Annotated in this window: 55 protein-coding genes, 2 pseudogenes and 1 riboswitch (1 of these 58 only partly in view); of the genes and pseudogenes, 29 read left to right on the forward strand and 28 right to left on the reverse strand. The window is 71.8% G+C overall.

The window, feature by feature from the left end; translation table 11 throughout:
* Together tgmC and ABFY07_RS23645 are read left to right on the forward strand one after the other, a co-directional pair.
* Nucleotides 1–418 carry the end of an ATP-grasp peptide maturase system methyltransferase gene (gene tgmC / locus ABFY07_RS23640; protein WP_346176414.1) on the forward strand. The gene continues 782 nt to the left of window position 1, outside the view, so the window shows 418 of its 1200 coding nt (coding positions 783–1200); its start codon lies off the left edge, out of view; its stop codon occupies nt 416–418.
* Nucleotides 419–532: 114 nt separating this feature from the next.
* Complete coding sequence (locus tag ABFY07_RS23645) at nt 533–1057, forward strand: DUF6879 family protein (RefSeq protein ID WP_346176467.1); 525 nt, start codon at nt 533–535, stop codon at nt 1055–1057.
* Between the two features lie 25 nt (nt 1058–1082).
* Here ABFY07_RS23645 and ABFY07_RS23650 read toward each other — a convergent pair whose 3' ends face one another.
* Complete coding sequence (locus tag ABFY07_RS23650) at nt 1083–1517, reverse strand: ATP-binding protein (protein ID WP_346176415.1); 435 nt, start codon at nt 1515–1517, stop codon at nt 1083–1085.
* A gap of 169 nt (nt 1518–1686) precedes the next feature.
* Between ABFY07_RS23650 and ABFY07_RS23655 the strand changes: the two genes are divergently transcribed.
* Nucleotides 1687–2580 (forward strand): helix-turn-helix domain-containing protein, encoded by an 894-nt coding sequence (locus ABFY07_RS23655; protein WP_346176416.1) that lies wholly within the window; start codon nt 1687–1689, stop codon nt 2578–2580.
* Nucleotides 2581–2589: 9 nt separating this feature from the next.
* Nucleotides 2590–2793 (forward strand): DUF397 domain-containing protein, encoded by a 204-nt coding sequence (locus ABFY07_RS23660; RefSeq protein WP_346176417.1) that lies wholly within the window; start codon nt 2590–2592, stop codon nt 2791–2793.
* Between the two features lie 30 nt (nt 2794–2823).
* Here the strand turns inward: ABFY07_RS23660 and ABFY07_RS23665 are convergent, their stop codons facing one another.
* On the reverse strand, nt 2824–3819 hold the full coding sequence (locus ABFY07_RS23665) for a LysR family transcriptional regulator (protein WP_346176418.1): 996 nt from the start codon (nt 3817–3819) through the stop codon (nt 2824–2826).
* A gap of 269 nt (nt 3820–4088) precedes the next feature.
* Here ABFY07_RS23665 and snpA point away from each other — a divergent pair, with 269 nt between their 5' ends.
* Entirely contained in the window at nt 4089–4751 is a 663-nt protein-coding gene (gene snpA / locus ABFY07_RS23670; protein ID WP_065964318.1) for a snapalysin, read from the forward strand.
* 255 nt (nt 4752–5006) lie between these two features.
* The gene (locus tag ABFY07_RS23675; protein ID WP_346176419.1) at nt 5007–5219 is read left to right on the forward strand and encodes a hypothetical protein; all 213 of its coding nucleotides are present in this window, start codon (nt 5007–5009) and stop codon (nt 5217–5219) included.
* Between the two features lie 47 nt (nt 5220–5266).
* On the opposite strand, the gene ABFY07_RS23680 is transcribed toward ABFY07_RS23675, so the two are convergent.
* Together ABFY07_RS23680 and ABFY07_RS23685 are read right to left on the reverse strand one after the other, a co-directional pair.
* Complete coding sequence (locus ABFY07_RS23680; RefSeq protein WP_346176420.1) at nt 5267–5686, reverse strand: anti-sigma factor antagonist; 420 nt, start codon at nt 5684–5686, stop codon at nt 5267–5269.
* Nucleotides 5687–5914: 228 nt separating this feature from the next.
* Nucleotides 5915–6307 (reverse strand): STAS domain-containing protein, encoded by a 393-nt coding sequence (locus ABFY07_RS23685; RefSeq protein WP_346176421.1) that lies wholly within the window; start codon nt 6305–6307, stop codon nt 5915–5917.
* 343 nt (nt 6308–6650) lie between these two features.
* Between ABFY07_RS23685 and ABFY07_RS23690 the strand changes: the two genes are divergently transcribed.
* Nucleotides 6651–7607: a beta-ketoacyl-ACP synthase III gene (locus ABFY07_RS23690; protein ID WP_346176422.1), complete on the forward strand. Its 957-nt coding sequence runs from the start codon at nt 6651–6653 to the stop codon at nt 7605–7607.
* A gap of 130 nt (nt 7608–7737) precedes the next feature.
* Entirely contained in the window at nt 7738–8136 is a 399-nt protein-coding gene (locus tag ABFY07_RS23695; RefSeq protein ID WP_346176423.1) for a VOC family protein, read from the forward strand.
* A gap of 65 nt (nt 8137–8201) precedes the next feature.
* Here the strand turns inward: ABFY07_RS23695 and ABFY07_RS23700 are convergent, their stop codons facing one another.
* The 3 genes from ABFY07_RS23700 to ABFY07_RS23710 form a co-directional block, all read right to left on the reverse strand.
* Nucleotides 8202–8990 (reverse strand): helix-turn-helix domain-containing protein, encoded by a 789-nt coding sequence (locus ABFY07_RS23700; RefSeq protein WP_428836996.1) that lies wholly within the window; start codon nt 8988–8990, stop codon nt 8202–8204.
* A 29-nt stretch (nt 8991–9019) separates the two neighbouring features.
* Nucleotides 9020–9244 (reverse strand): hypothetical protein, encoded by a 225-nt coding sequence (locus ABFY07_RS23705; RefSeq protein WP_346176469.1) that lies wholly within the window; start codon nt 9242–9244, stop codon nt 9020–9022.
* A 92-nt stretch (nt 9245–9336) separates the two neighbouring features.
* Complete coding sequence (locus ABFY07_RS23710) at nt 9337–10248, reverse strand: glutaminase (protein ID WP_346176470.1); 912 nt, start codon at nt 10246–10248, stop codon at nt 9337–9339.
* Between the two features lie 166 nt (nt 10249–10414).
* Here ABFY07_RS23710 and ABFY07_RS23715 point away from each other — a divergent pair, with 166 nt between their 5' ends.
* Nucleotides 10415–11005 carry an N-acetylmuramoyl-L-alanine amidase gene (locus ABFY07_RS23715; RefSeq protein WP_346176424.1) on the forward strand — a complete coding sequence of 197 codons (591 nt, stop codon included), beginning with the start codon at nt 10415–10417 and terminating at the stop codon, nt 11003–11005.
* 10 nt (nt 11006–11015) lie between these two features.
* Here ABFY07_RS23715 and ABFY07_RS23720 read toward each other — a convergent pair whose 3' ends face one another.
* Entirely contained in the window at nt 11016–12620 is a 1605-nt protein-coding gene (locus ABFY07_RS23720) for a Na+/H+ antiporter (RefSeq protein ID WP_346176425.1), read from the reverse strand.
* Nucleotides 12621–12668: 48 nt separating this feature from the next.
* On the opposite strand from ABFY07_RS23720, the gene ABFY07_RS23725 reads away from it, so the two are divergent.
* From ABFY07_RS23725 to ABFY07_RS23735, 3 genes are all read left to right on the forward strand, one after another.
* Complete coding sequence (locus ABFY07_RS23725; RefSeq protein ID WP_065964304.1) at nt 12669–12929, forward strand: UBP-type zinc finger domain-containing protein; 261 nt, start codon at nt 12669–12671, stop codon at nt 12927–12929.
* A gap of 383 nt (nt 12930–13312) precedes the next feature.
* Nucleotides 13313–13726 (forward strand): ATP-binding protein, encoded by a 414-nt coding sequence (locus ABFY07_RS23730; RefSeq protein WP_014176550.1) that lies wholly within the window; start codon nt 13313–13315, stop codon nt 13724–13726.
* A gap of 16 nt (nt 13727–13742) precedes the next feature.
* Nucleotides 13743–14651 (forward strand): RNA polymerase sigma factor SigF, encoded by a 909-nt coding sequence (locus tag ABFY07_RS23735; protein WP_076970766.1) that lies wholly within the window; start codon nt 13743–13745, stop codon nt 14649–14651.
* A 25-nt stretch (nt 14652–14676) separates the two neighbouring features.
* On the opposite strand, the gene ABFY07_RS23740 is transcribed toward ABFY07_RS23735, so the two are convergent.
* Nucleotides 14677–15147 carry a hypothetical protein gene (locus ABFY07_RS23740; protein ID WP_346176471.1) on the reverse strand — a complete coding sequence of 157 codons (471 nt, stop codon included), beginning with the start codon at nt 15145–15147 and terminating at the stop codon, nt 14677–14679.
* A 259-nt stretch (nt 15148–15406) separates the two neighbouring features.
* On the opposite strand from ABFY07_RS23740, the gene ABFY07_RS23745 reads away from it, so the two are divergent.
* Entirely contained in the window at nt 15407–16375 is a 969-nt protein-coding gene (locus tag ABFY07_RS23745; RefSeq protein ID WP_346176426.1) for a diacylglycerol/lipid kinase family protein, read from the forward strand.
* 318 nt (nt 16376–16693) lie between these two features.
* Nucleotides 16694–16951: a WhiB family transcriptional regulator gene (locus ABFY07_RS23750; RefSeq protein ID WP_003953983.1), complete on the forward strand. Its 258-nt coding sequence runs from the start codon at nt 16694–16696 to the stop codon at nt 16949–16951.
* A 321-nt stretch (nt 16952–17272) separates the two neighbouring features.
* Here ABFY07_RS23750 and ABFY07_RS23755 read toward each other — a convergent pair whose 3' ends face one another.
* From ABFY07_RS23755 to ABFY07_RS23780, 6 genes are all read right to left on the reverse strand, one after another.
* Entirely contained in the window at nt 17273–18745 is a 1473-nt protein-coding gene (locus ABFY07_RS23755) for a PAS domain-containing sensor histidine kinase (protein ID WP_065964298.1), read from the reverse strand.
* A 587-nt stretch (nt 18746–19332) separates the two neighbouring features.
* The gene (locus ABFY07_RS23760) at nt 19333–20403 is read right to left on the reverse strand and encodes an SIS domain-containing protein (RefSeq protein ID WP_065964294.1); all 1071 of its coding nucleotides are present in this window, start codon (nt 20401–20403) and stop codon (nt 19333–19335) included.
* Between the two features lie 64 nt (nt 20404–20467).
* On the reverse strand, nt 20468–22036 hold the full coding sequence (locus ABFY07_RS23765) for a glycoside hydrolase family 3 protein (RefSeq protein WP_346176427.1): 1569 nt from the start codon (nt 22034–22036) through the stop codon (nt 20468–20470).
* 10 nt (nt 22037–22046) lie between these two features.
* Nucleotides 22047–22877 carry a carbohydrate ABC transporter permease gene (locus tag ABFY07_RS23770; protein WP_346176428.1) on the reverse strand — a complete coding sequence of 277 codons (831 nt, stop codon included), beginning with the start codon at nt 22875–22877 and terminating at the stop codon, nt 22047–22049.
* A complete protein-coding gene (locus ABFY07_RS23775) occupies nt 22874–23872 on the reverse strand; it encodes a carbohydrate ABC transporter permease (protein ID WP_346176429.1) in 999 nt (332 codons plus the stop codon). Before ABFY07_RS23775 ends, ABFY07_RS23770 begins: the two co-directional genes overlap by 4 nt.
* Before the next feature lie 4 nt (nt 23873–23876).
* On the reverse strand, nt 23877–25148 hold the full coding sequence (locus ABFY07_RS23780) for an extracellular solute-binding protein (protein WP_346176430.1): 1272 nt from the start codon (nt 25146–25148) through the stop codon (nt 23877–23879).
* 242 nt (nt 25149–25390) lie between these two features.
* Between ABFY07_RS23780 and ABFY07_RS23785 the strand changes: the two genes are divergently transcribed.
* The 3 genes from ABFY07_RS23785 (at nt 25391) to mctP (ending at nt 28315) form a co-directional block, all read left to right on the forward strand.
* Nucleotides 25391–26179, forward strand: coding sequence for a GntR family transcriptional regulator (locus ABFY07_RS23785; protein WP_346176472.1), 789 nt, complete (start codon nt 25391–25393; stop codon nt 26177–26179).
* Between the two features lie 220 nt (nt 26180–26399).
* Nucleotides 26400–26687 carry a DUF3311 domain-containing protein gene (locus ABFY07_RS23790; protein ID WP_346176431.1) on the forward strand — a complete coding sequence of 96 codons (288 nt, stop codon included), beginning with the start codon at nt 26400–26402 and terminating at the stop codon, nt 26685–26687.
* Nucleotides 26687–28315, forward strand: a complete 1629-nt coding sequence (mctP, locus tag ABFY07_RS23795) for a monocarboxylate uptake permease MctP (protein WP_346176432.1) — start codon at nt 26687–26689, stop codon at nt 28313–28315. The genes ABFY07_RS23790 and mctP overlap by 1 nt, the downstream gene beginning before the upstream one ends.
* A 120-nt stretch (nt 28316–28435) precedes the next feature.
* On the opposite strand, the gene ABFY07_RS23800 is transcribed toward mctP, so the two are convergent.
* The gene (locus ABFY07_RS23800) at nt 28436–29086 is read right to left on the reverse strand and encodes a hypothetical protein (RefSeq protein WP_346176433.1); all 651 of its coding nucleotides are present in this window, start codon (nt 29084–29086) and stop codon (nt 28436–28438) included.
* Between the two features lie 87 nt (nt 29087–29173).
* A complete protein-coding gene (locus tag ABFY07_RS23805) occupies nt 29174–29938 on the reverse strand; it encodes a nitroreductase (RefSeq protein ID WP_346176434.1) in 765 nt (254 codons plus the stop codon).
* A 69-nt stretch (nt 29939–30007) separates the two neighbouring features.
* Between ABFY07_RS23805 and ABFY07_RS23810 the strand changes: the two genes are divergently transcribed.
* Nucleotides 30008–30976: a sigma-70 family RNA polymerase sigma factor gene (locus ABFY07_RS23810; protein WP_346176435.1), complete on the forward strand. Its 969-nt coding sequence runs from the start codon at nt 30008–30010 to the stop codon at nt 30974–30976.
* On the opposite strand, the gene ABFY07_RS23815 is transcribed toward ABFY07_RS23810, so the two are convergent.
* On the reverse strand, nt 30948–31538 hold the full coding sequence (locus ABFY07_RS23815; RefSeq protein WP_346176436.1) for a TetR/AcrR family transcriptional regulator: 591 nt from the start codon (nt 31536–31538) through the stop codon (nt 30948–30950). The two genes, ABFY07_RS23810 and ABFY07_RS23815, sit on opposite strands and share 29 nt — an antisense overlap.
* Before the next feature lie 179 nt (nt 31539–31717).
* Between ABFY07_RS23815 and ABFY07_RS23820 the strand changes: the two genes are divergently transcribed.
* The gene (locus ABFY07_RS23820; protein ID WP_346176437.1) at nt 31718–32689 is read left to right on the forward strand and encodes an alpha/beta hydrolase family protein; all 972 of its coding nucleotides are present in this window, start codon (nt 31718–31720) and stop codon (nt 32687–32689) included.
* Here the strand turns inward: ABFY07_RS23820 and ABFY07_RS23825 are convergent.
* On the reverse strand, nt 32671–33180 hold the full coding sequence (locus ABFY07_RS23825; RefSeq protein WP_346176438.1) for an ATP-binding protein: 510 nt from the start codon (nt 33178–33180) through the stop codon (nt 32671–32673). The two genes, ABFY07_RS23820 and ABFY07_RS23825, sit on opposite strands and share 19 nt — an antisense overlap.
* A gap of 153 nt (nt 33181–33333) precedes the next feature.
* Between ABFY07_RS23825 and ABFY07_RS23830 the strand changes: the two genes are divergently transcribed.
* The 5 genes from ABFY07_RS23830 to ABFY07_RS23850 all read left to right on the forward strand — a co-directional run bounded on the left by ABFY07_RS23830 (nt 33334) and on the right by ABFY07_RS23850 (nt 35984).
* The gene (locus ABFY07_RS23830; RefSeq protein ID WP_346176473.1) at nt 33334–34194 is read left to right on the forward strand and encodes a helix-turn-helix domain-containing protein; all 861 of its coding nucleotides are present in this window, start codon (nt 33334–33336) and stop codon (nt 34192–34194) included.
* 1 nt (nt 34195) lies between these two features.
* On the forward strand, nt 34196–34396 hold the full coding sequence (locus tag ABFY07_RS23835; RefSeq protein ID WP_346176439.1) for a DUF397 domain-containing protein: 201 nt from the start codon (nt 34196–34198) through the stop codon (nt 34394–34396).
* Between the two features lie 117 nt (nt 34397–34513).
* The gene (locus ABFY07_RS23840; RefSeq protein WP_346176440.1) at nt 34514–34714 is read left to right on the forward strand and encodes a DUF397 domain-containing protein; all 201 of its coding nucleotides are present in this window, start codon (nt 34514–34516) and stop codon (nt 34712–34714) included.
* Nucleotides 34715–34749: 35 nt separating this feature from the next.
* Nucleotides 34750–35322, forward strand: a complete 573-nt coding sequence (locus ABFY07_RS23845; RefSeq protein ID WP_346176441.1) for a GNAT family N-acetyltransferase — start codon at nt 34750–34752, stop codon at nt 35320–35322.
* Nucleotides 35323–35420: 98 nt separating this feature from the next.
* The gene (locus ABFY07_RS23850; protein ID WP_346176442.1) at nt 35421–35984 is read left to right on the forward strand and encodes a hypothetical protein; all 564 of its coding nucleotides are present in this window, start codon (nt 35421–35423) and stop codon (nt 35982–35984) included.
* A gap of 11 nt (nt 35985–35995) precedes the next feature.
* Here ABFY07_RS23850 and ABFY07_RS23855 read toward each other — a convergent pair whose 3' ends face one another.
* Nucleotides 35996–37222, reverse strand: a complete 1227-nt coding sequence (locus ABFY07_RS23855; RefSeq protein ID WP_346176443.1) for an alginate lyase family protein — start codon at nt 37220–37222, stop codon at nt 35996–35998.
* Nucleotides 37223–37504: 282 nt separating this feature from the next.
* Nucleotides 37505–37921 (reverse strand): annotated as a pseudogene (gene tnpA / locus ABFY07_RS23860) (IS200/IS605 family transposase).
* 26 nt (nt 37922–37947) lie between these two features.
* Here tnpA and ABFY07_RS23865 point away from each other — a divergent pair.
* The gene (locus ABFY07_RS23865; protein WP_346176444.1) at nt 37948–39156 is read left to right on the forward strand and encodes an RNA-guided endonuclease InsQ/TnpB family protein; all 1209 of its coding nucleotides are present in this window, start codon (nt 37948–37950) and stop codon (nt 39154–39156) included.
* Nucleotides 39157–39190: 34 nt separating this feature from the next.
* On the opposite strand, the gene ABFY07_RS23870 is transcribed toward ABFY07_RS23865, so the two are convergent.
* From ABFY07_RS23870 to ABFY07_RS23880, 3 genes are all read right to left on the reverse strand, one after another.
* Nucleotides 39191–40672, reverse strand: a complete 1482-nt coding sequence (locus ABFY07_RS23870) for an FGGY-family carbohydrate kinase (RefSeq protein ID WP_346176445.1) — start codon at nt 40670–40672, stop codon at nt 39191–39193.
* A 212-nt stretch (nt 40673–40884) separates the two neighbouring features.
* Nucleotides 40885–41694 carry a DeoR/GlpR family DNA-binding transcription regulator gene (locus ABFY07_RS23875; protein WP_346176446.1) on the reverse strand — a complete coding sequence of 270 codons (810 nt, stop codon included), beginning with the start codon at nt 41692–41694 and terminating at the stop codon, nt 40885–40887.
* Nucleotides 41691–42365: a histidine phosphatase family protein gene (locus ABFY07_RS23880; protein ID WP_346176447.1), complete on the reverse strand. Its 675-nt coding sequence runs from the start codon at nt 42363–42365 to the stop codon at nt 41691–41693. Before ABFY07_RS23880 ends, ABFY07_RS23875 begins: the two co-directional genes overlap by 4 nt.
* A 181-nt stretch (nt 42366–42546) precedes the next feature.
* Here ABFY07_RS23880 and ABFY07_RS23885 point away from each other — a divergent pair.
* The 4 genes and pseudogenes from ABFY07_RS23885 to ABFY07_RS23900 form a co-directional block, all read left to right on the forward strand.
* Nucleotides 42547–43575, forward strand: a pseudogene (locus ABFY07_RS23885) (2-hydroxyacid dehydrogenase); the annotation flags it as partial.
* 153 nt (nt 43576–43728) lie between these two features.
* Nucleotides 43729–45201 (forward strand): FGGY family carbohydrate kinase, encoded by a 1473-nt coding sequence (locus tag ABFY07_RS23890; RefSeq protein ID WP_346176474.1) that lies wholly within the window; start codon nt 43729–43731, stop codon nt 45199–45201.
* Between the two features lie 211 nt (nt 45202–45412).
* Nucleotides 45413–45535: riboswitch (cobalamin riboswitch) on the forward strand.
* A gap of 125 nt (nt 45536–45660) precedes the next feature.
* Nucleotides 45661–48054, forward strand: a complete 2394-nt coding sequence (locus ABFY07_RS23895; RefSeq protein WP_346176448.1) for a ribonucleoside-diphosphate reductase subunit alpha — start codon at nt 45661–45663, stop codon at nt 48052–48054.
* Complete coding sequence (locus tag ABFY07_RS23900; protein WP_346176449.1) at nt 48054–49076, forward strand: ribonucleotide-diphosphate reductase subunit beta; 1023 nt, start codon at nt 48054–48056, stop codon at nt 49074–49076. The genes ABFY07_RS23895 and ABFY07_RS23900 overlap by 1 nt, the downstream gene beginning before the upstream one ends.
* A 111-nt stretch (nt 49077–49187) precedes the next feature.
* Here the strand turns inward: ABFY07_RS23900 and def are convergent, their stop codons facing one another.
* From def to ABFY07_RS23920, 4 genes are all read right to left on the reverse strand, one after another.
* Nucleotides 49188–49817: a peptide deformylase gene (gene def / locus ABFY07_RS23905; RefSeq protein ID WP_065964245.1), complete on the reverse strand. Its 630-nt coding sequence runs from the start codon at nt 49815–49817 to the stop codon at nt 49188–49190.
* A 146-nt stretch (nt 49818–49963) separates the two neighbouring features.
* Nucleotides 49964–50950 (reverse strand): tetratricopeptide repeat protein, encoded by a 987-nt coding sequence (locus ABFY07_RS23910; protein WP_065964243.1) that lies wholly within the window; start codon nt 50948–50950, stop codon nt 49964–49966.
* A gap of 233 nt (nt 50951–51183) precedes the next feature.
* On the reverse strand, nt 51184–52902 hold the full coding sequence (locus ABFY07_RS23915) for an HD-GYP domain-containing protein (protein ID WP_346176450.1): 1719 nt from the start codon (nt 52900–52902) through the stop codon (nt 51184–51186).
* Nucleotides 52899–54512, reverse strand: a complete 1614-nt coding sequence (locus tag ABFY07_RS23920; RefSeq protein WP_346176451.1) for an HD-GYP domain-containing protein — start codon at nt 54510–54512, stop codon at nt 52899–52901. Before ABFY07_RS23920 ends, ABFY07_RS23915 begins: the two co-directional genes overlap by 4 nt.
* Nucleotides 54513–54578: the final 66 nt, after the last annotated feature.

Below are 54578 nucleotides of genomic sequence, written 5' to 3' on the forward strand. Positions count from 1 at the left end.
CCGGACGCACGCCGCCCCCGCGTTCGGGAACCCCGCCCACTGGGCGGCTGGTCTTCCCAAGACGGGCCGCAAGGCGAAGCACAGCCCCGAGCGGATCACCGCCGTCACTGAGGAAGCCTTCCACCTGAGATTCCTCGCCCAAAGCGCCGTGCCGGACGCACAGATGACCACGGTCGGCGAGGCGATACTCCTCGCCGACGTCATCACCGGATCCGCCGCTACCCTCACCCCAGGCGACGGTACGTGGCAGGTGCGACAAAGCGGCCCGGTCAAGCTATGGGACCGCATTGAGACGGTCCTGAGCGCCTACGATGCGGCGGGGCGGCCGGGGCCGGAGACGTTTCGGCTGCACGTCTACGACGGCGGACAGCACCTGCGCCACCCGCACATGCCCGGCCTCCCTCTGCCGATGCCTTAGGCAGGCCGCGGCGTTCCAGGTCCCTCGTCAGCTCGTTGCCGTCCGGCTGGCGGCGCCGGGCTGTCGTGACGGTGAAGGAGCTGATGAAACGTGGCGGAGCCTGTCGGTCGTGTCATGTCGTCGAACGTGCCGAGCTTCGCTGAGCTGTTCCGCGACTGCGAACACTCGGCTGTCCACCTTGAGATGCGCGATACATACGCCGTGGACTACGAGAAGTCCGGCTTCGCGGCGTGGCAGCAGGGTCACCGGCTCAACCCGGACGACCGCGCCTCATGGTGGCGCCCATGGCTCGACCTGGTCTCCGAGACGGTCGCCCGTGGCGTGGCCATCCGGCGCGCCCGGATCGTCTCCGAACCGGTGACCGACTACATCAAGTTCGAGCACAGCGGCACGTTCACCAACATCGAGGCCGGCGAAAAAGTGCGGTGGTTGCCGAGGCGTCGCGCCTCTGATCTTTCCCTGCCCGGCAACGACTTCTGGCTGTATGACGACAGATTGGTCAGGTTCAACCACTTCACCGGCGAGGGCACCTCTCTCGGCGGTGAGATGGTCGATGATCCAGCCGTCGTCGAGCTGTGCTCGTCCGCGTTCGAAGCCGTCTGGGAGCGCGCTACTCCCCACCGGGACTACGAGGTCTGACGAGCCCGTCCGCACCCTGGACAGGTCATGAGCCCGCGCCGCCGACCTGGAACCACACCGCCTTACCAGGGCCGGGCCCGTGGTGGCAGACGCCCCACTCGGTGGCGCAGTTGTCGATGAGAAAGAGTCCTCGGCCGTTTTCGGCCTCTGTTTCCGCCCTGGTGAGAGCGCGCGGCGACGGCATGCCGGGAGCGTCGTCGGTGACGAGGACGCGGAGTGTGCCGAGGGCGGCCCACTCGGCGTAGAGGGTGACGGGTGCCGCGCAACCGCTGCGCCGGCAGGCAGTGACGGCGTTGGTGACGGCCTCCGAGGTGAGGAGGAGGGCCGTGTCGGCGAGGTCGGGGCGATTGGCGGTGTGCAACGCGGTGCGTACGGCTTCGCGGGCGGTGCGGACCCAGTTCGGGTCGGGCGGGAAGACGAGGGAGAAGTCGGCACGGGGGTGCTCTGGGCTCGTGGGCATGTGGCCTCCTTCGGCCAAGGGCCGGACGGCGTGCGCCGGTTGGGCGATTCGTCTTCGACGGTAGAGAGGCAGGTTTCCAGTCTGCAACCCAGATGGCCTGATTCCCCCCAACGAGTGGCTCCCCGCCGCCCCAGACGGGCAGACTGCTGTCGATCACAAGGAGGGCGCCATGGGCCTACGGGCCAACCCGACGCAACGGCAGCGACGACTGGGCCTGGAACTGCGAAGGCTTCGCAACGAGTGCGGCTTGTCGGCAGCAGAAGCGGGAGCCTTCGCAGGACTCGGCTCGCCACACCTCGGGCACATCGAGGCGGGGCGAACAGCCATTCCCGAGGCAAAGCTCCGCGCACTACTTACCGCATATGGTTGCCAGGACGAAACTCTCGTCGAAGGGCTGGTGGCCATGAGTGGGTCAACGGGGAAGGGATGGTGGTCGGACTACCGCCAATCTCCCCTGAAAGACAGCATCCGCGACCTCGCGGAACTGGAATCGACTGCCGTCGCTCATCGCTCGTTCCAGTGGATGTACGTGCCGGGGCTGCTCCAGACGCCGGAGTACGTCCGAGCACTCATCGCCGGTGGCGAGGTCGACGCCACCCCTGGCGAGTTGGACACCTATGTCGAGTTCCGGCTGAAGCGGCAGGAAGTCCTGACGGGAGACCCCCCGCCCGTCTTCCACGCGGTCATCCATGAAGCGGCCTTCCACATGCAGTTCGTGGACACCGAGATCATGCGAGGCCAGATCGAGCACCTGGTGGAGATGGCCAGGCTGCCCAACATCCACATTCAGCTGCTGCCGTTCAGAACGAGCCTTTCGCCCGCGACCCCGGCCACCCCGTTCGTCCTCCTCGAAGCCGAGGCGCCCGAGCTGAACACGGTCTACGTGCAGCACCCCGTGTCATCCGCCTTCCTCGAAGACCAAGCACATCTCACCCAGTACGGCACGGCCTTCGAGCGTCTCAGCGCCGCCGCGCTGCCACCGATTGACCCGGTGCCCGAACAGGAGTCCTATAAGAGGAGCGATTCGCTTAGGCTCGTGCAGCACCTCTTGTACACCCTGTGAGGAGACCTGATGTCCGGGCTCACGTGGCGGAAGTCGAGCTACAGCAGCGGTTTGGGAAGTTCCGAATGCGTCGAGGTCGCGGCGTCGCCCCGAAACCTCATACTCCTCCGGGAGAGCGACGATCCGACCGCCGTCATCACCACCGTCCCGGCGCGGTGGGCCACCTTCGTGCGAGGGGTCAAGCGCGGCGACTTCGACCGACTCCCCCAGTAGCCGACCTGGGCAACGGCCACGGGCCCGCCCTCACGCCGAGGCCTCACGGACCGGGGGTGGGGCGGATCGCGTGGCGTCGCGGGTGGGCAGGAGGGGGCTGTTGTTGCGGAGGAGCCACTGGCGGTATGCGCTGCTCGACCAGGCGGCCTCGACGTAGGAGTCCCTGAGGTCGCGGAAGAGGGCGTCCGCGGTGGCTGGGTCGGCCCGGGAGGCCAGGGAGAGGCGGAGGGTGAGGGGGTCGTCGAGGAGGGGGCGGATGGCGAGGCCCGGGCGGGGGATGGCGGTGGGGCGGCAGGGGGTGACGAGTTCGGCGGAGGCGACGAGGTCGGCCGCGGTGGGGTAGTCGCCGTGGACGATCCGGGGGGTGTGGCCCGCCGTGGTGAAGGCGCGGCGGAGGGCGGCTTCCTGGCCGTCGAGGGCGGGGTCGATCATCCGGAGGTCGGCGGGGAGGTCGGCGAGGGGATCGACGGGGCGGGCGGCGGCGGGGTGGAGGGCGGGGAGGGCGACGAACTGGGGCTCGCGGGCGACGAGGACGCGTCTGTGGACGCCGTCGGGGACGCGCGGTGGGGCGTCTTCGGGCTCGTGGACGAAGGCGACGTCCAGGTGGCCGTCGGAGACCATCCGGAGCAGCGAGTCGGCCCGGACGTCTATGTGGATGGTGGGGTCCGCGTCGGGGAAGCGGGCGCGGAGTCTGCGCAGCCACCCGGCCATGGCCTGGCTGCCCATGCTGCCGACGCGCAGCCGGGCGCCCGTGGTCCGGCCGGCTTCCTGCCTGGCCTCGGTGACGAGGGCGTTCATTTCGGCCACGATGGGGCGGGCCCGGCACAGGACGGAGTGCCCCAGGGGGGTCGGTCGGCTGCCGGTGAGCTCCCGCCAGAACAGCCGGCCGCCGATGGCGTTCTCGATGCGCCTGAGCTGGGTGGTCAAGGAGGGCTGGCTCATGCCCAGCTGGCGGGCGGCCTTCCGTAAGCTGCCGGTGTCGGCGATGGCGCACAGTGCGCGAAGGTGCCTGACCTCGAGCTCCACGGCGTGAGCATAACGGCGTGTCAGGAGGTCACACCAGACACGCAACACCCACGAACCACACATCCCGGGCGCCGAATTGGCGTCCAAGGGACGGCCGGAAAGGCACGGTTGTTCGGGGGTTATGTGATGGTGCTATCGCCAGTTGATATCTCCGCGTGGCGCCGGATCTCGCCAAGACTTCGGGGCACCAAGCGTTCATTCCACGGCCTCGGTCCGCCACCCCACGGGGGCGGCGGCCGGGGCCTGACGGACGATGAGGAGCCCCCCACATGAGATTCTCCACGTCGGCGCTCGTGGCGACGCTGGGCCTCGGCCTGGCCTCGACCCTGTCCGCCGTCCCCGCCTCCGCCGCCGCGCCCGACAGCGGCGCCGTCGGCCACACCGCCACGTCCGCGTACGTCTCCAGCGGCGAGAGCCGCGGCGACACCGACGCCTTCCTGAAGGCAGTGGTCAAGTCGGTGCTGGCCAAGCGCGGCGTGGTGCCCGGCGCGCAGGCCGTCACCGTCACCTACAGCACGAGCAAGGCGCCGACCTTCAAGTCCCAGATAGCCCGCTCCACCCAGATCTGGAACTCCTCGGTGCGCAACGTGCAGCTGAGGGAGGGCAGCAACGCGGACTTCGAGTACCGCGAGGGCAACGACCCCAGCGGCTCGTACGCGAGCACGGACGGCCACGGCAACGGCTACATCTTCCTGGACTACGCGCAGAACAAGCAGTACGACTCCACCCGTGTCACCGCGCACGAGACGGGCCATGTGCTCGGGCTGCCGGACCACTACTCGGGTCCGTGCAGCGAGCTGATGTCGGGCGGCGGGCCGGGGACGTCCTGCAAGAACGCACAGCCCAACGCGGCCGAGATCAGCAGGGTGAACCAGCTGTGGGCCAACGGCCTGGCCGGCCTCGGCGAGACGCTCGAGGTGAACGCCCGGTAGGCCTCGCGCCCACCGAGTCACCCACCGACTCGCCCACCGAGTCACCCACCGACTCGCCCACGGACTCGTCCACCGACTCGTCCAGCACCTCGCCCCCGGCGACTCGCCCCGCGACCCGTACCGCACCCGGCACCCCGCTCCACGCCGGGTGCGGTCCGGTGTCCGCCGGGAGTACCGTAAAGGCCACGAGAGCATTTCGCCGTATACCGGCCGGATTCCCCCGGGCTGGGATCCGGCCCCGTGGGAGTGATCACCATGGAGACCGTCGTCACGGTGGCCGTGATCGTCGCGCTGATCGCCGTGGGCGTCCTGGTGATCCATCGACTCAACGCCCAGCACGGCAGTCGGGTCTCCGCCCTCCGTTACGGCGACACTCCGCCCGGACAGCGCCCCCTGCGCCACCACCGCGCCCTCGCCCGCTGGCGGCCCGGGCGCCGGGCGACCCCGGGCCGGGGGCGGCGGAGCTGAGGCGGCGGTCCGCCGGGAACCGGCGGCCGCGGCCCCCGGGTGGCGCGTCAGTCCTCGCGCAGCGCGTCGGCCAGCGTCGGCACCGGGCACAGTACGTCGAGGAGCCCGCCCACCCGCAGCGTGCGCAGGATCAGGGGGCTGTCGCAGACCACCCGCAGCCGCCCGCCGCGGTCCCGCACCCGGCGGTAGGCGCGGCACACCAGCTCGAGCCCGGAGCAGTCGAAGAAACGGGTCGGGGTCAGGTCGATGACGACGGCGGGGGCCGGCGGGGAGGTGACCCGGTCCAGCTCCAGCCCGATGGACTCCCGCCCGACGATGTCGATCTCGCCATGGAGCTCCACGACGGTGTACCCGCCGACGCCGTACGTACAGGCGCGGGGCGGCGTGCCCCGGTCCGCGCGGACGCCCTCGGGGGCGATGGCGGCAAGCGGGGGCGCCTCCCGGCGGGGAGCGCCTTGCTGCGTCATCGGGAAATCACCTCGGAACGGCACACTGCCCCCTTTCACCATCGTTAGGGTCCCGGAAGCGGGCAGCGTCGGCATCGGGACGGATACCACCGGGGTCCTGGGTGACGTGCCGCGAGCGTAGAGGGGTGACCGCCGGTTACGGAGGTCGGGACCCGATTTTTCCCGGTGTAAATGCGCTCGTGCGAGTGAATTTCTGTTCTTCCTATTGACACCTGTTAGGGACGCGCTTCACGCGAGGGCGCCGTTGCCCCCTCCGGCGCTCACCTCTCCCGACCGCGCGACCGCCAGGGCCAGGTCGTCCACGACCTCGAAGGCGTCCTCGAGCCGGACCATCCGCAGCAGCCGGAGGAACCGCGGGTCGACGATCACCAGCCGCAGCCGCCCGCCCCGCTCCAGCACGCGATTGCGCAACCGGCACAGCAACGACACCCCGGAACAGTCCAGGAAGGTCACCATCCGCAGGTCCAGAACCAGGTTCGGGCGCGCGGGGCGGGCGAGGGAGTCGAGGCGGGCGGAGATCCTCGCCGCGGCCAGGATGTCCAGCTCGCCCGTGATCTCCGCCACCGTGACACCGCCGAGCACGCGCACCCGGACACCGAATGCGGGCCGATCGTCAAGCATGAGTGAAGCCCCCTTGGGCTGAGGGAGGCGCGACCCTGTCAGTACATGACATACCCATCTATCCGCTCACCAGTCAACGAACGGGCGGGCAAGTGTCGTTGGCGTATGTACCCCGGCTGTGTGAACAACCTCCGCCGGGGCCGGACACCCTCTAGGGATCCGGCCGCGCGGCTGGAAAGGCCGAAAGCTCCAGATCTCGGGGCGCAAGATTGGCATCTACCGGCGTGCCCGGTGCCCGTGCGCCCCCACAAGACTGGGGGTGACGTACCCCCGACCGGCCGCCCGCCTCGCCCGCACACCCGGGCAGCGGCCGTGGGGACACCCGCGCGAAGGGGCAGACAGCATGACGGGTTCACGCATAGCGGCCGTCGGCCACTACCAGCCCGCGAGGGTGCTCACCAACGACGACCTGACGGCCCTCGTCGACACCAGCGACGAGTGGATCCGCACCCGGGTCGGGATCCGCACCCGGCGCATCGCCCGCGCCGACGAGACGGTGGACGAGATGGCCGCCGCGGCGGCCGGCAAGGCGCTCGCCGCCAGCGGCCTCACCCCCGCCGACATCGACCTCGTGCTCGTCGCCACCTCCACGGCCATCGACCGCAGCCCCAACATGGCGGCCCGCGTCGCCGCCCGGCTCGGCCTCGGCTCCCCCGTCACCATGGACGTCAACGTGGTGTGCGCCGGCTTCACCCACGCCCTGGCCACCACCGACCACACCATCCGGGCCGGGTCGGCCACCGCCGCCCTGGTCATCGGGGCCGACAAGTTCACCGACACGGCCGACTGGACCGACCGCTCCACCTGCGTCCTGCTCGGCGACGGCGCGGGCGCCGCCGTCGTGGTGGCCGACGAGCAGCCGGACGCGGAGCGCGTCCCGGGCATCGGGCCGGTGGTCTGGGGCTCGGTGCCCGAGATGGGCCACGCGGTGCGGATCGAGGGCACCCCGCCCCGCTTCGCGCAGGAGGGCCAGACCGTCTACCGCTGGGCCACCACCCAGCTGCCCCCCATCGCGCGCGAGGTGTGCGCGCGGGCCGGGATCGCGCCCGAGGAGCTGGCCGGGGTGGTGCTGCACCAGGCGAACCTGCGGATCATCGAGCCGGTCGCGCGCAAGCTCGGCGCGACGAACGCGGTCATCGCGCGCGATGTCGTCGAGTCCGGCAACACCTCGGCGGCCAGCGTGCCCCTCGCGCTGTCCAAGCTGGTCGAGCGGGGGGAGATCGCTCCGGGCGGGCCGGTGCTGCTCTTCGCCTTCGGCGGCAACCTGTCGTACGCGGGGCAGGTCGTCCGCTGCCCCTGAACCCCCTGGGCCTCTGCCCTGAGCCCCCTGGGCCGCTGCCGTTGAGCCCCCTGGGCCGCCCGCGTACGAAGGGCGTGTCGCGTCCGATTCGTTCAAGACCCTCGGGGCCCCGCCTGCCTACGCTGCCCGCATGACAGCACGATTCGACGCGATCGGCCTGGTCGTGACCGACCTGGCCGCCTCACTCGCCTTCTACCGCCGGCTCGGTGTGGACATCCCCGCCGACGCCGACACCCAGCCGCATGTCGAAGCGACCCTGCCGGGCGGGCTGCGCCTGATGTGGGACCCCATCGAGACCGTCCGCTCCTTCGATCCGGACTGGACTCCGGCGACGGGCGGGTCCGGGCGCATCGGGCTGGCCTTCGCGTGCGACAGCCCGGCGGACGTGGACAAGACGTACGCCGAGCTCGTACGGTCCGGCGCGCGCGGCTACAAGGAGCCCTGGGACGCGTTCTGGGGGCACCGCTACGCCACCCTCCTCGACCCGGACGGCAACGGCGTCGACCTGTTCGCGCCCCTGCCGGGCTGACAGGGGCGCGAACAGGGCTGACCGGACTGACGGGCTGACGGGGCTGACGGGGCTGAACGCGGCCGCTACGCCAGCAGCCGGCCCAGCGGCACCCCGGTCAGCGCCTTGACCTCGCGCGCCAGGTGGGCCTGGTCGGCGTACCCGGCCAAGGCCGCGACCTCGGCGAAGGCGGTCCCCGCCCGCGCCTCGTCCAGTGCGCGGTTCAGCCGCAGGACCCGGGCCAGCGTCTTGGGGCCGTAGCCGAACGCGGCGAGCGACCGCCGGTGCAGCTGCCGCTGCCCGAGGCCCACCGCCGCGGCTACCTCCGCCACGCTCCGGCCTCGGGAGAGCCCCGCGAGGACCGCGCCGACCGCCGGGTCGGGCGGCTCCGCGCGGCGCAGCCGCTCCAGCGCGACGGCCTCCAGCGCCCGGCCCGGGCCGCCCGAGCGCCCGCCACCGCCCCGGCCCGGGACAGCGCCCTCGCCTGGGCCGGCGTCCCGGCCCGGGTCAGCGCCCTGACCCGGGTCAGCGCTCCGGGCGGCCTCCTCCGCCAGCCGCTCGGCGAGCCGCCGCACCTCCGCGCCCGGCCACAGCGCGGCCAGGGGCACCCGCTGGTCCCGCAGTTCGTACGCGGGCACACCGAGCACCGCCGGGCCGGTGCCGGGGGCGAACCGCAGCCCGATCCAGCGGGTGCCCGGCGGGCCCTGCGCGAGATGGGCCCGGGTGTCGGGGCCGGCCACGAACAGCGATCCGGCCGCGCCGCCGTCGCTCCCCGCGTCGCTCCAGATCACATCGGTGCAGCCGTCCGGCAGCACCCGCTGCGGCCCGGCCCCGGCGGTACGGGTCCACACCACCGCCCGGCCGCCCAGCGGCAGCGATCCCCACTCCTGGTACAGCACCTCGTTCAGGGCACCTCGCGCAGATACATCGCGCCACAGGAATGGCAGAAGGGCACCGAGTCGTCCGTGGCCCAGATCTCCGCCGGCCGCGTCTCCGCGTCCGGGTCCAGCTCGCGCCCGCACATCGCGGTCGTGCCGCTGCCGCGGACCATGTGCCAGATCTTCACCGGCGCGCCCGCCACCCGCCCCGAGCTGCCCTCCTCGTACTCGGCGCGCATCTCGTGCTGCATGCCGTACACCTCCTGCTCCTCCATGGTCCCGCCCGCCCCGACCGGGCGCCACCGGGGCCCGGGTCCGTAAGTCGCCGGAAGGCGGGGCGCGGCTAGAACACCGACCAGCCGGTCAGCGTCGTGAAGTGGTCCAGGGCCGCCAGCCCGGCCACCGAGTTGCCGCGCGCGTCGAGTCCCGGGCTCCAGACGCACAGCGTGCAGCGGCCCGGTATCACCGCGACGATGCCGCCGCCGACGCCGCTCTTGCCGGGCAGGCCGACGCGGTAGGCGAAGTCGCCCGCGGCGTCGTACGTGCCGCAGGTGAGCATGACCGCGTTGATCCGCTTGGCCTGGCGCGGGGACAGCAGCCGGGAGCCGTCCGCGCGCAGCCCGTGGCGGGCCAGGAAGCCGCCGGCCAGGGCCAGGTCGCGGCAGCTCATCTCGATCGAGCACTGCCAGAAGTAGTGCTCCAGGACGGTGGGGACGGGGTTGTCGAGGTTGCCGTAGCTCGCCATGAAGTGCGCGAGGGCGGCGTTGCGGTCGCCGTGCTCGGACTCGGAGGCGGCGACGACCTGGTCGAAGGCGACGTCGGGGTTGCCGCTCTCGGCGCGCAGGAACTCCAGCATGGTGGTGCTGGCGTCGCCGGTCAGGGTCTGCAGCCGGTCGGTGACGACCAGGGCGCCGGCGTTGATGAACGGGTTGCGGGGGATGCCGTTCTCGTACTCCAGCTGCACCAGGGAGTTGAACGGGTTGCCCGAGGGCTCCCGGCCGACCCGCCGCCAGATCCGCTCGCCGTCCTGTTCGAGGACGAGCGCGAGGCTGAACGCCTTGGAGATGCTCTGCACGGAGAACGGGACCTCCCAGTCGCCGACGCCGGTCACCGTGCCGTCCGCGTCGGCGAGGGCGATGCCGAACCGGCGCGGGTCCACCGAGGCCAGCGCGGGGATGTACTGGGCCGGCTCACCCTGTCCGATCTGTGGTGCGACGTGGGCCGCGACCTCCTCCAGCAAAGACTGGTAGTCCATGGTGCCGTGCTTCTCCTGCGCGTCGTCGAGCGGATCGAACGCACCATAACCGGAGCGCGTCATAACGCTTGCACCAGGGATTCATCACCGACTGTTCTGATGGGTATGCAGGGGGTGACAGTCGGGCCGCGGTGGGCGGCCCCGCACGACGCGAACGGAGGCGGCCATGGCATCACCCATGTCCGCGGAGGACTTTCTGGCGGCCCTGCGGCGGGAGGGCCTGCGGGTGGTGGAGGTCGGGGACTGGCGGCACCACAACAGGAATCACAAGGGTCCCTGGGGCGAGGTGCACGGCGTGATGATCCACCACACGGTCACCTCCGGCACCGATCTGACCGTGCAGATCTGCCGGGACGGCTTCGAGGGGCTGCCCGGCCCGCTGTGCCACGGCGTGATCGCCAAGGACGGCGGTGTCCACCTGGTCGGGTACGGCCGGGCCAACCACGCGGGGCTCGGCGACGACGACGTGCTGCGCGCCGTGATCGCGGAGAAGGCCCTGCCGCCGGCCAACGAGGCGAACACCGACGGCAACCGCCATTTCTACGGCTTCGAGTGCGAAAACCTCGGGGACGGGCAGGACCCCTGGCCGGCGGCCCAGCTGGAGGCGATCGAGCGGGCCGCGGCGGCGATCTGCCGCCATCACGGCTGGACCGAGCGCTCGGTGATCGGCCATCTCGAATGGCAGCCGGGCAAGACGGACCCGCGCGGCTTCACCATGGCCTCCATGCGCGCCCGCATCCACGAGCGGCTGAAGTGACCGGCGGCCCTCATCCGTCCGCGCTCTCCTCGCGGTAGGCCGCCGCCTCCTCCAGGTCCAGCCTGCGCAGCAGCGTCCGCAGCATCTCGTCGTCGATCCGCCGGGCGTCGCGCAGCCTCACGAACACCTCCCGCTCGGCGCTGATCACCTCGCGGGCCAGCCTGCGGTAGATGTCGTCGGCCGACTCCCCCGTCGCCTCGCTCACCCCGCCCAGCCGCTCCCACACCGCGTTGCGCCGCCGCTCCAGGACCGTGCGCAGCCGGTCGGCGAGCGGCTGGGGCAGGGTGTTGCGCTCGTCGGCGAGGAGTTCTTCGAGCCGGGACTCGGCGGCTCGCGACGCCTCGTTCTGCGCCTGCGCCTCCACCAGGGTCTCGGCCTGGGCGTCCCGGCCGGGCAGCGGCAGCCGGCGGATCAGCGGGGGCAGGGTGAGCCCTTGGATGACGAGGGTGCCGATGACGGTGGTGAAGGTCAGGAAGAGGACGAGGTTGCGGGAGGGGAAGGGGTGTCCGCCGTGGACGGTCGCCGGGATGGAGAAGGCGATGGCCAGCGAGACCACGCCGCGCATCCCGGCCCAGCCGACGACGACCGGCGCGGTCCAGTCGGTCTCCGGTTCCCGCTCGCGGACCCGGCGGGACAGCGCCCGGGGCAGGAAGGTCGCGGGGAAGACCCAGAGGAAGCGCACGCCGACGACGACGAGGAAGAGCATGACCGCGTACCAGGCCGCCTCGCCGGCCCCGTACTCCCCCAGGCCCCGCAGCACGACCGGCAGCTGCAGTCCGATCAGCGCGAACACCGCGGACTCCAGCACGAAGGCGATCATCTTCCACACCGCCGACTCCTGGAGCCTGGTGGCGAAGTCCACCTGCCAGGAGTGGTGCCCGAGGTAGAGGCCGACGACGACGACCGCCAGCACGCCCGAGGCGTGGACCTGCTCGGCCGCCCCGTAGGCGACGAAGGGGATGAGCAGCGAGAGGGTGTTCTGCAGCAGGGGGTCGCGCAGGTGGGTGCGCAGCCAGTGCAGCGGCACCATGAGGATGAGGCCGACGCCGACGCCGCCGATGGCGGCGATGGCGAACTCCCGCAGGCCTCCGCCCCAGGTCGCCCCCGCGCCCACCGCCGCGGCGAGCGCCACCTTGTAGGCGGTGATCGCGGTGGCGTCGTTGACCAGGGACTCGCCCTGGAGGACGGTGGTCAGCCGGGAGGGCAGGCCGACCCGCCGGGCGATGGCCGTGGCCGCCACCGCGTCCGGCGGGGCGATGACCGCGCCGAGGACGAGCGCGGCGGTCAGCGGGAGGCCCGGGATCAGCAGATAGGCGATCCAGCCGACGGCGAGCGTCGCGAAGAGCACATACCCGATCGACAGCAGGGCGACGGGGCGGAGGTTGGCGCGCAGGTCCAGGTACGAGCTCTCCAGCGCGGCCGTGTGCAGCAGGGGCGGCAGTACGAGCGGCAGCACGATGTGCGGGTCGAGCGTGTACTCGGGCACCCCGGGCACGTACGAGGCGACCAGCCCGGCGGCGACCAGCAGCAGCGGGGCGGGCACCGGTGTGCGGCGGGCCGCGCCCGCGACGGCCGCGCTGCCCGCGACCAGCACCAACAGTGGCAATACGTCCATGAGCCCGGCCCGTCCCCGATAGTGTCTCGTCGGTTTAGTCTGGCAATCATGAACGAGTGTCCGCATGTTCCCGAGCTGCCGGTGCCCGAGCCGGAGCCGCGGTACGACACCTGCCCGGAGTGCCTTTCCGCCGACAGCCATCCGGTGCAGTTGCGGCTGTGTCTGTCCTGCGGCCACATCGGCTGTTGCGACTCTTCGCCGTTCCAGCACGCCACCGAGCACTTCAAGGAGACCGGACACCCCGTGATGCGCAGCTTCGAGCCGGGGGAGGCCTGGCGCTGGTGCTATGTGGACCAGATGATCGTATAAGAACTGCCGCGCGGTGGGTGCGGCCCGCTAGCCTTCAGCAAGTGATCCGAGAAGCGCCGCCACAAGCGGGGAGAGGGGCGGAGAGGAGCCATGTCACCAGCGGTTCCCGCAACGAAGCGACATCTCTTTCGAATTGAGACCGCAAACCTATAGCCACTGTGCGTACTCATGTGCTTACACTGAGTGATATCGCGGACCTTCGGGTCGGCGTTCACCCATGACGGGGGCCGTGCTTCGTCCGGGCGACACCGAACCGCAGATCGCGATAGCGTCGCAGCCGAACCACGTGCCGCGCCGGTCCGTTACCCCCTCCACCATAAGGGCTCGCGACCGGCGCTCCAATCAGCTCAGCTCAATCAGCTTGTGTCACCTTGGAGGTGAGGGTGTCCCAGATCGCAGGCGAGCCCGGGACCCAGGACTTCGTAGAAGTCCGGCTGCCCGCTGAGGGTGCCTACCTGTCGGTGCTGCGGACGGCCACGGCCGGCCTCGCAGCCCGCTTGGACTTCACCCTCGACGAGATCGAGGATCTGCGCATCGCGGTCGACGAGGCGTGCGCGATCCTGCTGCAGCAAGCCGTGCCCGGCAGTGTGCTGAGCTGCGTCTTCCGCCTGATCGACGACGCGCTGCAGGTGACCGTCTCGGCTCCGACCACCGACGGACGCGCCCCCGAGCGCGACACCTTCGCCTGGACAGTGCTCTCCGCGCTCGCCGGCAAGGTCGACTCGACCGTCGCCGAGGACCGCGCGGTCAGTATCAGCCTGTACAAGGAGCGCGGCGCCGGCCCCGGACAGCCGTGACGGAAAGGGGGGCTCCGTGAGCACCGCATCATCGCGGGGAGTGCGTACCCCGGCCATCCCGCACCCGCAGGCCCGACCGCATCCCGCGGACCCGGAGCCGGCAGGAGACCGATCAGAGCGGGCGGACCACATGGATCAGCATCAGCACGAGCGGCACGAGCGGCTCGATCCGCACGACCGCAGCGGAGCGCGGGCGATGTTCGTCGAGCTGCGGCGGCTGCCGGAGGGCTCCGCGGAGCGCGCCGAGCTGCGCAACAACCTCGTGCGGATGCATCTGCCGCTGGTGGAGCACCTGGCGCGGCGCTTCCGCAACCGCGGCGAGCCGCTGGACGACCTCACCCAGGTCGCCACCATCGGGTTGATCAAGTCCGTGGACCGGTTCGACCCGGACCGCGGTGTGGAGTTCTCCACTTATGCGACGCCGACGGTCGTCGGCGAGATCAAGCGGCACTTCCGTGACAAGGGATGGGCGGTGCGGGTCCCGCGGCGGCTGCAGGAGCTGCGGCTCTCGCTGACCACGGCCACCGCCGAGCTCTCCCAGCGGCACGGCCGCGCCCCCACGGTCCACGAGCTGGCCGAGCATCTGTCCATCTCCGAGGAGGAGGTGCTGGAGGGCCTGGAGTCGGCCAACGCGTACTCCACGCTGTCCCTGGACGTGCCGGACACGGACGACGAGTCCCCGGCGGTCGCGGACACGCTCGGCGCGGAGGACGAGGCCCTGGAGGGCGTCGAGTACCGGGAGTCGCTCAAACCGCTGCTGGAGGATCTGCCGCCGCGCGAGAAGAAGATCCTGCTGCTGCGCTTCTTCGGCAATATGACCCAGTCGCAGATCGCGCAGGAGGTCGGCATCTCTCAGATGCACGTCTCGCGGCTGTTGGCCCGCACCCTCGCGCAGCTGCGGGAGCGGCTGCTGGTGGAGGAGTAGAAGAAGGGGTAGCGGAGCCGGGGGATCAGGCGTCGCGCGGGCCGATGCCCAGCGCCTCCGTCGCCGTCGGGTTGATCAGCAGCGCCAGGACGGCGAGGGCCGCCACGGCGGTGGCCACCCCGACGGCGATCAGCCCGCCGCCGTTGCTCACCAGGGTCCAGGCCACGGGCAGCGCCATGAGCTGAGTGATCATCGCGGGCCCGCGGCTCCACCGCCGGCGCAGCCACAGCCCGCGCGCCGCGGCCAGCGGCAGGGCGGCCAGCGCCAGCACGGTCACCCCGAGCATCTCGGCCTGCCGCGGGCTGTCCGGGTCCCCGGTTACCCCCATGACCAGCACATACACCCCCATGCCGACCAGCACCGCGGCCTCCACGGCGGCGAGCACCGCGGCCGCGGTCAGCCGGGTCGGCCGGGGGCCGGCCGGGACGGCGTCGGCGGCGGCCTGCGAGGCCGCCTTGGCCTGCGCCGCCTTGCCCGTCGTCTTGCCCGTTGCCATGGCCGTCGTCTTGCCCGTGGTCGCCTTGGGAGCGGTCTGGGGAGTCGGCTTCGCCTTGGCGGCCGGCTTTCCCTGGGCGGCCGTCTTCGCGGCCCGCGCGGGCCGTGCCTTCTTGGCGGGGGCGGACTTCTTACTGCTCACCCCAGCAGCCTAGCCGCAGCCGACGCGATCCCGGGCAGGGTCGCGGCCGGACAGGACCGGAGCGGGGCCGGGGGCCGGGATTGTGGGCGGTTCACTACGAGTGGGTAGGCTGCTTCGCATGCGCGCGCTCATCGTGGTCAATCCGGCAGCAACCACCACCAGTGCCCGCACCCGCGACGTCCTGATCCACGCCCTCGCCAGCGATCTGAAGCTGGACGTGGCGACCACGGAGTACCGGGGGCACGCCCGCGACCTGGCCCGGCGGGCCGCGGAGGGGGGCACACACGAACTGGTCGTCGCCCTCGGCGGGGACGGCACGGTCAACGAGGTGGTCAACGGGCTGCTGCACCACGGCCCCGATCCGGACGCGCTCCCCCGTCTGGCCGTCGTCCCGGGCGGTTCCACCAATGTCTTCGCCCGCGCCCTCGGCCTGCCCAACGATGTGGTGGAGGCCACCGGCGCCCTGCTGGACGCGCTGCGGGACGGCACCGAGCGCACCGTGGGCCTCGGGATCGCGGCGGGCACCCCGGGCACCGCGGACGAGTCGGTTCCCGCCCGCTGGTTCACCTTCTGCGCGGGCTTCGGCTTCGACGCGGGCGTGGTCGGCCGGGTCGAACAACAGCGCGAACGCGGCAAACGTTCGACCCACGCGCTTTATATACGCCAGGTGATGCGCCAGTTCCTCAGCGAGCCGAACCGCAGGGACGGGACCATCACCCTCCAGCGCCCCGGCGAGGACCCCGTCGAACAGCTCGTGGTGTCCATCGTCTGCAACACCGCCCCGTGGACGTATCTGGGCAACCGCCCGATCTACGCCCTGCCGGACGCGTCCTTCGACACCGCCCTTGACGTGCTGGGACTCTCCAAACTGTCCACCTCGGCGGCCACCCGCTACGTGTCCCAGCTGCTGACTTCCAGCCCCGAACGGGGGCCCCGCGGCAAGCACGCCGTCTCCCTGCACGACCTGACGGACTTCACCTTGCAATCGCAGGCGCCACTGCCGTTTCAGATGGACGGTGACCACCTGGGACTGCGTACGAGCGTGACGTTCACAGGCGTACGCCGTGCACTGCGTGTGATTGTGTGAGTGAGACCGCAAAAAGTCCTTCCAGTCGAACGTTTAGCCTGGCTTCCACCCAACGGAAGTAGGGCTGTGACAGAGCCGACACCAAGGAATCAAAAAAAACTTTCCGGAAGGGGTTGTATCCGCCGCCGAGGTTTGCGAGTCTCTTCTTGGCGATCGGGACGGCCCCCAGAAGGGCCCCCTTGAGAGCCCGAATCCCCCTCCTCATTCCATGGGACCAACCAGCCCCAACTGGTCGACGTCCCTACTGCTGTCGGGGGGTTCGTGAAAGCGTTCACATTCACAAGCAACCTTTCCGCAACACGAGGAGATGGAGCAGCCATGGACTGGCGTCACAACGCCGTTTGCCGCGAGGAAGACCCCGAGCTGTTCTTCCCCATCGGCAACACCGGTCCTGCGCTGCTGCAGATCGAGGAAGCCAAGGCCGTCTGCCGCCGCTGCCCCGTGATGGAGCAGTGCCTGCAGTGGGCGCTCGAGTCCGGCCAGGACTCCGGCGTCTGGGGTGGACTCAGCGAGGACGAGCGCCGCGCCATGAAGCGCCGTGCCGCTCGCAACCGGGCACGCAACGCCAGCGCCTGACGCCCCCACCCCGTGGCCCCCGAGCCGCAGCGCGCAGTAACCCCGATGCGCACAGCAACGTGAGCTTTGAGCCCCGGACCGGAAACGGTCCGGGGCTCAGTGCTGTGCGCGGCGCGTGAACTGTGCACGCTGTGTGAATTGTGCACGCTGTGTGAATGTGCGCGGAGTGTGAGCCTGCTCCTAGGTGAATCTGCTCGTATGTGCCTCTGCGCGTAAGGGTGTCTGCCCGTAGGGGCGTCTGCTCGGTATGTGAGACGGTGCTCAGTATGTGAGCGGTGTGCTCAAGGTCTCACCCCGGGATTCCCGGGGCACCGGCCCGGGTCAGTGCTTCTTCTCGGCCCGTACGGGGATGTCCAGGACGACACGGGTGCCGCGCTCGGGCGCGGGCACCATGTCGAACCTCCCGCCCAGCTCCCCCTCCACCAGCGTGCGCACGATCTGCAGCCCGAGGTTGCCCGCCCGCTGCGGGTCGAACCCCTCCGGCAGCCCGCGCCCGTCGTCCTGGACGGTGACCAGCAGCCGCCCGTCCGCGCCGGTGCCGCTGCGCACCGCCGCCACCTCGACGGTGCCCATCTCCCCCGGCCCGAAGCCGTGTTCCAGGGCGTTCTGCAACACCTCGGTCAGCACCATGGACAGCGGGGTGGCCACCTCGGCCTCCAGGATCCCGAAGCGGCCGGTGCGCCGGCCGGTGACCTTGCCCGGGGATATCTCGGCGACCATGGCCAGGACCCGGTCGGCTATGTCGTCGAACTCGACCCGCTCGTCCAGGTTCTGGGACAGGGTCTCGTGCACGATCGCGATCGAGCCGACCCTGCGCACCGCCTCGTTGAGCGCCTCCCTGCCCTGGTCGGAATCCATCCGGCGGGCCTGGAGGCGCAGCAGGGCGGCCACGGTCTGGAGGTTGTTCTTCACCCGGTGGTGGATCTCCCGGATGGTGGCGTCCTTGGTGATCAGCTCCCGCTCGCGGCGCCGCAGCTCGGTGACGTCCCGCAGGAGGACCAGCGAACCGATGTGGGTGCCCTTGGGCTTGAGCGGGATGGCCCGGAGCTGGATGACCCCCTCGTTGCCCTCCACCTCGAACTCCCGGGGCGCCCAGCCACTCGCCAGCTTGACCAGCGCCTCGTCCACCGGCCCGCGCACGGGGGCGAGTTCGGCGGTGGTCTGGCCGAGGTGGCAGCCGACCAGGTCGGCGGCCAGGCCGAGTCGGTGGTATGCGGACAGGGCGTTGGGGCTGGCGTACTGGACGACGCCGTCCGCGTCGAGCCGGATCAGGCCGTCGCCCGCGCGGGGCGAGGCGTCCATGTCGACCTGCTGCTCGGGGAAGGGAAACGATCCGGCAGCGATCATCTGGGCGAGGTCGGAGGCGGACTGGAGGTAGGTGAGCTCCAGCCGGCTGGGGGTCCGTACGGTCAGCAGGTTGGTGTTGCGGGCGATCACGCCGAGCACCCGGCCCTCGCGCCGGACCGGGATGGACTCCACCCGGACCGGGACCTCCTCCCGCCACTCGGGGTCGCCCTCGCGGACGATACGGCCCTCGTCGAGGGCGGCGTCGAGCATCGGGCGGCGGCCGCGCGGGGCGAGATGGCCGACCATGTCGTCCTGGTAGGAGGTGGGGCCGGTGTTGGGGCGCATCTGTGCCACCGACACGTAGCGGGTGCCGTCGCGGGTGGGGACCCACAGGACGAGGTCGGCGAAGGACAGGTCGGAGAGCAGCTGCCACTCCGATACCAGCAGGTGGAGCCACTCGAGGTCGGAGTCGCTGAGCGCGGTGTGCTGGCGTACGAGGTCGTTCATGGAGGGCACGTTGTGAGCCTACCCGGACGGGGGTTTTCAGCCTTTCCCCACGGATCCGTGGACAGCCGATACTGGTCTAGTCCAGAATGGGGCGCACTGCGATCTTCCGCTCTCCCCGCACAGGAGGGTGGATCGAGGCACACGGCGCGCTCTGCCCTGACCGCGACGGGGGCCTCAGGTCGGCCGATAGCGGCCGATGCAACTCCGGGCTGCGGTGCCGGGTGGGTTGAGGGTCCCGCCCTGGCGCCGCGGCCCGCGGGTGCCTGTTTTCTTTGCCGCCCTCGCACTGCTCGGCCCCGGGGGGCCTCCCAGGCTTCGGGCGGCTGGCCGGCCTCCGACCGGCGTCCTCTCCCCCATCGTCGTGAACAGACCTCCGCGTGCCAAGCAGAAGGCTCCCGCGCTTCGCGGGGAAGCGCGGGAGCCCGGTGGGGGGTGGCGGCCCTTGAGCAGGGGCTCAGCGGGTCTCGGTGCCCTTCGCCAGGGCCCTGGGCGCGACCAAGCCCAGATGGCCGCCCTCGCATTGCTCGGCCCCGGGGGGGGCCTCCCAAGCTTCGGGCGGCCGGCCGGCCTCCGACCGGCGCCGTCGCTCAGCGGGTCTCGGTGACCTTCGCCAGAGCCCTGGGCGCGTCCGGGTCCTGGCCGCGGGCGATGGTCACCTCGTAGGCGAGCATCTGCAGCGGGAGGATCTCCAGGATCGGCTGGACCTCCTCGGCCACGCCGTCCGTGGGGAGCGCGAAGCCCGCCGAGGCCTTGTCGACCTCGGCCTGGGTGCCGATGACGACCAGGTCCGCGCCGCGGCCGCGCAGCCGCTCCAGGACCGGCTGGAGCGCCTCGCCGCCCTTGCCCTCGGTGACGATCGCGATGACCGGGGAGATGTTGTCGACCATGGCGAGCGGGCCGTGCAGCAGGTCGGCGCCGGAGTAGGACAGGGCGGGGATGTAGCTGGTCTCCATCAGCTTCAGCGCCGCCTCCTTGGCCGTCGGGTAGCCATAGCCGCGCGAGGTGATGACCATGCGCTCGGCGAAGCGGTAGCGGCCGGCGAGCTGCTTGACCTCGTCCTGGCGGTCCAGGATCTGCTGGGCCAGCTCGGGGAGGGCCTTGGCGGCCGCGCCGTCGCCGCCGCGGAGGCCCTCGACGAAGAGGTAGAGGGCGAGCAGCTCGGCGGTGTAGGTCTTGGTCGCGGGGAGCGCGTTCTCCGGGCCGGCCAGCACGTCGATGTGGAACTCGGAGACGGCGGCGAGCGGGGAGCCGGGGTTGTTGGTGACCGCGAGGGTGATCGCGCCGGCCTCGCGGGCGGCCTGGGTGGAGGCGACCAGGTCCGGGGAGCCGCCGGACTGGCTGACCGTGATCACGAGGACGTCGGTCAGGTCCTGCTTCGCCCCGTACGCGGTGGTGGTGGACATGGAGGTGAGGCCACACGGCTTGCCCAGCACCACCTCGAGCAGGTACTTGGCGTACAGCGCCGCGTTGTCGGACGTGCCCCGGGCGGTGAGGAGCACGAAGCGCGGGTTGCGGGCGGCGATCCGCTCGGCGGTCTCGCGGATCCGGGGCGCGCCCTCGTCGAGGATCCGGCGCAGCACCGCGGGCTGCTCGGCCATCTCCCCGGACATGATCCGGCCCGGCTGGTCGCTGTGCTGGGCCGGAGTCGTGGCGGACATGCTGGGTGCCTCCAGTTGGCTGTGCTGTGCCGGCCCGCGGTGCGGGACGAGCTGGGCGGTGGTGTCATCCCCCGGCCACGCCGCCGGTGATGACCTCCGCGGCGGCCAGCCCGCAGACCCGGGCGGCGCCGTGAGTCGCGATGTGCAGCGCTCCGCTCGGCGGTGCCTGGGGCACGCCCATCTCGACGACGACCGTGTCCGGCCGCGCGGCGAGCAGGGCGTCCAGGGCATCGGCCATCCAGGCGTGGCGGTGGACGTCGCGTACCACTGCGACGATCCTACGGTCCGCCGCGTCCGCGAGTACATTTGCGATCAATGCGGGCGCACCTCCGGCTCCGGGCGCACCCCCGTCACCCTGCATGTCCTCGCTGCCGTACGTGGCGGTGGCGGTGCCCGGGAGCAGCCGGGCGAGTTCGGCGGCGACGCCCCAGGGGGTCTCGTCACCGACGGCGATGTTGGCGACGGGGGTGAAGGCGGCGACGAACGCGGGCCCGGTGGGCGGCTGGTAGGGCTGGGCGCCGACGGTGATCCGCAGCGCGCGGCGGGCGGCGCGCAGCCCTGCCTCGGGGGCGGGTGCGATCCCCTCCGCCGCACCCGGCCCCCGGGCGTGGCGCGCCCAGTCGCCCAGGGCGCGCACCCGTGCCGCGGCGTCGGCGAGCCGGGCCTCGGGGAGTTCGCCGGCCCGCACGGCGGCGACCAGCGCGTCGCGCAGCCGCAGCACGGTGTCCTCGTCGGCGAGTCCGCCGCCGACGCAGATGGCGTCGGCGCCGGCGGCGATGGCGAGCACGCTGCCGCGCTCGATGCCGTACGCGGCGGAGATGGCCCGCATCTCCATGCCGTCGGTGACGACGAGCCCTTCGAAGCCGAGGCCGCCTTCGGTGACGGGGGCGCGCAGCAGGCCGTGGAGGGCGGCGGGGCTGAGGGTGGCGGGCCGGGCGGGGTCGAGGGCGGGCAGCAGGATGTGGGCGCTCATCACGGCCTTGGTGCCGGCGGCCACTGCGGCCCGGAAGGGGACCAGTTCGCGGGTGGTGAGGGTGTCGAGGTCGGCGTCGATGCGGGGCAGGGCGTGGTGGGAGTCGACGGCGGTGTCGCCGTGGCCGGGGAAGTGCTTGGTGCAGGCGGCGACCCCGGCGGCCTGGAGGCCCCGGACGTACGCGGCGGTGTGGCGGGCCACGAGGTGCGGGTCGGCGCCGAAGGAGCGTACGCCGATGACCGGGTTGTCGGGGTTGGAGTTGACGTCGGCGGACGGGGCCCAGTTGAGGTTGACCCCGCATTCGGCGAGCCGGCGGCCCAGTTCGCGGGCGACGGTCTGGGTGAGGGCGGTGTCGTCGACGGCGCCGAGCGCCAGGTTGCCGGGGAAGGAGGAGCCGGTGCGCACCTCCATCCGGGTGACGTCGCCGCCCTCCTCGTCGATGGCGACGAGGACGTCGGCGCGCTCGGCCCGCAGCTGGGCGGTGAGGGCGGCGAGCTGCTCGGGTGAGGTGATGTTGCGGCCGAAGAGGCCGACGGAGGCGAGCCCCTCGCCGAGCCGCCGCAGCAGCCAGTCGGGGGCGGTGGTGCCGGTGAAGCCGGGCTGCAGAACGGCGAGGGCGTCCCTGGTGAGGGTGTCCGAGCCGCGTGCGAGGGTCGTCATGGGAAAAGGATCATCCCTTCACAGCGCCGGAAGTGAGACCACCGACCGCCTTGCGTTGCAGGAACAGGAAGAGGAGCAGGATGGGGACGGCGAAGAGCGAGGCGGCCGCCATGGTGGCGCCCCAGTCGTCGCCGAAGACCGTCTGGAAGCTGGACAGCCACAGCGGGAGCGTCTGGGCCTCGGCGTCCTTGTTCAGAATGAGGACGAGCGGGAATTCGTTCCAGGCGGTGATGAAGCCGAACAGCGAGGTGGCCATCAGCCCGGGCGCCAGCAGCGGGAAGATCACCTTCAGGAACGCCTGCGGCCGGGTGCAGCCGTCGACCATCGCCGACTCCTCCAGTTCCCTGGGCACGGCGGCCACGAAGGTGCGGAGGGTGAGGACGGTGAACGGCAGCACCATGACCGTGTAGAAGAGGGTCATCGGGACCAGGCTGTTCAGCATCTCCCCATCGCGGACGATCATGTAGATCGCGATCGTCATGACCTCCCAGGGCGCCATCTGGGCGATCATGAAGACCACCACGAAGCCGCGGCGCCCCTTGAACCGCATCCGGGCGAGGGCGAAGGACGCGAGGAGCGCGATCGCCAGCGAGAGCCCCACCGCCGAGACGGTCACGGTGAAGGAGTTCCCCACCAGGGTCCAGAAGTGGCTGGCGTCCATGGCCGTCCGGAAGTGCTCCCAGGTGGCGTCGGTCGGGAACCAGACAGGGTCCTCGGAGACGATGTCCGAGGTCGGCTTGAAGGCCGTGCTGAACATCCAGTAGACGGGGAAGGCGAAGACCCCGAAGAGGATGACCGCCGTCGCGCCCGGCCACAGCCGTCCGGCCACGGAGCGTTTCACTCGTCCTCCTCATGCTTGAGCACGATCCGAAGGTAGTAGGAGGTCAGGGTCAGCAGGATCACGATGGTCAGCAGCGAGATCGCCGCGCCCATCCCGTAGTGCTGGTTGCCCACGCCCTCGACGAAGGCGTAGACGGGCAGGGTCTCGGTCAGCCGGTCGGGGCCGCCCTCGTTGATCACGAAGACCTGGGGGAAGGCCCGGAAGACCCAGATCACCTCGAGGAAGACGGTCGCGAGCAGGAACGGCTTGAGGAAGGGCAGGGTCACGGAGGTGAAGCGGCGCCAGCCGCCGGCGCCGTCCAGGGCCGCCGCCTCGTACAGCTCGGCGGGGATCGTGGTGGTGGCCGCGTAGAGGTTGATCGCCACGAAGGGGATCGACTGCCAGACGATCAGTACGGTGATGACGAAGAAGGTCGAGAACTGGCCGCCGGTCCAGTTGTAGTCGGCCATCGAGTGCCAGCCGAGCTTGTCCAGGACCCAGTTGACCACCCCGAAACGGGAGGCGAAGAGCCACTGGAAGACGGTGGTGACCGCGATGACCGGCATGGCCCAGGCCAGCACCAGCCCGGTCGACAGCAGCAGCCGCATCTTCTTTCCGAGCCGCGCCAGCAGCAGCCCGATCAGGGTCCCCAGCACCATGATCAGGGCGACGTTGACGGCCGTGAAGACCACCGATCTGACCGTGACCCGCCAGAAGTCCTCGCTGGTCAGCGCCTCGCGGTAGTTCTCGACGCCGTTCCACTCGGTGAGGTGCTGGATCAGCTGGCGCATGTTGAGGTTCTGGAACGACAGCATGCCGTCCTTCACCAGCGGCCAGCCCAGCAGCACCGCGGTGAACGCCAGCGCGGGCAGGAGCAGCAGATAGGGCGCGGCGCCGGTGAGCCGGCCGCGCCCCGGGGCCGCCCCCCGCCCGGTACGGGTGGGGGGTGCCGGGCGGCCGGGGACCCCGGCCCCCGCCGGGCGGCCGGGGTCCTTGCGTGTGGTCGCTACCGCCATGGCGTTACTGCTCCTGGCTGAGGCGCTTGTTCATCTCGTCCTCGACGGACTTGGCCGCCTCCGTCGGTGACTTGCCCTTCAACACGGCGGTCATATAGGTCTTGATCGGGTTCGGGGCGTTCTCCACCGGGGCCCACTCGGGGATCAGCGGGGTGGTGCCGCCGCCCGCGACGGCGGGCGCGGCGGCCTCGGCCGAGGCGTTGCCCTTGAGGTGGGACTGGAGCGACTCCTTGTTGGGGATCACGCCGCCCTCCTTGGCGAGCTGCCCCTCGTAGGTGTCCGACAGCGCGATCTTCAGGAACTCCTTCGCCAGCTCCTGCTTCTTGCTGCCCGCCGCGACCGCGAGGTTGGAGCCGCCGAGGAAGACGCCCTCCGGCTTGTCCGCGGTCTCCCCCGGGATGGTGAAGTAGCCGATGTCCTTCTCGATCTCCGGGTTGGCCTTGACGGCCACGGCCGCCTCATAGCCCATCCCGATGAAGGCGCCGGTCTTGCCCTTGGCGAAGACATCGGCCTGCTGCGGGGTGGCCTCGTCCTTGTCCTTGGGGGCCTTGCTGAAGGACTGGTACTGCTTGTAGATGTCCATGGCCTTGGCGACCTTGGCGTCGGTGAGGTTGGAGACCCACTTGTCGCCGTCCTTCTTGACCAGCTCGGCGCCGGTGCCGATGGCCAGCCCGTCGAAGAAGTACCAGTTCTGGCCGGGCAGGTAGAGCGGCTCGGCGTCCGTCTTCTTCCGGATGGTCTCGAGGTCCTGGAAGAACTCGGCCCGGGTCCTGGGGGTGCCCTTGATCCCGGCCTTGGCCCAGATCTTCTTGTTGTAGAGCACCACCCGGTTGACCGCGTACCAGGGGGCCGCGTACTGCTTGCCCTCGTAGACCGCGGACTTGTTGAGCGAGTCGGCCCAGTCGGCGCCGATCGACTCCTTGAGGTCGGTCAGCTCGGCCAGGCCGCCGGTCTGGGCGTAGGCGGGGGTCTGGGTGTTGCCGATCTCGATGACGTCCGGCGGGTCGGACTCGGAGAGTGCGGTGGTCACCTTCTGCTGGATGCCGTTCCACTGCTGGATCTCCAGCTTCAGCTTGGCACCCGTCTTCTTCTCGAAGGCCGCCTTGACGTCCTTCGTCCAGCCGTCGGGGGTGGATCCGTTCATCGCCCAGACGGTCAGCGTCTCGCCTTTGAAGCCGTCCGTTCCGGCCCTCTCGTCGTCGTCGCCGGACCCGCAGGCCGCGACGGTCACCAGCATCGCCGCGACACCCGTCGCCGCTAACAGCCCACGCTTCACCAGCACACTCCTCAAAGGACCGGAAGAGAGGTTTAATGGTTTAGACCAGTGCCCGCAGCTTGGCCTAGACCTTTGGGGGTGTCAAGGGTGTCCGCGAAGCTCCCGTCGGCTCCGTTACCGGACCGACACCTGACGACATCACGGCTGAGCAGCCGCCCGGGGCCAGGGCCGTGCCACGATGTGAGCCGCTGAAAACGGAGGAGCCGGTGACGGCAGCAGACCAGGAGTCGGAAGGGCGCGCGATGGAGACCGAGGGGGCAACGGCGGCCGTGGCCACGACGGCGGCCGAGGGCGGCAACAGCTCCGGCGCCACGCGCACCGCGCGCGTGCCCAAGTACTACCGCCTGAAGCGGCACTTGCTGGAAATCACCGAGACCCTGCCCCCCGGCACCCCGGTCCCCCCCGAACGCACCCTCGCCTCCGAGTTCGACACCTCCCGCACCACCGTGCGCCAGGCGCTCCAGGAACTGGTCGTCGAGGGACGGCTGGAGCGGATCCAGGGCAAGGGCACCTTCGTGGCCAAGCCCAAGGTCGCCCAGGCCCTCCAGCTCACCTCCTACACCGAGGACATGAAGGCCCAGGGCCTGGAACCCACCTCCCAGCTCCTCGACATCGGCTACGTCACCGCCGACGACCGGCTCGCCGGGCTCCTGGACATCTCGGCCGGCGGCCGGGTGCTGCGCATCGAGCGGCTGCGGCTGGCCAGCGGCGAGCCGATGGCCATCGAGACCACCCACCTGTCGGCCAAGCGCTTCCCCGCGCTGCGCCGCAGCCTGGTCAAGTACTCCTCCCTCTACACCGCCCTGGCCGAGGTGTACGGCGTCCACCTCGCGGAGGCCGAGGAGACCATCGAGACCTCGCTGGCCACCCCGCGCGAGGCGGGGCTACTGGGCACGGACGTGGGGCTGCCGATGCTGATGCTCTCGCGCCACTCGCTGGACGCGGCCGGCGAGCCGGTGGAGTGGGTGCGCTCGGTCTACCGCGGGGACCGCTACAAGTTCGTGGCCCGGCTGAAGCGGCCGAACGACTGAGGCCGCGCCACCCCGGTCGCGCCCGATGGCCTCACGCCCGGTGGCCTCACGCCCGGCGGCCTCACGCCCGGCGGCCTCACGCCCGGCGGCCTTATCTTTCCCATACCGATATACGGACGGGTAGTGACGTCCGCCGGACCTCTGGCTTAGATTTCCTGCGCATTAAGCAAATGATCAGTCTCGCTCGCAGGTGCTCAGCCGCGGGGACGGAGCAGAGCCCATGTCAGAAACATCCGGCACGCAAGGCAGGAGACCGGCCGTCACGCCCTCGCGCGTCGTGGCCGCGCTGTGCCTGATCGCCCCCTTTGTGGCGATGCTGTGGGTCGGCTCGTACGCCAGGATCGAGCCCACCTTCATCGGCATCCCGTTCTTCTACTGGTACCAGATGCTCTGGGTGCCCGTATCGGCGCTGCTGACGACGGTCGCGTACATCCTGGTCCGCCGTGAGAAGCGGGCACGGCAAGCGGCGGAGCGGGCGGGCACGGCCGACAACGGAGGTGCGGCGTAATGGACGGCGTGAACGGCGTCGCACTCGGCGTTTTCATCTTCTTCTTCCTGGCCGTCACGGTCATGGGCTTCATGGCCGCGCGCTGGCGGGCGGCCGAGAACGCCAACAACCTCGACGAGTGGGGCCTGGGCGGCCGCAGCTTCGGCACCTGGATCACCTGGTTCCTGCTCGGCGGCGACCTCTACACCGCGTACACCTTCGTCGCCGTCCCGGCGGCCATCTACGCGGCGGGTGCCTCCGGCTTCTTCGCCGTCCCGTACACCATCCTGGTCTACCCGCTGATCTTCCTCTTCCTGCCCCGGCTCTGGTCGGTGTCGCACAAGCACGGGTACGTCACCACCTCGGACTTCGTCCGCGGCCGCTTCGGCTCCAAGGGCCTGTCCCTGGCCGTCGCGATCACCGGCATCCTCGCCACCATGCCGTACATCGCCCTCCAGCTCGTCGGCATCCAGGCCGTGCTGGACGTGATGGGCGTGGGCGGCGGCGAGAACACCAACTGGTTCATCAAGGACCTGCCGCTGCTGATCGCCTTCGGCGTGCTCGCCGCGTACACCTACTCCTCGGGTCTGCGCGCCCCCGCGCTCATCGCCTTCGTCAAGGACGCGCTGATCTACATCGTCATCGCGGTGGCGATCATCTACATCCCGATCAAGCTGGGCGGCTTCGACGACATCTTCGCCAAGGCGGGCGACTGGCTCTCCGGGGAGAACCCGAAGACCGGGGCGCCGCGCGGCGCGCTGGCCAGCGGGGAAAAGGCCCAGTGGGCGTACGCCACGCTCGCCCTCGGCTCGGCCCTCGCGCTGTTCATGTACCCGCACTCGATCACCGCGACGCTCTCCAGCCGCAGCCGCGAGGTGATCCGCCGCAACACCACGATCCTGCCGCTCTACTCCCTGATGCTGGGCCTGCTGGCGCTGCTCGGCTTCATGGCCATCGCGGCGGGGGTGAAGGTGCAGAACGGGCAGCTCGCCATTCCGCAGCTGTTCGAGAACATGTTCCCGGACTGGTTCACCGGCGTGGCCTTCGCGGCCATCGGCATCGGCGCGCTGGTCCCCGCGGCCATCATGTCCATCGCCGCGGCGAACCTCTTCACCCGCAACATCTACAAGGACTTCCTGAAGCCCGACGCCACGCCCGAGCAGGAGACCAAGGTCTCCAAGCTGGTCTCGCTGCTGGTCAAGGTCGGCGCGCTGATCTTCGTCCTCGGTATGGACAAGTCGGTCGCGATCAACTTCCAGCTGCTGGGCGGCGTCTGGATCCTCCAGACCTTCCCGGCCCTGGTGGGCGGCCTGTTCACCCGCTGGTTCCACCGCTGGGCGCTGCTGGCCGGCTGGGCCGTCGGCATGGTCTACGGCACCTGGAAGGCGTACGACACGCCGAGCGCCACCCAGAAGCACTTCGGCAACCTCGCGAACATCCCCGGCATCGGTGAGATCGGCTACATCGGCTTCACCGCCTTCGTGCTGAACGTCGTCGTGGTGGTCGTCCTCACCCTCGTCCTGCGGGCCGTCAAGGCCCCGGCCGGCATCGACGAGACCTCGCCGGCCGACTACAAGGCGGACGCGGGCGACCCGGGCGTCCAGGTCGAGCTGCCCCCGGCCACGGCGGGCGCCCCCGGCGGCCACTGACCCCCCTGCTTCCGCACCGCGACGGGCCGTCGTCCCCCTCATCGGGGGCGGCGGCCCGTTCGTGTGGTCGCGGAACGCGGGGGTGCCGGGCACGGGGTGCGGCGTGCGGGGTGCGGGGGCTTACGGGTGGTACTTCTCCTCGATCCTCTCGGCACCGGCGGACTTGGTGCTCAAGGTGACGCGGACGGTCACGCTGCCGGTCTTCGCGGCCTTCTCCACGTCGTCCACGGTGCACTTCGCGGTGCCGTAGCCGTCCGCGCCGAGGGACACCCTGCCGGGGTCGTCGGCGCAGATCGCGGCCGCGCCACGGATCTGCGTGGCGTTGGCGACGAAGAATGCCTGGTCGGTGCTGCCGTCATCGGGGTGGACGAGCAGCTTGCCGGGCGCGAGGTACTTCAGCTTGCCGACGAAGGTGCGGTGGTTGCCCGCGTTGGCGACGCCACCGCCGCCGGTGGAGGCGGACCCGTCATCGGTGCCGCCGCCCTTCTGGCTCTGCGAGCCGGAGCCGTCCGAGGAGGAACCTCCCGTGGAGGAACCCCCCTTGGCGGAGCCGCCCGTGGACTGGTCCGTGGACCCGCCCGAGGCCGAGGTGTCCTGTGAGGTGTCCTGCGAGGCGTCCTGCGAGGCGGAGGAGGCCGGGGAACCGGCGGACTTCGAGTCCTCGGGACCGCAGGCCGTGGCCCCCAGCCCCAGCGCCGCGGCGGCGACGAGGGCGGCGGCGATGCGGCGGCCGGCGCGGCCGCGGAAGCGCTTGGTGGTGGCGGTGTTCATGGTGTTGCTCCTGTTGTTCTGTTCTCGTGTCTCGCTCCCGGACAACATCAGCTTCGAAGATCGGATTGGCGTTCTGCTAACGGGCGGCTAATGCGGTGGTGGCAGGGGACAGACGTGGCCGCGCCCCCGCCCGGGGCCCCGCCCGTGGACGGCGCGAGCCTCACCCGCCTGGTCGCCCCGGTCGCCCCAGCCGGTCAGGAAGGTGACCGTCTCGGCGAGCGGAGCCCGGTCCGTACGGGCGGGGCGCGCGGAGGCGTCCTCGAACCCGATCGACATGCCGCAGAACAGGATGAGCCTTTCCGGGGGCGACACGACCTCCGCGACGGTCGCCCGGTACACCGACCACGCCATCTGCGCGCAGCTGTGCAGCCCTTCCGCCCGCAGGAGCAGCATCACGGTCTGCAGATACATCCCGGCATCGGCCCACTGCGCCCGGCCCATCCGGCGGTCGAGGTAGCAGAGCAGGAGAGCCGGTGCGCCGAAACAGTCCCAGTTCGCGGCGACGGCCCTCGCGCGGGCCCGCTCGTCCCCCCGGGGCACGCCGAGCGCGGCGTAGCGCTGCTCGGCGGCGGCGGCCCGGCGCTCGCGGTACGGGCTCTCCAGCTCGGGCGGGTACATGGCGTATTCGCGCTCGTCCCCGGGATCGCCCGAGGCCACGCGCTCTGCGACGCGCTTCTTGAGCTCGGCGAGGGGCGCGCCGGTCAGTACGTACGTGTTCCACGGCTGCAGATTCCCTCCGGACGGTGATCGGGCAGCGGCGTGCAGCACGCGTTCGAGCACCTCCCTCGGGACGGGCTCGTCCGTGAACCCGCGTACCGCCCGTCGGCTCGCGACCGCCTCGTAGACGTCCACCAGCGATGACCTCCCATGTCGTGGGGCTCCTCTACTGTGTTGACGGACGAGGACGGGGAGAGGTGACCGGTGCACGCGCAGGACGGACCCGCCGGCGGATTCACCGACGGATTCGAGGCGCATCGCGACCGTCTGCGATCGGTCGCCCACCGCATGCTCGGATCGTTCAGCGAGGCGGAGGACGCCGTTCAGGAAGCGTGGCTGCGGCTGGCCCGTGGCGGCACGGACGACGTGGAGAACCTGGGCGGCTGGCTGACGACCGTCGTGTCCCGGATCTGCCTCGACATGCTGCGCTCCCGGGCGTCACGGCGAGAGGAACTCACCGGCCACCGGGTACCCGACGAGGACCCGGACCCCGGCCGCGAGCGGAGCGGCGACCCGGAACAAGAGGCGCTGCTGGTCGAGTCGGTCGGTCGCGCCCTGCTGGTCGTGCTGGACAGGCTGGGCCCGGCCGAACGGGTCGCCTTCGTGCTGCACGACATGTTCGCCGTGCCGTTCGACGAGATCGCGCCCATCGTCGACCGCTCCCCCGCCACCACCAAGAAGCTCGCCAGCCGCGCCCGCCAGAAAGTGCGGGGGGCCGCTCCCGCTCTCCCCGGCGGGGAACTCGCCCGGCAGCGGCGCGTGGTCGAGGCGTTCCTGACCGCTTCGCGGAACGGCGACATCGACGGCGTCCTCGCGGTTCTGGCCCCCGATGTCGTACGCCGGGCCGACCGGACCGCCGTTCCCCCGGACCGCCCCGGCGAGATCCGCGGCGCGCGGGCCGTGGCGGAGGAGATCGCCGCCTTCGGGCGGAACTCCCGCTTCGCGGAGCCGGCGCTGGTGGGCGGCGCCGTCGGAATCGTCGTCGCGCCACAGGGCCGGCTGCGGCTCGTGGTCGCGGTCACCGTCGTCGGCGAGCGGATCACCGCGTACGAGCTGATCGCCGATCCGGGCCGACTCCACCGGCTGGACCTGGGCGTCCTCGACGCGGTGACCGCCGCCGCCGAGCCGGGACCGCCGGGCCGGATCAGCCCGGCCGGCGGAGACCCGCGATGAGGAGCCCGACCAGTCGGCGTGCGCTGTAGCGGGGATTGCCGCCCTCGCCCGCGCAGAGGTTTCCGACGCCGCGCATGAGTTCGTAGGCGTCCATGCCGGAGCGGATCTCGCCCGCGTCGGCCGCCGCGTCGAGCAGCCGGGCGCATACGGGCACGAGCCGCTCGATGAAGTAGGAGTGCAGGGGGCCGAAGCCGGGGTCGTCGGACTGGAGGACGAGGGCGAGTCCGTGTTTGGTGACCAGGAAATCGACGAAGAGGTCGATCCACCGTTCCAGCGCGGCGTACGGGGTCTCGCCGCTCTCCAGGAGGGACGGGCCCGCGTCGGCGAGGGCCTCCACCTGGTGCCGATAGACGGCGACGATGAGATCCGCGCGCGTCGGGAAGTGGCGGTAGATCGTGGCCGTCCCAACACCGGCCTCCGCCGCGATGTCGCGGATCGGCGCCTCCACGCCCGATGCGACGAACACCTTGGCGGCCGCGTCGAGCAGCGCCTCCTCGTTGCGTCGCGCGTCCGCCCGCTTGGGCCTGGGCGCGCGTCCCGCGCCCCGGTCGCTGCCGCTCACCGCACCGTCCCCTTCGTTCCCGGACTCTTCACTGCCGGACTCTTCACTGCCGATCTTTTCACTATCGGCCTTTCCTAAACGGGACACCGTCCCGTATATTCGAACCGGGACATCGTCCCGTTTCCCGTTTCCCCTCATGGTGGCAGACCCCTGCGCGCCGCCGGAAGGACGCTCTCTCCATGACCGCATCAGACATGGCCCTGCCCGCACCCTCCCCCCTCGTCTCGGTGAAGCCGATAGCGCTGGAGGCACCGGGCCGTGGCAAGGACCTGCGCGTGAGAATCTCGGCGCCGACGACGGGGGACGACCTGCCGGTCATCGTCTTCTCCCACGGTTTCGGCTCCTCGCTGGACGGCTACGGCCCCCTGGCCGACTTCTGGGCCGCTCACGGCTTCGTGGTGATCCAGCCCACCCACCTCGACTCCCGAACCGTGGGCCTCCCCCAGGACGACCCCCGCACACCCCGGATCTGGCACCTCCGCGTCGAGGACATGAAGCGCGTCCTCGACCAGCTCGACCTGCTGGAAGCCGCCGTGCCCGGCCTCGCCGGCCGCCTCGACCGAAGCCGTGTCGCCGCCGCCGGACACTCCTTCGGCGGTCAGACGGCGAGCATCCTGCTCGGCGCGCGCATCCTCGATCCGGTGAGCGGGGAGGAAGAGGACCTGTCCGACCCCCGGATCACGGCGGGCGTACTGCTCGCCACCGCCGGAAAGGGCGGAGCCGACCTGTCGCCGTTCGCGGCCGAACACTTCCCGTTCATGAACCCGAACTTCACCCACATGACCGCGCCGACCCTCGTGGTCGCCGGGGACAAGGACGACTCCCACCTGTCCGTCAGGGGCCCGGAGTGGTTCGCCGACCCGTACGTCCTGAGCCCGGGCGACAAGAGCCTGCTCACCCTGTTCGGGGCGGAACACTCGCTCGGCGGCGTCGCCGGCTACGAGGTCCGGGAAACGACGGACGAGAACCCCGAGCGGGTCGCCCTGCTCCAGCGGATCACCTGGGCCTACCTGCGCCACGCGCTCGGCGTCGAGGACGCCAGTTGGGCGGCGGCGCGGAAGGAACTGTCGGAACTGCCGGAGAGCGCCGCGCCCATGGGCCGGATCGAATCCAAGTCGGGCCGGACGGCCGGTCAAGCGGCGATCTCGTAGGCGGCGCAGGGCGGCGGCGCGAGTTCGAACCAGAGCAGCTTGCCGCTGACCCCGAAGAGCCCGTCCGCGAGGGTGTAACCGCCCCAGTTGTCCGCGCAGATCCGCACGATGAGCAGCCCGCGTCCGTACGTGGCCTCGGTGTTCGCGGACGCCTCCGCGAGGGCGGCCGAGCGGTCGAAGAGGGCCGGGGGCTTGTCGAAGGGTGGTGGGATGTCCGGGTTGGTGTCCCAGACGCTGATGCGGAGACGGCCCTCTTCGATGGCGCGGATCCGCATTTCCGCCGGGCCGGTGGTGTGGCGGTAGGCGTTGGTGACCATCTCGCTGGCCACGAGGGTTGCGGGGTCGGCGAGTTCGCCCATGCCGTGGCGGGCGAGGACGGCGCGCAGGGTGGTGCGGGCGATGGCGGCGGCGCGGGGGTCGTGGGGCAGGCGGAGCGAGTACGACCAGGGGTTTTCCGGGTTCTCCAGGCTCTCCGGGGATACGTTGGCCATGGAAGTCTCCCGTCTGGAGGAGGGGTTGGCTGTGTTCCGGCTCACACCGTAGCCGCACTCACCTAAGGTATTCGACGGCATCAGTCGAAGTGCTTGGATACACCACTCGTGTGAGTGACGCGTCTGTTGCTGGTGAGCAGAGAGAATCGGCAGATGGTCCAGAGAAGTGTCCCGACAGCCCGTCAACTCCGCCTCGGAACCGAGCTTCGCAGGCTCCGCGAGCGCGCCGGCTTGTCGTCGACCGAGGCCGGGCGCCTGCTCGGCACCAACCAGACGACGATCAGCAACATCGAGGCGAGCCGGTTCGGCGTGAGTGCGGACCGTCTGCGAGCACTGGCCCGCAACTACCGCTGCGCTGACGACGCGCTGATCACGGCGCTCATCGACATGGCGGCGGAGCGCAAGCGGGGATGGTGGGAGGAGTACCGCGAGACCCTCCACGCCGGATTGCTCGACCTGGCCGAGCTGGAACACCACGCCGTCGAGCTGCGCACCGCCTACGTGGCGCACATGCCCGGTCTGCTGCAGACCGTCGACCACGCGCGGGAGATCTTCCGCCAGGCAGTGCCGCCGTTGTCGCCGCCGGACGTCGAGCACCACGTCTCCCACCGCATCAAACGGCAGGCCATTCTGTATCGCGAGAAGCCCACGCCATATACGGCCATCGTCCACGAGGCCGCCCTGCGCATGCGCTTCGGCGGACCGGAGATCGCACGAGGGCAGCTGCAGCACGTCCTCGACATGAGCGAACAGCCTCACATCAAGGTGCTGGTGATTCCCTTCGAGGCGGGGTCCTTCCCCGGCTCGGGACAGTCGATCCTCTACGCGGTCGGTCCCGTCCCGCAACTGGACACCGTGCAGCTCGATACGGAGCATGGCTCCGAACTGGTGGACGCACCCGCGCCGTTGGAGAGGTACCGCGTCGTGCTGGACCGTATGGAGGCGGTCGCGCTCACCGAGCGCGAGTCGCGTGACCTCATCCAGAACATCATCCGCAGCCTGAAAGGTGAATGACTTGTCCGCTCGCGATTGGCAGAAGTCCTCGTACAGCGCTCAAGGCAACGCCTGCCTCTACGTCTCATCGACCGACGACGCCACCATCCGACTCCGCGAGAGCGACGACCCCGACACCACCCTCACCACCACCCCCACCACCCTCCGCGCCTTCATACGCAGCGCCAAAGCAGGCCGCCTCGACCACCTCGCCAAGGGCTGACCGGGGCTGCTCCCGGGTTTGCGGTGAGTATGGGACAGCGACACGCCATCACGTCGGCGTGTCGCTGTCTCATACTCACCACAAACGCACCGAACCACAGTCTGAAAGGTGAATGAGTTGGCAGCACGTGATTGGAAGAAGTCCTCCTTCAGCGGGGAAGGCAACGCCTGCCTCTACCTCTCCTCCACCGACGACGCCACCATCCGCCTCCGCGAGAGCGACGACCCCCACACCATCCTCACCACCACCCCCACCGCCCTGCGCGCCTTCATACGCAGCGCCAAAGCGGGCCACCTCGACCACCTCGCCAAGGGCTGAGCGAGGCTGTCACCCGCGTGGGGCACACTGCGCGTATGGACATCACGATCAGGCGGGCGCGGGACGAGGAGCTGGACGGCGTCGGGGAGCTGACCGCGCAGGCGTACCTGGGGGACGGGCTGCTGGCCTTCGAGGACAGCGACGCGTATCTGGGCGAGCTGCGCGACGCCCGGCGGCGGGCCGAGCTGGCGGAGGTGCTGGTCGCGGCCGACGCGGGGAGTGACGAGGTGCTGGGGGCGGTGGCGTTCGCGGTGCACGGTGGGGCGTACGCGGAGCTGGCGCGGGAGGGGGAGGGGGAATTCCGGATGCTCGCCGTGCGGCCCGAGGCGCGGCGGCGGGGGGCGGCGGAGGCGCTGGTGCGGGCGTGTCTGGAGCGGGGGCGGGAGCTGGGGCTTGCGCGGATCGTGATATCCAGCCAGCAGCAGATGACCGCCGCCCACCGGCTGTACCGGCGGCTGGGGTTCGTACGGGCGCCGGAGCGGGACTGGGAGCCGATACCGGGGATCACGCTGTGGGCGTTCAGCGTGGAGCTGGGAGCGCCGGCCCCCCGCACCTCTTCCGCCAACAGCAGCAGCGGCGGCGACACTGGAGGTGTCACCGATCGGTGACATCCCCGAGGTGACTTCGAGGTCAGGAGCCCCTTAGGGTGGCGCGTACCCATCAAAGCCAGTTCGGCTTGATTCTGCCTTTCCCACGGGGGTAATCCATGCATCGCCACTCCGTGCGCCTTGTCGCCGTCGCCGCGGTCGGACTGTTGGCCCTGACCGGCTGCGGGAAGAAGGGCAGGCACAGCGACGGGGGTGGCTTTGTCTCCGGTGGCCTCGGCGGCGGTGTGCCGTCCGGGGCCAGCGGGGTGCCGACCGACCTGCCCTCGGGTATGCCCACCGATCTCCCCACGGACCTGCCGTCGGGCGCCCCCTCGGGCGCCCCGTCGTACGGCAGCCCGTCGTCCACCCCCACCACGCTGGGGCCCTACGACCCGGAGGGGCTGGACGAGACCGACGGGAGCAACTGCTACTTCGACCCGTCGGCCGGTCAGCTGTCGTACGACGTCACCGTCACCAACGACGACACGGCGCGGAACTACAGCTACAGCATCGCGGTGAGCTGGAACGATCCGTCCGGCGGGCTCATCGGATACCGCCACAAGTACGTGACGGTGCTGGCGAACTCCACCAAGAAGATCACGATGACGGACACCACCAGCTACACCAAGCGGACGTCCATCACCTGCCAGATCAGCGCGGCGGACAAGACCCCCGCGTCCTGAGCCGAGGAGCCTCAGGAGGCCGGGTTGTCGGCGTGGGTGAGGGTTTCCCAGGCGACGAAGAGGTTGTTCGTGCCGGCGGGGCGCTGCTGTTCGGTGAGCTTCTGGGTGTTGTCCATGGGGTAGCCGAGGCGGTTGTGCAGGGCGTTGAAGCCGACCTCGGTGACGGGGCCCAGGCCGCGCTTCACCGTGCCGCCGCACAGCCAGGAGGGCACGGCGGTGCCGAGTTCGTACTTGGCCTGGAAGCCGAGCGCCTGGCGGAGGCGTTCGCCGACCTTCGGGTAGAGGTCCTCGCCCTGGATGCGGGAGGTCTCCGCGACGTGTGAGATCGCGGAGATGCCGTAGCCGGTGTGGGTGAAGTCCCGGCAGGTCTCCTGGGTCAGGCCGGTCACGAATGTGGACTGGCCCTGCCAGTACTTGACGATCTCGTCCTTGGTGTCCAGGCCGCTGCCCGGGACGGTCTTGGGGAGGGCGCCGTCGGATTCGAGGTAGACGTAGGCCTGGGTCCGGTTCAGATAGCGGGCGACCGCCTTGTCGTAGCTGGTGCGGTCGTCGAGGAAGACGGAGATGCCGACGGCGGCCTCCATCATGGACAGCTCCCAGTTGCCGTTGCTGTGGGAGCCGTTGATCACCTTCGGTAGGTAGACGTTGCGCAGCATGGTCGCGAAGCGGTTCACGTTCGGCCAGCTGGTGTAGGTGTAGCGGATGATCTCCGCGGCGCGCGGCCACACGGATCCGGCCCAGCCGGTCTGGAGGGGGGCGTTGCTGTTGGTGTGGTCGGTGATCGTGGCCGACCAGGCGTCCATGATCTGGACCGCCTTCTTCGCGTAGCGGTCGTCGCGGGTGATGTACCAGGCCAGGGCGTGGGTGTAGGCGGCGATGGCGTCCTGCCGCTCGTCGGTGCAGCCCTTGTTGGGGTCGGAGTACGAGCCGCACTCCACCACGGCCCACGGCTTGGGGGTGTAGGAGAGCGAGCCGTACTTGCTCGCCATCATCGCGTCGTACGCGCCCTTCCAGGGCGCCGCGCCCGCCTGCACCTTGCCCCGGATGTAGTCCAGTTGGGAGCGGCCGACCAGGACCCCGGGGTGGGTGAAGGCGGCGGGGGCGGTGGCCGTTCCGTTCGGGTGCGCGGGGCGGGCTCGGCCTTGGGCCTGGGCCTGGGCCGGGCCTACAAGGGCCCCGGCCAGGCAGGCGGCGGACAGGGCGGCGGCGGTGAGCGGGAGGATCCTTCGCTGGGACATCGGCGGTTCCCATCTGTTTGTGGACCCGGACGTCAGTCACATATGTGATGACGCGACGGCTGATGAGGTTAGGTATGGACCAACTCGCCGTCAAGAGATGCCGTCAGAAGTCGAGCCCTGAGGGGGTCCGGTCAGAGAGAAGAGCCGAGCCGGGTCGTTCCGGAGAGCGCTACCGGGTCTATTCGCAGTACACCGGGCTTGAGCCCGGTGGTGAAGCGAACCTTTGGCCCGCTCTGACCTCAGTCTGCGTGCAGGGATCTCCACTGTTCACCTCAGCCCGGGTCAGAGGGGCCGGTTCTGCTGCTCGATGTACTGCTTTACGAGGCTGAGCGGTGCACCGCCGGCCGACCCGGCGAAGTACGAGCCGGACCACAGGCGCTGTGCCCGCCAGTAGTGGCGGACGAGGTCGGGGAACTCCTGGCGGAGCCTGCGTGAGGACACGCCCTTGAGGGAGTTCACCAGCCTGGACACGGCGGCCTTCGGTGGGAAGTTCACCAGCAGGTGGATGTGGTTGGTCTCGCCGTTGAACTCGACCAGTTCGGCCTCGAATTCCTCTCACACGGCCCGCGTGATCTCCTCGCACCGCGTCAGATGCCGGTCGGCGAAGACGGAGTGCCGGTACTTCGTCACGAAAACCAAATGGACGTGCACGCGGAAGACGCAGTGGCGACCTGTACGAATGTTCTCATCGATACCCATGAACCAACTGTGTACCGTGATCCGGTGTGCAGCTTCGCTACAGCTTCCGCCTGTACCCGAGTTCCGGTCAGCGCATAGCGTTGGCGAGGGCGTTCGGGTGTGCGCGGGTGGTCTACGACGACGCGCTCCGTGCTCGGGAGACCGCCCGCAGCGAAGGCATGCCGTTCCCGAAGGCCGGGGACCTGTCGAAGCGGCTCATCACCGAGGCGAAGGACACTCCGGCACGGGCGTGGCTCGGCGAGGTGTCGGCGGTGATCCTCCAGCAGTCCCTGAGGGACCTGGACACCGCGTACAAGAACTTCTTCGACGGGCCGAAGGGCAAACGCCCGCGCGTGGGCGCACCCCGGTACAAGTCGCGCAAGGGCACCCGGCAGTCCGTTCGGTTCACCGCGAACGCCCGCTGGTCGATCACCCCGGGGCGGAGGCTGCGTCTGCCGAAGATCGGCGATGTGCGGGTGAAGTGGTCCCGCACTGTGCCGTCGGTGCCGTCCACGGTGACCATGGTCAAGGACAGCGCGGGCCGGTATTTTGCGAGCTTCGTCGTGGAGACCGGCCCGGAGGAATTCCTGCCCGAGGTGTCTCCGGAGTTGGGCATCGATCTGGGGCTCGGGCACTTCGCGGTCCTCTCCGACGGCACGAAGGTCGCCGGCCCGCGATTCCTGCGCCGGGCCGAGAAACGCATGAAGAAGGCGCAGCGCGCCCTCTCCCGCAAGGAGAAGGGCAGCAGGAACAGGGACAAGGCCAGGGTCCGCGTCGCACGGGCGCACGCCCGTGTTGCCGACGCGCGCCGCGAGTTCCATCACCGGCTCTCCACGAAGCTGATCCGTGAGAACCAAGCGGTGGCTGTGGAGGACCTGGCGGTGAGGGGACTGGCGCGTACGCGCCTGGCCAAGTCCGTGCACGACGCCGGATGGTCGGCGTTCGTGGCCATGCTGGAGTACAAGGCCGCCCGGTACGGGCGCACCCTCGTGAAGATCGGCCGTTTCGAGCCGACTTCTCAGGTGTGCTCGCAGTGCGGCGTCCAGGACGGCCCCAAGCCCCTGCACGTCCGTGTGTGGACCTGCGGGGCATGCGGGGCCGTCCTGGACCGGGACATCAACGCGGCGGTCAACGTCGCCAAGGCGGCCGGACTGGCCGTGACAGCCTGTCGAGCGCGGGTAAGACCGGGACGCGTCCCGGCACCGCGCAGCGAAGCAGGAACCCACCCGACACCACAGCCTTCAACGGCACGGTAGGCGGGAATCGCCGTCCTTCAGGGCGGCGAGGATGTCAAGCGATCCAGCCGCGCTCGCGCAGGGCGGCGGTGAAGGCGGCGTACGACTCGTCGAGCGCCGCGCGCTCCGTCTCGTCCGGCTCGATGTCCCGGCCGGTGCGGACCATGGCGCCGGCGGCCGCCGCGAGGTCGGGGTGGAGGGTGCCGGAGGCGGCGAGGAGCGCGGCGCCGAAGGCGGTCTCGGCGTGGTCGGCGACGCGCAGCGGCATGCCGAGGGCGGTGGCGCGGATGCGGGTCCACAGCGGGCTGCGGCTGCCGCCGCCCGCCGCCCACAGGGGGCCCTCGACGGGCACGCCCAGCTCCCGGACGCGCTCGATCGCGAGGCGCTCCAGGAAGGCGACGCCCTCCAGCTCGGCGCGGTGGCGGTCGGCCTCGTCGGCCGGGGTGCCGAGGAGGAAGCCGCGGGCCTCGCCACTGACGAAGGGGAAGCGCTCGCCCTCGCGGCGCAGCGGGTACGCGACGACGGAGGCGGGGCCCCGGGCGGCGGCGGCGCGGTCGAGGGCGGGGAGCCGGTCGGCGGGGACGTGCGCGAGGGCCTCGCCGCCGGTGTTGGAGGCGCCGCCCGGCAGCCACCAGCCGTCGGGGTGGCGATGGCTGTAGAGTGCGCCGCTCGGGTCGGTGACCAGCTCGCGGGTGACGCCCTTGAGGACGTACGTGGTGCCGAGGACCCCGACGAACTGGCCGGGGCGGACGGCCCCGGTGGCGATCTGCCCGGCGCAGCCGTCCGTCATGCCCAGGCGCACCGGGCAGCCGACCGGCAGCCCGGTCTCGCTCGCGGCGGCGGCGCACACCGTGCCGGCCTCGGTCGCGGGTGCCTGGACCGGCGGCAGCCAGGCGGTCGGTACGCCCAGGGCGTCCAGGACCTCGGCGGGCCACTCGCCGAGGCGCGCGTCGTACCCGGTCTTGAGGGCGTGGCTCCAGTCGGTGGCGACCGGGCCGCCGGTGAGCCGCCAGCCGATCAGGTCCGGGGTGTGGAGGAGGTGGCGCGGGTCACCGGCGGGGCCCTCCTCCCCCGCCAGCCAGGCGAGGCGGCCGAGGGCCGCCGTCGGGCCGACCGCGAGGCCGAGGGCCTGCCAGCGGGGGGCGCCGAGCCGCTGGGCGCGGGCGTTGAGGTCGGCCGCGCGGCGGTCGTCGTACATGAGGGCGGGGCCGACCGGCTCGCCCGTGCCGTCCGCCAGGACGACCGTGCCGGAGGTCGCGGAGGTGGCGACGGCCACCACCTCCCGGCCGCCCGCCGGGAGCGCCGCGGTCGCCTCCCGCAGCGCGGCGGCGACGGCGGGCCACCAGGCCCGCGCGTCCTGCTCGCTGCGCCCGCCGGCGCCGCGCTGGGGCGCCGGCAGCGGGGCGCGGCCCTCCGCGACGACCCGGCCCCGCGCGTCGACGCACACCGCGCGGACCGCCGCCGTGGCGATGTCGATCCCCGCCACGACCTCGGGGGAATCCTCCACGGCCTCGGGGGAAGGGGACGCGGTGCTCATGGCGATCGGCTCCTTCGGTGCTCGGCGCGCCCGTACCCCGGGGGCAGCTCAGCGGCAGACGGGACGGACAGGGCTGGCTGGACTGGCTCGGCTGGCTGGATAGGGCTGCGCTGACCGGGCCGGCCGGGCAGCACAACGGTGGGTCTTGGAGCTCCCCGGTGCGCCCAAGACCCACCGGCCCCATGTGCGAAGTGAAGTTAACACGCGAGACGTTAAGAGCGCGCCCCCGCCGCCTTCGCCACCCTCACATCCGTGCGCTCCCGCAGCTCCGCCAGCAGCCGCCGGTCCACCCCGTCGTCCATCACCAGGTGGTCGAACTCCTCCACGGGACAGAGCCGGTGCAGGGCCGTGCGCCGGGTCTTCGACGCGTCCATGAGGAGCACCTTGCGGCTTCCCGCCGCGAGCATCGCCCGCTTCACCAGCACCACGTCCTGCTCCTGGTGGTAGGTGGTGTGCGCGTCCACCGCCGAGGTGGAGACCAGCACCATGTCCACCGACAGCGCCTCGATCGCGGCCACACAGGGCACGCCGAGGAAGGAGTCGTGGGTGTGCGAGTACTCCCCGCCCAGGCCGATCAGCCGGGTCTGCGGCACCCCCGCGAAGACCTCCTCCACCCGCCGGGCGTTGGTCACCACGGTCAGCGGCGCGGCGTCGACCAGCAGCCGGGCCAGGGCGAGGGCGGTCGTGGAGTCGTCCAGGATGATCGACATGCCGGGCTCGACCAGCTCCGCGGCGGCCGCGGCCACCGCCTCCTTCTCGGCCCGGTTCACGCCCATCCGGTAGTCCAGGCTGGACTCGAAGACCGACGACGGCAGCGCCGAGACCCCGCCCCGGAACTTCCGCAGCACGCCGAGCCTGGCCAGCTCGTCCAGGTCCCGGTGCACGGTCATGAGGCTGACGCCGGTCAGCTCGGCCAGCTCGGCCGCGGTGGCGGTGGAGTGTTCGAGCACGTACTCGGTGATGGTCTGCCTGCGGGCGGCCTGGGAGCGGGGCGGGACGTCGGACGCGCCGGTCGTGGTCATGGGGCGGATTCTCCCCCACGAGCCGCGCCACCGTCCCCCGTACCCGCGCGCCCCTCGGACAGGTCCCCCGTGGGCACGTTCAGCGACCGCAGCGCCGTCCGCTCCCCGGCCACCTGGATCTCGCTCACCGCCGCGTTGTCCAGGCGCGGGAAGACGTGCCGGTAGCGGCCGACGGGGATGCCCAGCAGGGCGCACAGCGCCATCCGCAGCAGGGAGTTGTGCGCCACGACCAGCACCGTGCGGTCCGGGTGCGCGGCGGCCAGGCCGCGCAGCGCGGCCGCGGCGCGCGTCGCCGCGGCGCCGGGCGGCTCCGAGCCGGGGAACGCGCCCGCCTCCGCGTCCGCCCTGAAGGCCCGCACGGCCTCCGGGTCCTCCGCCTCCATCTCGGCGATGGTGCGGCCCTCGCCCCAGCCGAAGTCGACCTCGCGCAGGTCCTCGACGACTTCGGGGACGAGGCCGAGCGCGTCGGCGGCGGGGCGCGCGGTCAGCCGGGCGCGGCTCAGCGGGGAGCAGGCGACCGCGTCCACCCCGCGTTTCGTCGCCCAATGGGCGAGCGCTTCCGCTTGCCGGAATCCCCGTTCCGTCAGGGGGACGTCCGAGATGCCGGCGTACCGGTTCTCCGCGTGCCACACCGTCTCGCCGTGGCGGACGAGCAGTAGACGAGCCGTCACAGGTAGTTCCTCTCCTCGGACCGTGCCCTCGAGGACCGTGCCCTCGAGTCGCAATGGCGCGCGAGCCGACGCACGCGCCATTGCTTTGTCACGTCAACGATGTTAAATCTAGCGTCGCCTCTGTGATGGAACGCCGATCGCCGAACTCCGCCGACCTCGTAACGCCGAAGAAAGGCCACCCATGCGCGTCCTCGCCGCCGGAGACCACTTCGTACGCCCCGACCTCATCATCGCCGCGCTCCGCGACGAGCCGGGACTCGCGGACGTCGATGTCGCCGAGCTGACGCTGCCGTGGCCACACGAGCCCTTCGGGCCGGTGGGCGGCCCGGCGAGCCGGGTGAACGAGGCCAGCGGCACCGAGGAGCAGCTGATCGAGGCGCTGGCGGGGGCCGAGGTGTGCGTGACGCAGATGGCGCCGTTCACCGCCGAGGTCTTCGCCGCCCGCCCCGAGCTGCGGATGGTCGCGGTCTCGCGCGGCGGCCCGGTCAACGTCGACCTGGCGGCGGCCACCCGCGCGGGCGTCGCCGTCAGCTTCGCGCCCGGCCGCAACGCCACCGCCGCCGCCGAGTTCGCCGTCGGCATGATGCTCGCCGCGATGCGCCGCATCCCGACCACGGACGCCGAGCTGCGCGCCGGCCGCTGGCGCGGGGACTTCTTCGCGTACGAGGAGAGCGGCATCGAGCTGGACGGCGCGACCGTCGGCCTGGTCGGCTACGGGGCGATCGGCCGGATCGTCGCCCGCGTGCTGCGCGCCTTCGGCGCCCACGTGCTGATCGCCGACCCGTACACCGACCCCGAGGCCGCCCGCGCGGACGGCGTCGAGCCGGTCGGCCTCGACGAACTCCTCACCCGCTCCTCCGTGGTGAGCCTGCACGCCCGCCTCACCCCCGAGACCAAGGGGCTGATCAACGCCGACCGACTCGCCCTGATGCGCCCCGGCGCGGTCCTGGTGAACACCGCGCGCGGCGGCCTGCTGGACTACGCCCCGCTGCCGGACGCGCTGCGCAGCGGCCGCCTGGGGGCCCTCGCCCTCGACGTGTACGACATCGAACCGCCGCCCGCCGACTGGCCGTTGCACTCCGCGCCCAATGTCGTCACCACCCCGCACCTCGCCGGCGCCACCCGGCAGACCGCCCACCGCGCGGCCACCATCACCGCCGCCGAGGTCGGCCGCTACGCGCGCGGCGAGAAGCTCGCGCACCCGGCGAACCAGCCGGCTCCCGGAGCTGGTGGCGCGGAGCGCAACCGAGCCGCTACAGTACGTGTCGCGCCATCAGGCGCCGGTCAGGGCTTGACCGTCACGAGGCCGTCACGGCGGCCAAGTGAGAAGCCCCCTCTCTCGGGAGGGAGCGGAGTCACGAGCATCGTCCTCGGAGTCGATGTTGGCACCTCCGTCACCAAGGCCGTGGCTTTCGGCCGGGACGGCAGGTCACTGGCGGCCGCGAGCCGCCGCAGCCGGCTCACCCGCCTGCCCGGCGGGCGGGTCGAGCAGGACCTGGAGGACGTGCTGCGCTCGGTCGCCGAGGTGGTCCGCGAGGTGACCGCCGCCCTGGCCGCGACGGGCCGTGCGGCCCCGGTCGCGCTCGCCCTCACCGGGCAGGGCGACGGGCTGTGGCTGCGCGACGCGGCGGGCCGCGCCGTGCGCCCGCCGATCTCCTGGATGGACGGGCGGGCGGGCGACACCGTGGCCCGCTGGGGCGAGGACGGCACGATCCGCGAGCTGTACCGGCTCACCGGCTCCGGGGTGTTCCCCGGCTGCCACGCGCCCCTGCTGCGTTGGCTGGCGGACCACGAACCGGAGGCGCTGGCGCGCGCCGAGGTCGCGGGCTACTGCGTGGACGCGGTGGCCCAGCGGCTCACCGGCGTGATCGGCGTGGACGCCTCGGACGCCTCCATGCCTTTCATGGACGTGACCACCCGCCAGTACGTCCCGAAGGCCCTGGAAGCGTGCGGAATCGCCGAACACGCCCGGCTGCTGCCGCCGCCCGCCGCGCCCGGCACTGTCCTGGCGCTGGACGAGGCGGGCGCGCAACTGCTCGGGCTGCCGGCCGGACTGCCCGTCACGGCGGGCCCGTACGACCTCCCGGCCTGCGCGATCGGCAGCGGGGTCGAGGAGGCCGGGGACGGCCTGCTGATCGTCGGCACGACCCTCGCCAGCCAGGTCCTCACCGACAGCGCCGTGATCGACCCGGCCGCCGACCCGGCGGGCATGTGGCTGTGCACGCCCGACCGGGACCGCTGGCTGCGCGGCATGCCCGCCATGGTGGGCACGGCGGCCCTGGAGTGGGTCCTGGAGTTCACCGGCGCCACCACCGCCGACCTGGACGCGCTGCTCGCCGGGAGCCCGCCGGGGGCGCGCGGGGTGACCGCCCTGCCCTTCCTCTCCGACGCGGGCGAGCGGGCCCCGTTCGTCGAACCGGCGGCCCGGGGCCGGCTGGACGGCCTGACCCTCGCCGCGACCCGCGCGGACGCCGTACGGGCCGCCTGCGAGGCCGTCGCGTACGCCGCCCGCCACTGCCTGGAGGCGGCGGGGCTGAGCGCGAGCCTCGCGGCCTGCGGAGGCGGCACCCGGTCCGCCGCCTGGACCCAGCTGTTCGCGGACGTCCTCGGGCGGCCCGTGCGCCTTCCCGACGAGCCCGAGGTGGGGGCGCGCGGCGCGGTCGCGGTCGCCTGGCGCGCTCTCGGTGACCCCGTGGACGCGGCACAATGGCGAGCCGATTCGCGTACTGTCGTACCGGACCCGGAGCGTGCCGAGACCTATGAGCGCGGCTACGCCGACTACCGGGCCCGGCTGGCCCGCGCCCTCACCGAGTGGCGGGCGACGACGCCCGCTTGAGGCACCCCCGGCACCGCGCCAGGCGGCCTCGCCAGGCGCCCGCGCCAGGCCCGCGCCGGGCCGCCAGACGGCCGCGCCACGGGCGTGCCGAGGCCGCCTGCAGAGCGCGCGTAGACCGCGCCAAGTCCGGCACTGAATAGCACATTCGTACGAAACACTCCACCTCACGACACAACATGTGGGGGCAGGTGCGCCCGCCACCACAAGATGTATGCTCATGCTCGCTGTCGCCGCAGGGGAATCCGGTGCGAATCCGGAACTGTCCCGCAACGGTGTACGCGTACGCTTTTGCGTACCCGCGAGTCCGAGGACCTGCCGACGGCCGTCTCATACGTCCGGGCCTCGCGGGTTGGGCCGGTGGACGCTGCGCGGTATGCCGTCCGCAGTTTCGGCATGCCCGTACGCGCCCATCGCGCCCCTTCCCGCCCGGCCCCAAGCCGAGCGAGGGAGAGCACTTCAGTGACCATCGCGCCCGCCGATCCGGTTTCAGAGGCAGCGGCTGCACAGGCAGCGGAGGACGCGCCCGGGACCGCCCTGCTGCGGACCCTGACCACGCTCACCGCCGACCTGCCCGCCACCGACCCCGGCAAGGTCGCGGCCGCCGCCCTGCGCGGCCGCCATCCCGGCTCGGACGAGGCGGAGTTGCGCACCCTCGCGACCGAGGCGGCGGCCGGCCTGATCGCCGAGGAGCCGGAGTACTCGAAGCTGGCCGCGCGGCTGCTCACCCTCGCCATCCGGGAGGAGGCGGCCGGGCAGGGAGCGGTCTCCTTCTCCGCCTCGGTGGCCGTGGGGCACCGCGAGGGCCTGATCGCGGACGGCACGGCCGAGTTCGTGACCACCCACGCCGCCCGCCTGGACACCCTGGTCGAGCAGGCGCTGGCCGACGGCGCCGACGACCGCTTCGGCTACTTCGGGCTGCGTACGCTCCACAGCCGCTACCTGCTCCGCCACCCCCTCACCCGCCAGGTGATCGAGACCCCGCAGCACTTCCTGCTGCGGGTGGCCTGCGGGCTCGCCGAGGACCACTCGACGCGCGCGGTGGACGACGTGGCCGAGCTGTACCGGCTCACCAGCACGCTGTCCTACCTGCCCAGCTCCCCCACTCTGTTCAACTCCGGCACCCGCCACCCGCAGATGTCGTCCTGCTACCTGCTGGACTCGCCGCTGGACGAGCTGGACTCGATCTACAACCGCTACCACCAGGTCGCGCGGCTCTCCAAGCACGCGGGCGGCATCGGCCTGTCGTACTCGCGCATCCGCGCCCGCGGTTCGCTGATCCGCGGCACCAACGGCCACTCCAACGGCATCGTGCCGTTCCTGCGCACCCTCGACGCCTCCGTCGCCGCCGTCAACCAGGGCGGCCGGCGCAAGGGCGCGGCCTGCGTCTACCTGGAGACCTGGCACGCGGACATCGAGGAGTTCCTGGAGCTGCGGGACAACACGGGCGAGGAGGCCCGCCGCACCCACAACCTCAACATCGCGCACTGGATCCCGGACGAGTTCATGCGCCGGGTGGAGGCCGACGCCGACTGGTCGCTGTTCTCGCCGGTCGACGCGCCCAAGCTGGTGGACCTGTGGGGCGAGGAGTTCGACGCCGCGTACCGGAAGGCCGAGGCGGAGGGCCTGGCCGTCAAGACCGTCCCGGCCCGCCAGCTCTACGCCCGGATGATGCGCACCCTGGCGCAGACCGGCAACGGCTGGATGACCTTCAAGGACGCCGCCAACCGCACCGCCAACCAGACCGCCGAGCCCGGCCGGGTCGTGCACTCCTCCAACCTGTGCACCGAGATCCTGGAGGTCACGGACGACGGTGAGACGGCCGTGTGCAACCTGGGCTCGGTCAACCTGGCCGCGCACCTGGGCGAGGACGGCCAAATGGACTGGGAGAAGCTGGACGCGACCGTCCGTACCGCCGTCACCTTCCTCGACCGCGTGGTGGACATCAACTTCTACCCGACCCAGGAGGCCGGGGCGTCGAACTCCCGCTGGCGGCCGGTGGGGCTCGGCCTGATGGGCCTCCAGGACGTCTTCTTCCGGCTGCGGCTGCCCTTCGACTCGCCCGAGGCCGAGCGGCTGTCCACCCAGATCTCCGAGCGCATCATGCTCGCGGCGTACGAGGCGTCCTGCGCGCTCGCCGAGCGCCACGGCCCGCACCCGGCCTGGTCCGCCACCCGCACCGCGCGCGGCGTGCTGCATCCGGACCACTACACGGACGCGGTGGCGACCTGGCCCGAGCGGTGGCAGGCGCTGCGCGAGCGGATGGCGAACTCCGGCATGCGGAACTCGCTGCTGCTGGCCATCGCCCCGACCGCGACCATCGCCTCGATCGCGGGCGTGTACGAGTGCATCGAGCCGCAGGTCTCCAACCTGTTCAAGCGCGAGACCCTCAGCGGGGAGTTCCTCCAGGTCAACTCCTACCTGGTCGACGACCTGAAGAAGCTCGGCGTGTGGGACGCCCAGAGCCGTGAGGCGCTGCGCGAGTCCAACGGCTCGGTGCAGGACTTCTCCTGGGTGCCCGAGGACGTGCGGCGGCTCTACCGGACGGCGTGGGAGATCCCGCAGCGCGCCCTGATCGACATGGCCGCCGCCCGCACCCCGTACCTGGACCAGAGCCAGTCGCTGAACCTCTTCATGGCCTCGCCCACCATCGGCAAGCTCAGCTCGATGTACGCGTACGCCTGGAAGCGCGGCATCAAGACCACGTACTACCTGCGCTCGCGCCCGGCGACCCGGATCGCCCAGTCCGCGCGCGCCGCCGCGCCCGCCACCGTCCCCGTCCAGCAGGCGGCCGCCGACCCCGAGGTCATCGCCTGCTCCCTGGAAAACCCCGAGTCCTGCGAGGCCTGCCAGTAATGACCACCGCACCCGAACGTCCCAAGAACCTCCTGGATCCCGGGTTCGAGCTCACCCTGCGGCCCATGCGGTACCCGGACTTCTACGACCGCTACCGCGACGCGATCAAGAACACCTGGACCGTGGAGGAGGTGGACCTCCACTCCGACGTCGCCGACCTGGCCAAGCTCTCCCCGGGCGAGCAGCACCTGATCGGCCGCCTGGTCGCCTTCTTCGCGACCGGTGACTCGATCGTCGCGAACAACCTGGTGCTCACCCTCTACAAGCACATCAACTCGCCCGAGGCGCGGCTGTATCTGTCCCGGCAGCTCTTCGAGGAGGCCGTGCACGTCCAGTTCTATCTGACGCTGCTGGACACCTACCTCCCCGACCCGGACGACCGGGCCGCCGCGTTCGCCGCGGTGGAGAACATCCCCTCCATCAGGGAGAAGGCGGAATTCTGCTTCCGCTGGATCGACTCGGTCGACAAGATCGACCGGCTGGAGACCAGGGAGGACCGCCGCCGCTTCCTCCTCAACCTGATCTGCTTCGCGGCGTGCATCGAGGGCCTGTTCTTCTACGGCGCCTTCGCCTACGTCTACTGGTTCCGCTCCCGCGGCCTGCTGCACGGCCTGGCGACGGGCACCAACTGGGTGTTCCGCGACGAGACCATGCACATGAACTTCGCGTTCCAGGTGGTGGACACGGTCCGCGAGGAGGAGCCCGACCTCTTCGACGACGAACTCCAGCAGCAGGTCACCGACATGCTGCGGGAGGCCGTCGAGGCCGAGCTGCAGTTCGCCCGCGACCTGTGCGGCGAGGGGCTGCCGGGCATGAACACCGAGTCGATGCGCGAGTACCTGGAGTGCGTGGCCGACCAGCGGCTCGCCCGCCTCGGCTTCGCCCCGGTCTACGGCTCGGAGAACCCGTTCTCCTTCATGGAGCTGCAGAACGTCCAGGAGCTGACCAACTTCTTCGAGCGCCGCGCCTCCGCGTACCAGGTGGCGGTCGAGGGCTCGGTCTCCTTCGACGACGACTTCTGAGCCGTCGACTTCTGAGCCGTCGCGGGTTCACACCCGATACGCACCACGCGGCGCCCCTGGGATCTCCCGGGGGCGCCGCGCCGTGTGCCGTGGCGTGTCAGTCGCCAGTCGTCAGTCGTTGGGTACCGTCTCGTAGCGCGGCGTGCCCTCCGCCATCTGCCGCAGCACGTCCTTGCGGTCGCGCTTGGAGAGGCGGTCGATGTAGAGCCGGCCGTAGAGGTGGTCGGTCTCGTGCTGCAGGCAGCGCGCGAAGTAGCCGGTGCCGCGCACCGCGATCGGCTTGCCCTGGGCGTCCTGGCCGCGCACCACCGCGTAGTCGGGGCGGGCCAGCGGGGCGTAGGCGGTGGGCACCGACAGGCAGCCCTCGTTGGAGTCGTCCAGCACCCGGCGGTCCGCCGGCAGCTCCTCCAGCACCGGGTTGCAGACCACCCCGACGTGGCGGACGCCGTCGTCGTCCGGGCAGTCGTAGACGAAGACCTTGAGGTCCACGCCGATCTGGTTCGCGGCCAGACCCACGCCCTCCGCCGCCTTCTGGCTGGCGAACATGTCGTCGATCAGCGCGGCGAGCTTGTCGTCGAACTCCGTGACCTCCCGGCACTCCTTGTGCAGCACCGGATTGCCGACGACCGTGATCGGACGGGCCGTGCCGCGCTCGCGATACGCACGCTCGCGCTCCTCACAGTCCTCCGTGTCCACGATGAACTCGTCGTCCACCTGCTGGTCAGTCCCTTGCTGCGCCATCGTCCGCCGCACGCCTTCCTCAAAACCGGGCTCGTCGCCCTACAGGGTAAGGCCCGCGCCGGACCGGCGGGGATTTCAGCAGGGATATCAGGGGGCAGAGGGAGGGCAGGGGAAGGCCGGCGGCTGCGACCGCCGGGCGCCGGCCCTCAGCAGACCTCTTCCAGGTCCCGCCACTCCCGGGTGTCCGGGCTGTCCGCGACCCAGCCGTCCAGCAGCCCGCGCACCAGCCCGCTGGGCGCGGCGATCCCGCACTCCCGCTCCGCCACCCACAGCGAGCCGGAGCCCGCCATGCGGTGGCCCAGCGGGCCGGGCTGACCGGGCTCGCTGTGGTCGTGCGGGTCCAGGTGCTCGCCCTCGCCCTCGTCACTGGGCATCCGGCTCTCCGAACACGAGCGGCACAACAGCCGAACCGAGGACGACCAGTCCTCGGCGGCGAAGCCGGCGTCCGCCGCGAGCCGCTCCAGCGCGTCCCGGTCGGCCTCCGTCGCGGCCTCCAGCAGCACCACCCAGGTCGGCACCGGGGACGGCGCCCACAGCTCGATCTCGTCGAAGACCGGATACGCGGCGCCCGCGGAGGTGACGCGCTCGCCGTGCGGCACGCCGTCGTGCAACACCACCTCACCCCAGCGCCGCCCGGAGGACGGCAGCGGGATCGACAGCACCTCGAGCCGGGCCGGGTCCAGCCGGCGGCCCCACACGACCTCCGACTCGCCCTCCGGCGACAGCCGCACCGCCGCGCTGCCCAACTCCATGCCGAGCGGCTCACCGGACGCGGACGCCTCACCAGGCACCTTCAGGCCGTACGCCTGCCAGGCGCGGCGCGCCAGCGGCCAGTCCTGCAACGCGGTCGCGGCGATCCCCACGTTCCACCAGTCCGGGGCGCCGGTCTCGCGGTCCAGCAGCGCGACCGCGCGCAGCCCCGCCGCGCGCGCCTGCTCCCAGTCGTGCCGGAACTTGTGCAGCAACGCCAGGTTGAACCAGGACTCCGACAGCCACGGCTCCAGGTCGGCGGCGCGAGTCAGCAGCGCCCCCGCGTCCTCGTACCGGCCGTCGCCGATGAGCGTGAACGCGCGGTCCGTGGCCTGCCGCCATGAGGCGGACGGCCGGTGCCGCACCTTGCCGAAGATCTTCACGATTCCCGCCTGCCGGTATCGAAGTAGTACCGCACCAGATGCCTTCGCGGACGGCTTGGCCCTCCCTCGACGACAACCTGCCACACATTCGCGGACATCTCAGCCCGGCCCCTCATGGTTCGGCCCGGGGACGATGCCCACCACACCTCCTTGCCGCCGGCCATAGGCCCGACACCCCCTCTCTTCGCATCCAACCATGCCCCTCGGGGCAGCCGCTCATTACCCGCGAGTTCTCACCTCGGGCGGCCTCGCACCGGGCGCGACACCACCCTGGCCAGGGCCTCCACCACCGCCGGGTCGAAGTCGCGGGAGGTGGAGCGCCGCAGCCGCGCCAGGGCGCGCGGCGCGGTCGCCGCGCGGTCTTCCTGAGGGCTTCCCCCCGAACCGGCCGAAGAACCTCCGACCAGTTCGACGTACGCGTTCACGGCACGCACGATACGGGCCGGGAGTGGCTGCTCCCGGTACGGGTCCGCCTGCCGCTCCACGGCCTCCGCGACCTCCTCCGGCACCCCCGTCCGCCGCACGACCGCGCCGCCCAGCCGCGCTATCCGCCGCCGCTCCGCCTCGGGCAGCGGCTCGGTGGCCCCCGCCGGCACCGGGTCCACCAGCGACAGCTGCCCGAGGTCGTGCATCAGCCCCGCGTACTCCAGCACGGTCAGCGACGGCCCTGGAAGCCGCAGCTCCCGGCCCACGGCGCGGCTGAGCCGGGCGACCTGGCGGGCGTGGCCGACGGGGGTGTGACCGGCGATCTCCGTCGTCCTGGCCAGCGAGGCGACGGTCTGGCGGCAGGCGGCCCGTAGCCCCGCACAGCGGCGGAACGAGAGCTGGACCAGCAGCAGCGGCGCGCAGACCACCGGCAGCGCCCACGCCCCGGCCACGGCCACCGCCGGCCCGGTCGCCGCCGCCGTCACGCAGACCGCGACCCTCACGGCGACCTCCATGGCGGTCGCCGCGCGCGGCTCTTCGCCCGGCTCTTCGCCCGGCTTTTCGCGAGCCCGGGTCAGGGCCGAGGCCAGGGCGGCGTCGGCGAGCGCGGCCGACGCGCAGGCGAGGAGCAGATATGCGACGAGGAAGGGGCCGTCGCCGACGCCGACCGAGCGGAGCGGTTGGCAGCAGAGCGCGGCGAGGGCGACGATGAGCACCCGGCGGGCGGCGCGATCGGGGCCGACCGGGCGGCCCGACACGGCGCGGGGCACCAGCACCATCAGGGAAGCAGCCGCGACCACGGCGACGGCCTGGAGGACGCCGTGCGTGGCCGGCTCGCCTCCCACCCGCAGCACCACGGCGTACCCGAGCGCACCGGCGGCGGCGACGGGCGCCGGCTCGCACGCCCGGCCCCCCGGCTCGTACGGCCCCTCGTGCGCCTCCCCCACGCCCCCGCCCTCGCGGCCGCCCGCGCCCGCGTCCGAGTGCACGTCCTCGGCGTGGCCCATGCGCCCGGCGTCAAGGTCGCCCGCGCCCGCGTGCCTGCCCTCGGCGCCCGCGTGCCGGGGATCGTCCTCCCCCGCCCCCCGGCCCTCGCGGCCGCCCACGCCGGCGTCCGCATGCACGCCAGCGGCGTCGCCCGCGCGCCTGGCGTCAGGGTCGCCCGCGCCGGCGTGCCTGCCTTCGGCGGCGCCCGCCCCCGAGGTGTAGCCCTCACCCGTGCCCGCGCGCTTGGCCTCGCCGTGGCCCGCATCCTCATCCGCGTGAACGCCCTCGGCCTCGCCCTCGCACCTCGTCTCGTCCTCGTCCGCGCGCGGGGTCTGGGGCCCGTCCCAGGCGAGGGTCTCTCCCAGGGCGATCAGCGCGCCGAAGGCGAGCGCCGTCTCCGGGTCGCGCACGCCTCGCCATTGGGTCCATGCGAAGGCGGCTATGGCCAGGGCCCCGGCCGCGCCGTAGACCACGGCGACGGTGAGCGCTCCCCGCCCGCCGGGGCCGGGATCCCGGGCGGTGCGGCGCCACGGGGTCATGCGCCGCCGCCCGGTCCGAGCCGCCAGGGGCTCGGCCCCTGGCCCGCCTTCGGCACCGCGTCCGGCACCGACACGGTCTCGGGAGGGCTCGTGGGCGGGGGCGCGGGAGGGGGCGCAGGCGGGACGTTTACGCGCTGGCCCGACGCGTGATCCGGCGCGCGGTCCGGCGCCCGGCCCGGCACCTGGCCCTGCGCGCGGTCCGGCGCCCGGCCCCGCGCGCGGTCCGGCCTGCGGTCCGGCGTGCGCTCCCGCGCCTCGCCCCGCACGGGGTCCGCCGTGCGCCGGCGGCCCGCCGAGGTGAGGGGGCGGGGCTCCGGCGGGGCGGGGGTGTGCCATCCGTGGCGGTCGAGGGCGCGGGTCAGGGCGTCCACCATGCGCGGGTCGAACTGCGCCCCCGCGCACCGCTTGAGCTCCTCCACCGCCGCGGGCACCGGCCGCGCCCGCCGGTACGCGCGGGTGGAGGTCATCGCGTCGAAGGCGTCCGCGACCGCCACCACCCGCGCGGCCTCCGGAATGTCCGCGCCCGCGAGCCCGTGGGGGTAGCCGCTCCCGTCCAGCCGCTCGTGGTGGTGCAGGATGGCGTCCCGCGCCTCCCCCAGGAAGCCGATGCCGCGCACCATCTCGTGCCCGTACTCGGGGTGGAGCTCGATGACGCGGCGCTCCTGGGGGGTCAGCGGACCGTTTTTGCGCAGCACGCGGGTCGGGACGCCGAGCTTGCCCAGGTCGTGCAGGACGCCCGCGACGCGCAGCGCCTCGATCCGGTCCCCGCCCATCCCCAGCTCGCGGGCGATCATGACGGAGGCGCGGCCGACCCGCTCGCTGTGGCCACGCGTATAGCGGTCCTTGATGTCGACGGCCTGGACGAGGGCGCGGACCGTGGCCTGGTGGGCGGCCCGCTCCTGGTGGCAGAGGGCGAAGACGCGGGCGCAGACGTACATCGGCGGCAGCGCGAGGAGCGCCGCGGCCGGGCCGTACGGGCTGCGCCACAGGACGGCCATGGTCAGCCCGGACAGGCCGTGCGCCAGATGGGGGACGAGCGAGCACAGCGTCCGCCCGCGCCAGGCGAGGCGGGGCGAGCGGCCCTCGGCGGTGACCAGCACGCCGCCTTCCAAGGCGGCGGAGGTCAGGCCCAGGACGAGCGCGGCGCCGACCGCGGGCGCCAGGGCGTGGGGGAAGCCGGGACAGCCGGACACGGCGGGGACGTGGGAGGTCGCGAGGGCGTCCCGGCCGCCGCCGAGCCCGAAGGCGTACGAGGCGGCGTACGCGGCGAGGGCCGACCGGGCCACCCGCCACAGCCGCCGCACGCCGGCGGGCCGCCGCTCGACGGGCCCGAGCAGCGCCGCGGGCACCGCGACGAGCGCGGCGGCGGGCGCGGGCAGCAGAAAGGCCCCGGCCAGGAGCACGGGGCCACACCCGTCCGGCCCGGCCGCGGCCCGGCCCAGCGGTAGCCGGGGAAGAGCCGAGCCCCACACCACAGCCGGCGCGGCGAGGAGCCCGACCGTGGGCCAGGGCACGTCGGCCGCGGGGCTCAGGGCCGGGGCGGCGCAGAGCGCGGACAGGAGCGCAGCGCCCATGATGTAGACGCGCGCCGCCAGAGGGACCGCCCGCATGCCCCCTCCTCCCCGTCCGTCGGCGGCCCCGGTCGGGCCGTCGGATCAGATTGGGGAGGATAGAGC

Source organism: Streptomyces sparsogenes subsp. cuspidosporus, from assembly GCF_039532705.1.
GTDB lineage: Bacteria > Actinomycetota > Actinomycetes > Streptomycetales > Streptomycetaceae > Streptomyces > Streptomyces sparsogenes.

What these genes read in the sequence shown, in the direction of transcription:
- ABFY07_RS23645 (WP_346176467.1), top strand. Translation starts at nt 533, where the DNA reads ATGTCGTCGAACGTGCCGAGCTTCGCTGAGCTGTTCCGCGACTGCGAA.
- ABFY07_RS23650 (WP_346176415.1), bottom strand. Translation starts at nt 1,517, where the DNA reads ATGCCCACGAGCCCAGAGCACCCCCGTGCCGACTTCTCCCTCGTCTTC.
- ABFY07_RS23655 (WP_346176416.1), top strand. Translation starts at nt 1,687, where the DNA reads ATGGGCCTACGGGCCAACCCGACGCAACGGCAGCGACGACTGGGCCTG.
- ABFY07_RS23660 (WP_346176417.1), top strand. Translation starts at nt 2,590, where the DNA reads ATGTCCGGGCTCACGTGGCGGAAGTCGAGCTACAGCAGCGGTTTGGGA.
- snpA (WP_065964318.1), top strand. Translation starts at nt 4,089, where the DNA reads ATGAGATTCTCCACGTCGGCGCTCGTGGCGACGCTGGGCCTCGGCCTG.
- ABFY07_RS23675 (WP_346176419.1), top strand. Translation starts at nt 5,007, where the DNA reads ATGGAGACCGTCGTCACGGTGGCCGTGATCGTCGCGCTGATCGCCGTG.
- ABFY07_RS23680 (WP_346176420.1), bottom strand. Translation starts at nt 5,686, where the DNA reads ATGACGCAGCAAGGCGCTCCCCGCCGGGAGGCGCCCCCGCTTGCCGCC.
- ABFY07_RS23685 (WP_346176421.1), bottom strand. Translation starts at nt 6,307, where the DNA reads ATGCTTGACGATCGGCCCGCATTCGGTGTCCGGGTGCGCGTGCTCGGC.
- ABFY07_RS23690 (WP_346176422.1), top strand. Translation starts at nt 6,651, where the DNA reads ATGACGGGTTCACGCATAGCGGCCGTCGGCCACTACCAGCCCGCGAGG.
- ABFY07_RS23695 (WP_346176423.1), top strand. Translation starts at nt 7,738, where the DNA reads ATGACAGCACGATTCGACGCGATCGGCCTGGTCGTGACCGACCTGGCC.
- ABFY07_RS23705 (WP_346176469.1), bottom strand. Translation starts at nt 9,244, where the DNA reads ATGCAGCACGAGATGCGCGCCGAGTACGAGGAGGGCAGCTCGGGGCGG.
- ABFY07_RS23710 (WP_346176470.1), bottom strand. Translation starts at nt 10,248, where the DNA reads ATGGACTACCAGTCTTTGCTGGAGGAGGTCGCGGCCCACGTCGCACCA.
- ABFY07_RS23715 (WP_346176424.1), top strand. Translation starts at nt 10,415, where the DNA reads ATGGCATCACCCATGTCCGCGGAGGACTTTCTGGCGGCCCTGCGGCGG.
- ABFY07_RS23720 (WP_346176425.1), bottom strand. Translation starts at nt 12,620, where the DNA reads ATGGACGTATTGCCACTGTTGGTGCTGGTCGCGGGCAGCGCGGCCGTC.
- ABFY07_RS23725 (WP_065964304.1), top strand. Translation starts at nt 12,669, where the DNA reads ATGAACGAGTGTCCGCATGTTCCCGAGCTGCCGGTGCCCGAGCCGGAG.
- ABFY07_RS23740 (WP_346176471.1), bottom strand. Translation starts at nt 15,147, where the DNA reads ATGGCAACGGGCAAGACGACGGGCAAGGCGGCGCAGGCCAAGGCGGCC.
- ABFY07_RS23745 (WP_346176426.1), top strand. Translation starts at nt 15,407, where the DNA reads ATGCGCGCGCTCATCGTGGTCAATCCGGCAGCAACCACCACCAGTGCC.
- ABFY07_RS23750 (WP_003953983.1), top strand. Translation starts at nt 16,694, where the DNA reads ATGGACTGGCGTCACAACGCCGTTTGCCGCGAGGAAGACCCCGAGCTG.
- ABFY07_RS23755 (WP_065964298.1), bottom strand. Translation starts at nt 18,745, where the DNA reads ATGAACGACCTCGTACGCCAGCACACCGCGCTCAGCGACTCCGACCTC.
- ABFY07_RS23760 (WP_065964294.1), bottom strand. Translation starts at nt 20,403, where the DNA reads ATGTCCGCCACGACTCCGGCCCAGCACAGCGACCAGCCGGGCCGGATC.
- ABFY07_RS23765 (WP_346176427.1), bottom strand. Translation starts at nt 22,036, where the DNA reads ATGACGACCCTCGCACGCGGCTCGGACACCCTCACCAGGGACGCCCTC.
- ABFY07_RS23775 (WP_346176429.1), bottom strand. Translation starts at nt 23,872, where the DNA reads ATGGCGGTAGCGACCACACGCAAGGACCCCGGCCGCCCGGCGGGGGCC.
- ABFY07_RS23785 (WP_346176472.1), top strand. Translation starts at nt 25,391, where the DNA reads ATGGAGACCGAGGGGGCAACGGCGGCCGTGGCCACGACGGCGGCCGAG.
- ABFY07_RS23790 (WP_346176431.1), top strand. Translation starts at nt 26,400, where the DNA reads ATGTCAGAAACATCCGGCACGCAAGGCAGGAGACCGGCCGTCACGCCC.
- mctP (WP_346176432.1), top strand. Translation starts at nt 26,687, where the DNA reads ATGGACGGCGTGAACGGCGTCGCACTCGGCGTTTTCATCTTCTTCTTC.
- ABFY07_RS23800 (WP_346176433.1), bottom strand. Translation starts at nt 29,086, where the DNA reads ATGAACACCGCCACCACCAAGCGCTTCCGCGGCCGCGCCGGCCGCCGC.
- ABFY07_RS23820 (WP_346176437.1), top strand. Translation starts at nt 31,718, where the DNA reads ATGACCGCATCAGACATGGCCCTGCCCGCACCCTCCCCCCTCGTCTCG.
- ABFY07_RS23825 (WP_346176438.1), bottom strand. Translation starts at nt 33,180, where the DNA reads ATGGCCAACGTATCCCCGGAGAGCCTGGAGAACCCGGAAAACCCCTGG.
- ABFY07_RS23830 (WP_346176473.1), top strand. Translation starts at nt 33,334, where the DNA reads ATGGTCCAGAGAAGTGTCCCGACAGCCCGTCAACTCCGCCTCGGAACC.
- ABFY07_RS23845 (WP_346176441.1), top strand. Translation starts at nt 34,750, where the DNA reads ATGGACATCACGATCAGGCGGGCGCGGGACGAGGAGCTGGACGGCGTC.
- ABFY07_RS23850 (WP_346176442.1), top strand. Translation starts at nt 35,421, where the DNA reads ATGCATCGCCACTCCGTGCGCCTTGTCGCCGTCGCCGCGGTCGGACTG.
- ABFY07_RS23855 (WP_346176443.1), bottom strand. Translation starts at nt 37,222, where the DNA reads ATGTCCCAGCGAAGGATCCTCCCGCTCACCGCCGCCGCCCTGTCCGCC.
- ABFY07_RS23870 (WP_346176445.1), bottom strand. Translation starts at nt 40,672, where the DNA reads ATGAGCACCGCGTCCCCTTCCCCCGAGGCCGTGGAGGATTCCCCCGAG.
- ABFY07_RS23875 (WP_346176446.1), bottom strand. Translation starts at nt 41,694, where the DNA reads ATGACCACGACCGGCGCGTCCGACGTCCCGCCCCGCTCCCAGGCCGCC.
- ABFY07_RS23900 (WP_346176449.1), top strand. Translation starts at nt 48,054, where the DNA reads ATGACCACCGCACCCGAACGTCCCAAGAACCTCCTGGATCCCGGGTTC.
- def (WP_065964245.1), bottom strand. Translation starts at nt 49,817, where the DNA reads ATGGCGCAGCAAGGGACTGACCAGCAGGTGGACGACGAGTTCATCGTG.
- ABFY07_RS23915 (WP_346176450.1), bottom strand. Translation starts at nt 52,902, where the DNA reads ATGACCCCGTGGCGCCGCACCGCCCGGGATCCCGGCCCCGGCGGGCGG.
- ABFY07_RS23920 (WP_346176451.1), bottom strand. Translation starts at nt 54,512, where the DNA reads ATGCGGGCGGTCCCTCTGGCGGCGCGCGTCTACATCATGGGCGCTGCG.